General features: G+C 58.4%; 43 protein-coding genes and 1 tRNA gene (1 of these 44 running past the window's edge). 31 read left to right on the forward strand and 13 right to left on the reverse strand.

Translation table 11 applies throughout. The annotated features are described in order from the left end of the window. Positions 1 to 215: 215 nt before the first annotated feature. Complete coding sequence (locus Q5H31_RS03145) at positions 216 to 467, forward strand: hypothetical protein (protein WP_003811303.1); 252 nt, start codon at positions 216 to 218, stop codon at positions 465 to 467. A 141-nt stretch (positions 468 to 608) separates the two neighbouring features. Here the strand turns inward: Q5H31_RS03145 and Q5H31_RS03150 are convergent, their stop codons facing one another. Continuing rightward, the gene (locus Q5H31_RS03150; RefSeq protein ID WP_302457488.1) at positions 609 to 1388 is read right to left on the reverse strand and encodes a nitroreductase family protein; all 780 of its coding nucleotides are present in this window, start codon (positions 1386 to 1388) and stop codon (positions 609 to 611) included. Positions 1389 to 1496: 108 nt separating this feature from the next. Continuing rightward, positions 1497 to 1874, reverse strand: a complete 378-nt coding sequence (locus Q5H31_RS03155; protein ID WP_003811300.1) for a DUF4235 domain-containing protein — start codon at positions 1872 to 1874, stop codon at positions 1497 to 1499. Positions 1875 to 1971: 97 nt separating this feature from the next. Here Q5H31_RS03155 and Q5H31_RS03160 point away from each other — a divergent pair, with 97 nt between their 5' ends. Continuing rightward, positions 1972 to 2676 carry a histidine phosphatase family protein gene (locus Q5H31_RS03160; protein WP_035011415.1) on the forward strand — a complete coding sequence of 235 codons (705 nt, stop codon included), beginning with the start codon at positions 1972 to 1974 and terminating at the stop codon, positions 2674 to 2676. Between the two features lie 308 nt (positions 2677 to 2984). Then, positions 2985 to 4334, forward strand: a complete 1350-nt coding sequence (locus tag Q5H31_RS03165) for an ABC transporter substrate-binding protein (RefSeq protein ID WP_034984887.1) — start codon at positions 2985 to 2987, stop codon at positions 4332 to 4334. A 191-nt stretch (positions 4335 to 4525) separates the two neighbouring features. Here the strand turns inward: Q5H31_RS03165 and Q5H31_RS03170 are convergent, their stop codons facing one another. Further along, positions 4526 to 5536 (reverse strand): LacI family DNA-binding transcriptional regulator, encoded by a 1011-nt coding sequence (locus Q5H31_RS03170; RefSeq protein WP_055055017.1) that lies wholly within the window; start codon positions 5534 to 5536, stop codon positions 4526 to 4528. A gap of 342 nt (positions 5537 to 5878) precedes the next feature. Between Q5H31_RS03170 and Q5H31_RS03175 the strand changes: the two genes are divergently transcribed. Beyond that, positions 5879 to 6733 (forward strand): carbohydrate ABC transporter permease, encoded by an 855-nt coding sequence (locus Q5H31_RS03175; protein ID WP_034984726.1) that lies wholly within the window; start codon positions 5879 to 5881, stop codon positions 6731 to 6733. Further along, positions 6730 to 7572 carry a carbohydrate ABC transporter permease gene (locus tag Q5H31_RS03180; protein ID WP_003811287.1) on the forward strand — a complete coding sequence of 281 codons (843 nt, stop codon included), beginning with the start codon at positions 6730 to 6732 and terminating at the stop codon, positions 7570 to 7572. The genes Q5H31_RS03175 and Q5H31_RS03180 overlap by 4 nt, the downstream gene beginning before the upstream one ends. A gap of 199 nt (positions 7573 to 7771) precedes the next feature. Here Q5H31_RS03180 and Q5H31_RS03185 read toward each other — a convergent pair whose 3' ends face one another. Next, entirely contained in the window at positions 7772 to 8374 is a 603-nt protein-coding gene (locus Q5H31_RS03185) for a YesL family protein (protein ID WP_011743859.1), read from the reverse strand. Between the two features lie 214 nt (positions 8375 to 8588). On the opposite strand from Q5H31_RS03185, the gene Q5H31_RS03190 reads away from it, so the two are divergent. Further along, entirely contained in the window at positions 8589 to 10337 is a 1749-nt protein-coding gene (locus Q5H31_RS03190; RefSeq protein ID WP_033500354.1) for an alpha-amylase family glycosyl hydrolase, read from the forward strand. A gap of 116 nt (positions 10338 to 10453) precedes the next feature. On the opposite strand, the gene malQ is transcribed toward Q5H31_RS03190, so the two are convergent. Further along, positions 10454 to 12622, reverse strand: a complete 2169-nt coding sequence (gene malQ / locus Q5H31_RS03195; protein WP_039775972.1) for a 4-alpha-glucanotransferase — start codon at positions 12620 to 12622, stop codon at positions 10454 to 10456. A gap of 286 nt (positions 12623 to 12908) precedes the next feature. Further along, positions 12909 to 14540 carry an alpha-amylase family glycosyl hydrolase gene (locus tag Q5H31_RS03200; protein WP_302457489.1) on the reverse strand — a complete coding sequence of 544 codons (1632 nt, stop codon included), beginning with the start codon at positions 14538 to 14540 and terminating at the stop codon, positions 12909 to 12911. Positions 14541 to 14779: 239 nt separating this feature from the next. Between Q5H31_RS03200 and Q5H31_RS03205 the strand changes: the two genes are divergently transcribed. The 19 genes from Q5H31_RS03205 (at position 14780) to Q5H31_RS03295 (ending at position 42873) form a co-directional block, all read left to right on the forward strand. Next, on the forward strand, positions 14780 to 16024 hold the full coding sequence (locus Q5H31_RS03205) for an extracellular solute-binding protein (protein ID WP_085382754.1): 1245 nt from the start codon (positions 14780 to 14782) through the stop codon (positions 16022 to 16024). Positions 16025 to 16295: 271 nt separating this feature from the next. Beyond that, a complete protein-coding gene (locus Q5H31_RS03210; RefSeq protein ID WP_118278453.1) occupies positions 16296 to 17669 on the forward strand; it encodes a carbohydrate ABC transporter permease in 1374 nt (457 codons plus the stop codon). Then, positions 17666 to 18565, forward strand: a complete 900-nt coding sequence (locus Q5H31_RS03215; protein WP_003811270.1) for a sugar ABC transporter permease — start codon at positions 17666 to 17668, stop codon at positions 18563 to 18565. Before Q5H31_RS03210 ends, Q5H31_RS03215 begins: the two co-directional genes overlap by 4 nt. A 15-nt stretch (positions 18566 to 18580) precedes the next feature. Continuing rightward, entirely contained in the window at positions 18581 to 20635 is a 2055-nt protein-coding gene (locus Q5H31_RS03220) for an alpha-amylase family glycosyl hydrolase (RefSeq protein WP_302457490.1), read from the forward strand. A gap of 96 nt (positions 20636 to 20731) precedes the next feature. Then, on the forward strand, positions 20732 to 21514 hold the full coding sequence (locus Q5H31_RS03225; protein WP_052252764.1) for an HAD family hydrolase: 783 nt from the start codon (positions 20732 to 20734) through the stop codon (positions 21512 to 21514). Between the two features lie 158 nt (positions 21515 to 21672). Continuing rightward, entirely contained in the window at positions 21673 to 22479 is an 807-nt protein-coding gene (locus Q5H31_RS03230) for a TraX family protein (protein WP_039775962.1), read from the forward strand. Positions 22480 to 22599: 120 nt separating this feature from the next. After that, positions 22600 to 23628, forward strand: coding sequence for a LacI family DNA-binding transcriptional regulator (locus Q5H31_RS03235; RefSeq protein WP_302457491.1), 1029 nt, complete (start codon positions 22600 to 22602; stop codon positions 23626 to 23628). 940 nt (positions 23629 to 24568) lie between these two features. Further along, positions 24569 to 28141 carry a SpaA isopeptide-forming pilin-related protein gene (locus Q5H31_RS03240; protein WP_302457492.1) on the forward strand — a complete coding sequence of 1191 codons (3573 nt, stop codon included), beginning with the start codon at positions 24569 to 24571 and terminating at the stop codon, positions 28139 to 28141. A 119-nt stretch (positions 28142 to 28260) separates the two neighbouring features. After that, complete coding sequence (locus Q5H31_RS03245) at positions 28261 to 29934, forward strand: isopeptide-forming domain-containing fimbrial protein (RefSeq protein WP_270435336.1); 1674 nt, start codon at positions 28261 to 28263, stop codon at positions 29932 to 29934. A 274-nt stretch (positions 29935 to 30208) separates the two neighbouring features. Beyond that, on the forward strand, positions 30209 to 31246 hold the full coding sequence (locus Q5H31_RS03250) for a Cna B-type domain-containing protein (protein ID WP_302457493.1): 1038 nt from the start codon (positions 30209 to 30211) through the stop codon (positions 31244 to 31246). Positions 31247 to 31376: 130 nt separating this feature from the next. Further along, the gene (locus tag Q5H31_RS03255) at positions 31377 to 32240 is read left to right on the forward strand and encodes a class C sortase (RefSeq protein ID WP_302457500.1); all 864 of its coding nucleotides are present in this window, start codon (positions 31377 to 31379) and stop codon (positions 32238 to 32240) included. Positions 32241 to 33217: 977 nt separating this feature from the next. Further along, positions 33218 to 34036 (forward strand): sulfite exporter TauE/SafE family protein, encoded by an 819-nt coding sequence (locus Q5H31_RS03260; protein WP_302457501.1) that lies wholly within the window; start codon positions 33218 to 33220, stop codon positions 34034 to 34036. Positions 34037 to 34493: 457 nt separating this feature from the next. Then, entirely contained in the window at positions 34494 to 36593 is a 2100-nt protein-coding gene (gene phoA, locus Q5H31_RS03265; RefSeq protein WP_271695093.1) for an alkaline phosphatase, read from the forward strand. A gap of 266 nt (positions 36594 to 36859) precedes the next feature. Continuing rightward, positions 36860 to 38728 (forward strand): molecular chaperone DnaK, encoded by a 1869-nt coding sequence (gene dnaK, locus Q5H31_RS03270; protein WP_302457494.1) that lies wholly within the window; start codon positions 36860 to 36862, stop codon positions 38726 to 38728. 2 nt (positions 38729 to 38730) lie between these two features. After that, entirely contained in the window at positions 38731 to 39408 is a 678-nt protein-coding gene (gene grpE / locus Q5H31_RS03275) for a nucleotide exchange factor GrpE (RefSeq protein ID WP_055680638.1), read from the forward strand. A 174-nt stretch (positions 39409 to 39582) separates the two neighbouring features. After that, positions 39583 to 40608, forward strand: coding sequence for a DnaJ C-terminal domain-containing protein (locus Q5H31_RS03280; RefSeq protein WP_302457495.1), 1026 nt, complete (start codon positions 39583 to 39585; stop codon positions 40606 to 40608). Positions 40609 to 40613: 5 nt separating this feature from the next. Further along, positions 40614 to 41222 carry a heat shock protein transcriptional repressor HspR gene (locus Q5H31_RS03285; RefSeq protein WP_118235228.1) on the forward strand — a complete coding sequence of 203 codons (609 nt, stop codon included), beginning with the start codon at positions 40614 to 40616 and terminating at the stop codon, positions 41220 to 41222. Positions 41223 to 41514: 292 nt separating this feature from the next. Further along, positions 41515 to 41787, forward strand: a complete 273-nt coding sequence (locus tag Q5H31_RS03290; protein ID WP_041777440.1) for a hypothetical protein — start codon at positions 41515 to 41517, stop codon at positions 41785 to 41787. Between the two features lie 363 nt (positions 41788 to 42150). Further along, complete coding sequence (locus Q5H31_RS03295) at positions 42151 to 42873, forward strand: HAD family phosphatase (RefSeq protein WP_052252761.1); 723 nt, start codon at positions 42151 to 42153, stop codon at positions 42871 to 42873. 70 nt (positions 42874 to 42943) lie between these two features. Here Q5H31_RS03295 and Q5H31_RS03300 read toward each other — a convergent pair whose 3' ends face one another. From Q5H31_RS03300 to Q5H31_RS03310, 3 genes are all read right to left on the reverse strand, one after another. Beyond that, a complete protein-coding gene (locus tag Q5H31_RS03300) occupies positions 42944 to 44185 on the reverse strand; it encodes an ATP-binding protein (protein WP_026647100.1) in 1242 nt (413 codons plus the stop codon). 426 nt (positions 44186 to 44611) lie between these two features. Then, positions 44612 to 44684: transfer RNA gene (locus Q5H31_RS03305), tRNA-Ala, on the reverse strand. Positions 44685 to 44814: 130 nt separating this feature from the next. Continuing rightward, entirely contained in the window at positions 44815 to 45516 is a 702-nt protein-coding gene (locus tag Q5H31_RS03310; protein WP_085379928.1) for a DedA family protein, read from the reverse strand. 230 nt (positions 45517 to 45746) lie between these two features. Here Q5H31_RS03310 and Q5H31_RS03315 point away from each other — a divergent pair, with 230 nt between their 5' ends. Next, positions 45747 to 45896, forward strand: coding sequence for a hypothetical protein (locus Q5H31_RS03315; RefSeq protein ID WP_003811226.1), 150 nt, complete (start codon positions 45747 to 45749; stop codon positions 45894 to 45896). Between the two features lie 225 nt (positions 45897 to 46121). Here Q5H31_RS03315 and Q5H31_RS03320 read toward each other — a convergent pair whose 3' ends face one another. Then, complete coding sequence (locus Q5H31_RS03320) at positions 46122 to 46991, reverse strand: alpha/beta hydrolase (RefSeq protein WP_302457496.1); 870 nt, start codon at positions 46989 to 46991, stop codon at positions 46122 to 46124. Positions 46992 to 47275: 284 nt separating this feature from the next. Between Q5H31_RS03320 and rsmI the strand changes: the two genes are divergently transcribed. After that, positions 47276 to 48337 carry a 16S rRNA (cytidine(1402)-2'-O)-methyltransferase gene (gene rsmI / locus Q5H31_RS03325; protein ID WP_117320275.1) on the forward strand — a complete coding sequence of 354 codons (1062 nt, stop codon included), beginning with the start codon at positions 47276 to 47278 and terminating at the stop codon, positions 48335 to 48337. On the opposite strand, the gene Q5H31_RS03330 is transcribed toward rsmI, so the two are convergent. Together Q5H31_RS03330 and Q5H31_RS03335 are read right to left on the reverse strand one after the other, a co-directional pair. Next, positions 48307 to 48807 (reverse strand): hypothetical protein, encoded by a 501-nt coding sequence (locus Q5H31_RS03330; protein ID WP_033500158.1) that lies wholly within the window; start codon positions 48805 to 48807, stop codon positions 48307 to 48309. The genes rsmI and Q5H31_RS03330 overlap by 31 nt on opposite strands. Next, positions 48804 to 49535, reverse strand: coding sequence for a hypothetical protein (locus Q5H31_RS03335; protein ID WP_229081109.1), 732 nt, complete (start codon positions 49533 to 49535; stop codon positions 48804 to 48806). Before Q5H31_RS03335 ends, Q5H31_RS03330 begins: the two co-directional genes overlap by 4 nt. 50 nt (positions 49536 to 49585) lie before the next feature. Between Q5H31_RS03335 and metG the strand changes: the two genes are divergently transcribed. The 3 genes from metG to Q5H31_RS03350 all read left to right on the forward strand — a co-directional run bounded on the left by metG (position 49586) and on the right by Q5H31_RS03350 (position 56009). After that, entirely contained in the window at positions 49586 to 51448 is a 1863-nt protein-coding gene (gene metG / locus Q5H31_RS03340) for a methionine--tRNA ligase (RefSeq protein WP_080863317.1), read from the forward strand. Between the two features lie 226 nt (positions 51449 to 51674). After that, positions 51675 to 53822 (forward strand): glycoside hydrolase family 2 protein, encoded by a 2148-nt coding sequence (locus Q5H31_RS03345; protein WP_302457497.1) that lies wholly within the window; start codon positions 51675 to 51677, stop codon positions 53820 to 53822. A gap of 684 nt (positions 53823 to 54506) precedes the next feature. Beyond that, positions 54507 to 56009 (forward strand): sugar porter family MFS transporter, encoded by a 1503-nt coding sequence (locus Q5H31_RS03350; RefSeq protein WP_003811204.1) that lies wholly within the window; start codon positions 54507 to 54509, stop codon positions 56007 to 56009. 73 nt (positions 56010 to 56082) lie between these two features. Here the strand turns inward: Q5H31_RS03350 and Q5H31_RS03355 are convergent, their stop codons facing one another. Continuing rightward, entirely contained in the window at positions 56083 to 57171 is a 1089-nt protein-coding gene (locus Q5H31_RS03355) for an alpha/beta hydrolase (protein ID WP_021913898.1), read from the reverse strand. A 405-nt stretch (positions 57172 to 57576) separates the two neighbouring features. Here Q5H31_RS03355 and Q5H31_RS03360 point away from each other — a divergent pair, with 405 nt between their 5' ends. Further along, positions 57577 to 57671: the start of an ABC transporter ATP-binding protein gene (locus Q5H31_RS03360; RefSeq protein ID WP_270271458.1), read on the forward strand. It continues 1816 nt past the right edge of the window; only the first 95 of its 1911 coding nucleotides appear in the window; the start codon lies at positions 57577 to 57579; its stop codon lies off the right edge, out of view.

The following is a 57671-nucleotide window of genomic DNA, read 5'->3' on the forward strand; positions in this document are numbered from 1 at the left end:
GATGGTACTGCACTCGAGAGGGTGTGGGAGAGTAGCACGCCGCCGCTTCAAACGTATCGGGCCTCCCGGTCGAGCCTTTGGCTCCCGGGAGGTCCCTTTTTTCATGCTCTCTTTCCGGGCTTCCCGGCGGGCGTCGCTCCAGGAACCTTTTTTTATCCCTGAACACAAGTAGGGCGCAAGCGTTTTATCGCAATGGGTTTATAGACTGGGCAACTATGCATTACTTCGTACCCAAACGTTGCACCGAGTCGAACAAGATCATGTATCACGACAAGGCAACGGCTCAGCAGGCCGCCGACCAGAGTTGGCGCGAACGCGGCACTGAGCTTTGGGTATACCGTTGCGATTTCTGCGGTACTTGGCATCTCACGCATCGCGATCCACAATCCAGCTACATGCATGTTCCGCTTAACCAGCAGCTCAAGCCACATTCCCGCAAGAAGGGCTACAAGCCCCGCAGAAGGTAATAGCAGAGCAATAGCAGGGCATAACAGGACAATACCGAGAACAAGGCAACATATAAAACCAAGGCCCGGCGGATTCATTGCAATCCACCGGGCCTTGTGTTGTATCAGCTTCGTATCAATGATACGAGCGCTGCCATGTATCTACCGCTCCAAACGGAAGCCCTGTCGCTTCGCCTGCACGGCAACGGCCTTGGCATTCACGCCCTCGTCAATCGCATTTGCCGCAATCTGGTCGCTGAACGTGTCCACCGGCCGTTCGGTATCGCGCAAATCGTAATACTTGTGCACTTCGGCGTCGAACGAATCCAAGCCGGACAGCAGCTTCTCATCGCTACTTGGATACTCGTTCTCGAAGAACTGCATGGAACGCGGCATACGTGGCTTGACGGCCGGCTCCTGATCGGGCTTGCCGATTGCAATGCCCAGCACCGGGTACGTGTATTCGGGCAGATTCAGCAGGTCGATCAGCGCGGGAACATCGTTGAGCAGCGAGCCGAGAATCACGCAACCCAAGCCGAGCGAGTACGCGGCCGTCTCCATCGCATGCAGTGCCAGAACCGCGTCGTTCTGCGCCTGCGTGAAACGATAGCTGCCATTGAGAGTGAACGCGTCGGACGCCACTTCCACGCCCTTACGTGCGGCGATCGCGGCATTGCGATGCTCGTCCAGCACGAACACGTACAGCAGCGGCGCGGTCGCGATATACGGCTGCCCGCCGATTTCGGCAAGACGCTTCTTGGCGGCTGGCTCGGTGACGCGGATGGCGGACCAGTCGTTCAGGAACTGGCTGCTCGCCGCATGCTGCGCCACGGTCTCCAACGTTTCGACGACGTCGTCCGGCAGCGGCTTCGGCTTGAATTTACGGATGGAACGACGCTCCAGCAGAGTGTCGACGGTTGCGTTATGAAGAATGTTGCTCATACCGCCATTGTTGTCCGCGCGGCGCGATTTTGCAAGGGAATCGGGCTAAATCCGTCTCCCTGTGAGAACATATCTACTTGAGACTGCTTTGCGATATTTGCGACGTATTTACTTGCGATGCGCCTGCCGTGCGTGCCGCCTGTCCACAATCGCCTTCGACCCGCGGCCGGACAGTTGCGATACGAGCGCGCCGAAACCGGCGGAAACCACGGCGAATACGATGCCGAGCGCCGCTTCCGCAGCCTCGTTCTTGGTACCGTCGGCACGGACGGCCTTGCGGCCGACGCTTTTCTTCCACACCATCTCGAACGCCTTGCCGAGCACCAGTCCGGCCAACGTGGGCACGACGGACTTGAAAATCTTATCGCCAAATGAATCGGGATCGTTCAGTCTCTGGTCGCGCATCGCATTCACCTTCTCGTCGACGGTGTGCAGGGCCGCCACCACGCGGTCCGCACTGGATTCCATATTCGGCATTTCACTCATGAAACCAGTGTAACGCGTCGGAAAACATGCCGGAATATGTGCGGGACACGTGGCGGAATGGGATGAAAACGCAGCTTGCGTCGGCTAGAGTAGAGACATGACTGAAACTCAACTGGGAGGCAATGCCGCTTCCGCAATCACCCCTGGCCGCTTGGTGCTGCTGCGTCACGGGCAGACCGTGTGGAGCGAATCCGGACAGCACACCGGCCGCACCAATATTCCGTTGACTGACATTGGCTGCGATCAGGCTCGTGCCGCCGGCGAACGGTTGCGTGAGGCGTTTCCCCAGGGTTTCGCGCAGGGGTGCATGTTCGCCAGTCCGTTGCGCAGAGCCCAGCAGACGGCGCAGCTGGCCGGATATGGCGATTTCGATGTGCTCCCTGAAATCGCGGAATGGGATTACGGCCGTGCCGAAGGGCGTACGCGCCAGGAAGTGAGTGCGGTGGGCGGTTTCGCTTGGGATGTGTGGCGCGACGGTCCGCAGGCACTTCCCGAATCGTTGGAAGGCGATTGGATTGAAACTTTGCCGAACGGCGAGCAGGTGCCCGTGCACAACGGTCCGGGTGAGACGGTGGAGGAAGCTGCGGCGCGCACACGTGAGGCGATCGCCACGGTCAAACCGTTGCTCGACGCTGGAAACGATGTGCTGCTGGTGGCGCATGCGCACGTTCTTCGTATCTTGACGTCGCAATGGCTCGGTGTTGATCCGCATTTCGCGCGGTTGCTGCGATTGGACACTGCGCATTATTGTGTATTAAGCCAATATAAAGGTGACAATGTCATCGAACACTGGAATTGCTGAATTATCGAACGGAACTGTTTGATATCGCTGAATATTATGGCGGTCCCTCCTTGGAACCGCCTTTTTATTGCATGCATGACTTGCCACTTTGCTGCGGCGTGTCGCAAACGCTTGCATAAAAGTATGCTCTCTAAAAGTATTGAAAATAAACGATTTTCGGGATTTCTTTCGATGGTGTGACGTCTGATTTTTGAATTCATTTTGCCTACGTTTGCAAAAATCGGGGAAATGCGGCACAATAGTGGTTGTTAGGAATCGTGATGACGCGATACCGCAAATTGTTTCCCAACGAGAAGCTGGGAACAGGAATGGAAGAGAAAGGTTCGATGATGAATCGTACTATTAAGGCAGCAGTTGGAATGGTCGCTATCGCGGCAATGTCTGTTGGCACGTTGGCTGCTTGCGGTGGTTCTAGCTCAAGTTCCGATAACGGCAAGGGCAAGGTGTACTTCCTTAACTTCAAGCCGGAATCCAGCGACGAATGGAAGAAGCTGGCCAAGGATTACACCAAGGAAACTGGTGTTGAGGTCAAGGTCCAGACCGCTGCTTCCGGTACATACGAACAGACTTTGAAGTCCGAGATTGCCAAGTCCGAGGCTCCGACCTTGTTCCAGGTCAACGGCCCTGTCGGCTACCAGAACTGGTCGTCCTACACCGAAGACATGTCCGATACTGAGCCGTACAAGCAGCTTATCAACAAGGATGTCGCCCTCAAGGATGGGGATAAGGTCGTCGGTGTTCCGTATGCCATGGAGACTTATGGCCTGATCTACAACAAGGATCTGCTGGCCAAGTACATTGCCACTGACGGCGCCAAGATCAAGAGCGTCGATGACATCGACAACTTCGATACCTTGAAGGCCGTGGCCGATGACATCCAGGCTAAGAAGGACCAGCTTGGTGTCAAGGGCGCGTTCACCTCCGCCGGCTTCGACTCCAGCTCCGACTGGCGTTTCAAGACCCATTTGGCTAACCTGCCGCTTTACTATGAGTTCAAGGATGACAACGTCACCAAGCAGCCGGAGACCATCAAGGGCACCTACCTGCCGGAATATAAGAACATCTTCGATTTGTATCTGAAGGACTCCACCACCGAGCCGACCCAGCTGAGCTCCAAGACCGGTGATGATTCTACCTCCGAGTTCTCCCTCGGCGAGGCTGTGTTCTATCAGAACGGCACCTGGGCATGGTCCGATCTGCAGAAGGCCGGCATGAAGGCTGACAGCGTTGGCATGATCCCGATCTACATCGGTGCCAAGGGCGAAGAGAAGCAGGGTCTGGCCACCGGTTCCGAGAACTACTGGTGCATCAACTCCAAGGCTTCCGACGCTGACAAGAAGGCCACCAAGGACTTCCTGAAGTGGGTCGTCACCAGCAAGACCGGCATCAAGTCTCTGTCCAGCGACATGGGCTTCACCACCCCGTTCAAGTCCTTCAGCGACGTCAAGTCCGACAATCCGCTGGTCCAGGCTGCTGTTGATGATCAGAACTCCGGCAAGACCGCAGTCTCTTGGAACTTCACCATGATGCCGTCCGAAGAGTGGAAGAACAAGCTTGGTTCCGCCCTCCTCGAATACGCTCAGGGTACCGGTGACTGGGATGCCGTCAAGACCGCGTTTGTTGACGGTTGGAAGACTGAGTACGACGCTGTTCACTGAGATTGTGTTGCACCATGAGTTGCAAATCGCAATTCAATAACTGAATAAGCTAGCTGAGGTCGAGGATTTTTCCTTTCCTCTCTTCGCCCCAGCCGGTTGTGGAGACAACGGAAGGCCGTCATCGCAATGTTCTGCGATGACGGCCTTTCTGTGTTTCGTACGTTTGCCGTGTGCGCAATGTGCGGCAAACGTCAGTGACGCAGTCTGGCGGTGGTCGATCGGACGATTAGCTGTGCGGGAAACGTCTTGAACGGCTCGTCAAGCGGCTGCTTGTCAATCAGGGCAAGCGTCATACGGGCCGCCTCGTGTGCCATCTCGACCGGTGTCTGACGGATGGTGGTCAAACCGAGATCGCGAGCGTAGGTGCTGTCGTCGTAGCCAATGATGGAGATGTCGTTCGGTATTGTGAAACCGTTGCGTTCCAGCTGGAACAGTAGCGGAATTGCGATGCCGTCTTCCTGACAGGCAATCGCCGTGGGCATGTGGTCCGAGCTGAGCAGCTGCGTGACGACTTTGCTGATGTTGTTCTTGCCTTCGTCGGTAACGAACACGCGCGGTTCGACGCCATTGGACTTGCAGCACGTCATGAACGAATCGAAACGGCCCTGCACGCTGAAGTGCAGCGTCACTTCACGGTCGGTACGGATGTAAGCGATATCGCGATGGCCAAGCGTTATCAAGTGGCGTGCGGCCAATTCGGATCCCTGCTTGTCATCGATGCGCACGGCGGCGTTGAAGCCGCGCTCTTCCGGCAAGCTCGAATTGATGCCGATGATTGGCACATCGACTGACCTGAGTTGCCTGATTTCGTTGCTGTCGATGTCGAAGGAAATGACGATTACGGCGTCGACATTGCGGCGTACCGGCAGCATGTCGAAGAACGCGCGGCGTTCCTCGGCGCTGGACATCTGATAGATTGAGATGTCGTAGCCTTCATCATGGAAGGATTCGTTCAGTCCTTCCATGATGGACGAACTGAACCACAGATTGAGTCGGCCGGAAATCAGCACCGCGATTCGTAGCGCGCGGCCGGTTTTGAGTGCTGCAGCGGAGCGCGAGATGGAAAAATTTAATTCGTCGGCGGCTTTCATGACTTTGTCACGCGTGGCTTTCGACACAAGGTCGGGACGTGTGAAGGAGCGAGAAACCGTTGAAATGGAGACGTGCGCAAGTTGTGCCACGTCTTGAATGCTGCTTTTCATGGTGACCCCTTGTATAGTAGAACTACTGGATATTCAGCATACTGTATTGAAACACTCTTGCAAAAGTTGGATTACAAACGTTTTCATTTGTGCCACAGTTGTTGCGGGGCTGATATTTACAATGCTTTCAGGCTGTCAATACTATGACAACGATGCAGAATATATGATTTATGACATGTAAAAATGACAACGTTTGACATTTCGCGTCGCGCTGTTTATTATAACAACTGTAAAAACTAAAAAGGCGAAAAACAATGCAGTGATTCGCCGATTTGGGGCAGTTGGTTTTCCATGCCGCGTTGCTGCGGTGTTGGAATGGAGAGGAAAGAAAGCAGGCAAGCTATGATCAGCATGGCCGGCAAAGCGATACGAAAGTGGTGGGCTCTGTTTGCGCTACCGACGTTCGCTGCATTTATCATCGGGTTTGTAATCCCGTTCATCATGGGTGTGTATTTGAGTTTCTGCAAGTTCACAACTGTGACTGACTCGGAATTCATTGGACTTAAAAACTATCAGAAGGCACTTGCGGATAAGGAATTCCTGCATGCGTTAGGTTTCTCGACGGCGCTGACCATTGTCACTACGGTTGTGATCAATGTGGTTGCGTTTGCCATCGCATATATGCTTACCAAGGCCATCAAGGGCTCCAACATCTTCCGTTCGGTGTTCTTCATGCCGAACCTCATCGGTGGCATTATCCTGGGCTACATCTGGATGCTGCTGCTCAACGGCATTCTCGCTCACTGGGGCCGCGCGTTGACGTATAGCGCAACCTACGGCTTCTGGGGCTTGGTCATCTTGGTGTGCTGGCAGCAGATTGGCTATATGATGATTATCTACATCGCAGGCATGCAGTCGCTGCCGACCGACGTGCTCGAAGCGGCTTCCGTGGACGGCGCAAACGGCACCCAGACCATGTTCAAGATCATCATTCCGCTGATGATGCCGTCTATCACCGTATGCTCGTTCCTGTGCGTCACCAACGGCTTCAAGCTGTACGATCAGAACCTTGCATTGACCAACGGCGCTCCGTCGAACATGTCTGAAGGTCTGGCAATGAACATTACCCGCACGTTCTACGGCCGTATGGGCTGGGAAGGCGTCGGCCAAGCGAAGGCAGTGCTGTTCTTCATTCTGGTGGCCATCGTGGCGCTCATCCAGAACAAGCTCACCACGAGCAAGGAGGTGGAGGCATGAACTCCGGAGAAAAAGTCAAGCACGGCGCACTGTGGTCCGTACTGTTCGCGGTGGTTTCGCTGGCGTGGATCTTCCCGATCGTGCTGGTGATCATCAACTCTTTCAAGCAGAAGGCGTATATTTCTCGTAACGCGTTCTCCCTGCCGACCGGTAAGGCGTTCGTTGGACTTGAAAACTATACGCGTGGCCTCGATACCACGAACTTCTTTGCCAGTTTCGGCTGGACCCTGCTCATCACTGTCGGTTCCGTGGCGCTGATTCTGGTGTGCACTTCGATGTGCGCATGGTGGATTGTCCGCGTGAACAACTGGGCTGCAAAGCTGCTGTACACGTTGTTCCTGTTCAACATGATTGTACCGTTCCAGATGGTCATGTTCACCCTCTCCAAGCTGGCCGATATGCTCAAGCTCAACACCCCGTGGGGTCTGTGCTTCGTGTATCTGGGCTTCGGCGCTGGTCTGGCCGTGTTCATCTTCACCGGTGTGGTTAAGGGCATTCCGGAATCGCTGGAAGAATCCGCCATGATCGATGGTGCTTCCGTGCCGCGTATCTTCTTCCAGATCGTTGTGCCGATCATGAAGCCGTCCATTGTGTCCGTGGCTATTCTGCAGGCCATGTGGATCTGGAACGACTACCTGCTGCCGTACCTGACGCTCGACCTGGGCAAGTACAAGACCATTTCCGTGGCGGTGCAGTATCTGAAGGGCGGTTATGGTTCCGTGGATATGGGCGCCATGATGGCATGCCTAGTTATGGCCATCATCCCGATCATCATCTTCTACCTCATCTGCCAGAAGTACATCGTCAAGGGTGTTATGGCTGGAGCCGTTAAGGGCTGATCTTCGATCAGCCCTTAGGGAACAGCGCAGTGCGCTGTTCCCAGGCTCCAGCCCGAGCGGCTATGCCGCGAGGGTAACGTTGAGCCCGCGCGTAGCGCGGTCCTTAATTGCAGGGCCGAAGGCGGCGCGGTGAAGGGCTGATTTTCACCCAGAAAAATTTAAGGGACTGATGCGAATCAGTCCCTTTTTTCGTGCCTAATTACTTGCTGATGTACTTGCGGAAGACATGCTCGAGAATCGGCGAATGCAGCATCAGCATCGTGCCATACCCCAGTATGAGCAGCAGGAACAGGCCCTGCGGCATGTAAACCCAGCTGGCCACGAGCAGCGCCACGTACACCGCGTCGATCGCAACCAATGCCAACGTGTGGCCGATGTTGCTCACGCCGAACACAAAAGCGTTGCCAAGCGTGCGCCAGAACGAGTTCTCGAACCGCGCCTGCAACGCCCACACCCATTCGAAACCGATGAGCCACACAATCGTCAACGCGAATTTCGGAATGAGCAGCGGCGTGATCTGCAGCACGATCCACGAGTAGACGCACAGCGTGCCGGTCGTGCCGAAAATCAGCCAATAGCCGGTCGATTTCGCAAAATTCGAACGGAACGCCTTGAAATAATTGCGCGTCGCCGTGCCTTCGCCGGACAGCGTGCGACGGACGGCGTCGTGGCCGGCGGTCAGTGCCGCGCCGATCGTGATGATCGGAATGCTGGTGACGAGCATCAGAATGTTGATCCAGATCGCGTCGACGGCGTCGCTCAGGCCGCGCATAAAGCCGGAATCGGGGGAGAGGAACTTCATAATCGCCTTTCGTATGGCATCCGTATAGCAACGTATGCAAGTCGAATCTTCTGCGATTCTACTCGATACAGCTGGAGTATGCACATTTTCGTCAAACGTTTGATGTGCTGCAATGATTAAGTTTTCATTAGCGTTTCGCTTTGCTTGATGTTATCGTTTTCATGTAGCGGAGACAGTGCTCCGCATCCGATGGACTACGACAAAAGGGGTTATGGTGACAGCAAACAACATGCGTGACGATTGGTGGAAGCAAGCCGTCGTCTACCAGATCTACCCGCGCAGCTTCAAAGACGTGAACGGCGACGGGTTGGGAGACATCGCCGGCGTCACCGAGAAAATGGATTACCTGAAGAATCTCGGCATCGACGCGATCTGGCTGAGCCCGTTCTACCCGTCCGACCTGGCCGACGGCGGCTACGACGTGATCGACTACCGCAACGTGGACCCGCGCCTCGGCACCATGGCCGATTTCGACGCGATGGCCGCCGCCGCGCATGAAGCCGGCATCAAGGTGATCGTCGACATCGTGCCGAACCACACGTCCAACAAGCACAAGATGTTCATCGAGGCGCTCGCCGCCGGCCGCGGTTCGGCCGCACGCGACCGCTACATCTTCCGCGAAGGCCGCGGCGAGCACGGCGAGCTGCCGCCGAACGACTGGCAGTCGCTGTTCGGCGGCCCGGCGTGGCAGCAGGTCGATGACGGACAGTGGTACCTGCACATGTTCGCCAAGGAGCAGCCGGATCTGAATTGGAAGAATCCGGACGTGCACGAGGAATTCAAGAAAACGTTGAGATTCTGGTCCGACCACGGCGCCGACGGCTTCCGCATCGACGTGGCGCACGGCTTGGCCAAGGACCTCGATTCCGTGCCGCTGGCCGACATGGATCCGGCCGCGGTGCAGCATGTGCTGCCGGCGGACGGCGCGTTCAGCCCGCTGTGGGACCGTCCGGAAGTGCACGACATCTACCGCGAATGGCGTCAGGTGTTCAACGAGTACAATCCGCCGCGTTTCGCCGTCGGCGAGGCGTGGGTGAAGGCCGAATCGCAGCATCTGTACGCGTCCACCGACGAGCTCGGCCAGGTGTTCAATTTCGAGTTCGCCGAAGCCAACTGGTTCGCCGACGAGTTCCGTACGGCCATTGCTGACGGCTTGCGCGCCGCCGAGGAAACGCACGGTTCCACCACGACGTGGGTTATGAACAACCACGATGTGCCGCGCAGTCCGTCGCGTTTCGGTCTGCCGCAGGTGAAGGACGCTCCGTACCACCAGCTGGCGCACGATTGGCTGTTGCGTGACGGAGAGACCTACCGCGAGAATCGTGAGCTCGGCACCCGTCGCGCCCGCGCAGCCGCGCTGATGGAACTGGGCCTGCCGGGTTCCGCCTACGTGTATCAGGGCGAGGAACTGGGCCTGTTCGAAGTGGCGAACATTCCGTGGGATCGTCTTGAGGATCCGACGCCGTTCAACACCCGTCGCAACTTCACCGACAAGGGTCGTGATGGCTGCCGTGCACCGATGCCGTGGAAGGCTGCCGATTGCGGCGAACCGGCTTCGTGGAGCCCGGACTTCATCACCGGCGGCACGTTCGGTTTCGGCCCGGAGCAGGGCGATTCCGCCGACGCGCACCTGCCGCAGCCGGCCTGGTTCAAGGATTTCGCGGCCGACGTCGAGGCCGATGACAACGGTTCCATGCTGCACTTGTACCGCAAGCTGTTGCAGTTGCGACAGACGGTGCTGACGGCAACCGGAGACACGTCCGCCGACCTGCTGGACATGGGCGATACGGTGGTCGCCTACTCGCGTCCGGCCACGGAAGGCCGTCGATTCCTGTCCGTCACCAATTTCGGCGACGAGCCGATCGCCCTGCCGGACGATGCGGTCGCCATCGCAAATTCCGTGCCGTTGACGGACGACGGCAAGCTGGATAGCGACGCCTCCGTATGGCTGCTGCTGGGCTGATCGACCGCTGAACCTAACTGCTCCCAAATCGCCTTGCGTATATGAAAAATTCCGGCCCTCCACAAGGAGGACCGGAATTTTGGTTTGTAAGGAAAGGGGAATGGTAAGTCTAAACGCTACTTCTCGCCGTTCATGATGGCGGCAAGCGATTGCACGCGCGGCAGATCGAACACCTCATCGGTGTGCACCACCTTGAGGTCCGGGCCTGCCAGCGGCACACGCCAGTTGGAGTATTCACTGGACGTGCCCGGCTGGTTCTGCGTGCGCGTCTCGCCCACGCCATCCACCAGCGCGGCCTGCAGCAGCACGGACGGCGACTTGAGCAGCATCTTGTGCATCGCCTCGACGATTTCCTGGATGTGGCCTTCCACATCGCCCGCCACTTCCGGCGTGATCAGGCCGGACTCCACGAGACGGTCCATCATCGCGTCGCGTTCGGCGGTGGCGGAAGCCTGGAACTCCTCGACCGGGCCGGACAGCAGGTGCAGCTGTTCGCGCAGCTTGACGTGCTCGAACTGCAGGTAGCCGGCGGTCGGCGGCAGGTCGTGCGTGGTGACGGAAGCCAGCGCGTACTTGCGGTACGTGGACGGATCGGCGTACGGGTCGCCGGCGTTGGGGGAGTCGTCCACGCGGGCGAACCATTCCACCATGCAGCCCAGCAGGCCGTGCTCGCCGAGTACCGTGCGTACGTAATCAGGCACGGTGCCCAGATCCTCGCCGACCACCAAACCGTTCACGCGGGACGCTTCAATGGTCAGGATCGCGATCATCGCCTCATAGTCGTACGTAACGTACGCGCCACCGCGCGCGCCTTCGCCCTGCGGAATCCACCACAGACGGAATAGGCCGAGTACATGGTCGATGCGCACCGCGCCCGCGTGCGAGAACATGTTGTGCACCATCTCGCGGTACACGCCATAACCAGTTTTGGCCAGATAATTCGGATTGAACGGCGGCTGGCCCCAATCCTGACCCTGCTGGTTGTAGAAGTCCGGTGGGCAGCCCACGGTTACGCTGCCTACTGCGAAACGTTCCGGATTCCACCACACGTCCGCGCCGAGCGAGTGCACGCCCACGGCCATATCCTGCATGAGGCCGAGTGCCATACCGCTGTCACGGGCGGCGTTCTGCGCGGCTGTCACCTGCTCGTCGGCGATCCACTGCAGCCAGCATTCGAAATCGACCATATCGGCGTGCTCGCGCATGAGCTTCACCACTTCAGGCGAATCGCGGTTCGTGTCCTTGAACCACGTGCCTTCCCACGGCGCGCCCCACACCTGGAACGCCACCGACCATGCGGCGAACGCGCGCAGATCCGGACCCGCGGCCTCCTTGAACGCGTCGAACGCGGCCTGACGCTCGACGGAACGCGGCACGTTGTACACAAGCTGCAGCGCCTGGCGCTTGTGCCACCAAGCGGAATTGATGTCGAGCGGCTCGATACTGTCGTTGGCTGGCGAGACTTCCGCGTGCAGACGCGCCACTTCGGCCTGGTCCGCCTCGTTGAGTTCCGCATATTCAGCGATATCCTGCGGACGGATGTACGTCACATTGAGAAAACGACGCGATTCGGGAAGATACGGCGACGGCTCCAGCGGCGGCACCGGCGCGGTGGCGTGAATCGGGTTGATAAGCATGAAATCGGCATGCGATTTCGTTGCCGCGTCGGACAGCAGCAGCTTCAGATCGCCATAGTCGCCCACGCCCCAGGATTCAGCGGAACGGATGGAATACATCTGTGCCATCCAGCCCCAACGTTGCTTTTCCGCTACTGCTGGCGGCAGTTCGATGCGTGCCGGTGCGCAGATCAGCGCGGCTTCGGCGTGCAGCGGGCCGGCATCGACGGCCAGCGTGTGGTAGCCGGCGGGAATATCGTCCGGCAGCGTCAGTTGCAGCGAGCCGTCATCTGCGTTCGAGCCCGTCAGATACGCGGTCAGATCGCCCGCATATTCCGTGCCGTCTTCCAACGTCAGCTTCAGCGCCACGTCGTTTCCTTTCGCGCGGATTGGCGTGACGGCTTCCTTGCCGATGAACTTCACGACGGTCGGCTCAACAAGTGTGTCTGCGATGCGCTGCTGGGTCGCCGCATAGGAGGCGGTGATCGCTTCGTCGCTGGATGCGTCCACGCCGAGTGCGGCCAATACGGAGACGAGCACTTCGTCGCGGATTTCCACATAGGTGCCGAGCTGGTCGATATACGACGTGGAAATGCCATTGAGCTTGGCGAGCTGGATAAGAGGCCGTGCGATGCGTTCTGCGCTTTCGGTCTGCTGGGTCTGTGTCATAGGTCCCTTCTTTCCGCGCCGTTTGTGACGGCTGACATGCTACATTGCTTGCGATTGCCGCAGCTTCGATGCTGGTGGCATTCGCACCAAAGATAACTATATCACGGTATGATATCGTTTTCAAAGCGTGTTTTGCGGTAAGAGAGTGTTGCTATATTGCGATTTTGCTCTAATTTCAGGAATATAGATAACCGGAATTGTTTTTCCATATTGACTATCGTTTGCAATACGAAGGCGCAGCGCTCCGCATTGCAAACGATTATTCCAACGGGGCATTGCTCGTCTGCTACTCGGCTTCGAGAATTGCAAAGCTTTGCAGACCTAGACGCAGCGAAGTGCCGCTAATTTCGTTTTCGCCGATGCTGAAAATCGTCCGATAACTACCATCTGGTAGCTGCAAAGCTTTGCAATCGCGGCTTGGATTGACGGCTATGATCAGCTTCTGCAGGTGGGTGGAACGCTCGAAAACGAACACTCTATCGCGTTCGATTGCATGGAACGTAGCCCCCGACCGCAAGGCGTCGCATTCCCCCTTGACGTGGAGTATGGAGCGCACCGTATGCCACAGTGATTCGGCGTCGGCCTGCTGTGCGGCGACGGTCGGGGCGTCGGCGGACGGGTCGGCGGGCAGGTAGCTGCCACCGGTCACATCGCCAGCCCGAGTGTCCGATTCTGCAGAATCGGACACGTGAAGTGCTCCGGATGCGTCGTTCGCACCCCACTGCATCGGTGTGCGCGAACCGGTGCGCACGTAGCCGCCTTCTTTGCCGGGCAGTGCGCGGTATCGCATGCCGATTTCGTCGCCGTAATACAGGAACGGCACGCCCGGCATCGCGAACAGCGTGCAGTATGCCAGGGCGATTTCGCGCTGCGACAGTCGCGGCGCCACGCGTGCGGTGTCGTGGTTGCAGGTGATGAAATTAAAATTTCCGTCGGCCGTTTCCGCTTCGCGCAGACGCGGCTCGTACTCGTCCAGGAATTTGCTGATCGGCGTGCCGGAATCGGCGTTGAAATAGCTCTTGTCGCCCTTGCGGCTCAACGGGTCGTCCACGTTGCGCAACAGCATGTTGTAGCCGTTGGGAACGCCGTCCCAACGCCAATCGAGATAGAAATCCATGTCGAAGCCGGCGGCCATCGACTCCTCTGGCCGTCCCCATTCCGAAACGAACGCGGCTTCGGGGAAGGCCGGGCGGATCCGGGCGAACATGTACTGCCAGGTGCGGATGGTGTAAGGCTTGCCCTCATCGTCCTTTTTGACGAGGCTGTCGGCCATATCCACGCGAAAGCCGTCTGCGCCACGGGAAAGCCAGAACCGCATGACGTCCACCATCGCGTCGCAAGTGGCCTTCGCGTCCGGACCAAGGGCTGGCTTCTGCCAGCTACGTTCGGGGTGCGCGAAACCGTAGTTGAGCGCCGGCTGGCATTTGAAGAAGTTCAAGATGTAGGTACCGTTGCGGGGCGATTCGCCGCCGATGAATGGCAGTCCGTCGCCACCGGAGATCCATGAGTCTGTCCAGATGTAGCGGTCGGAATAATTGTTTCGTTCGGCCTTGCAACTGCGGTGGAACCACTCGTGTTCCTCGCTGGTGTGGCCTGGCACGAGATCGAGGATCACGTGCATGTCGCGCCGGTGGGCGGCGTCGAACAACGCAATGAGATCGTCGTTGGTGCCGTAGCGTGATGCCACCTTTTTGTAGTCGCGCACGTCGTAGCCGGCGTCTTTGAATGGCGAGTCGAAACAGGGATTGAGCCAGATCGCGTTGCATCCGAGATCCTTGATGTAGTCCAGTTTTAAAGTGATTCCGGGGATGTCTCCGATGCCGTCGCCATTGGAGTCGACGAAGGACTGTGGATAGATTTCATAAAAAATTGCGTCGGCAAGCCATTTGGGGTGGGGGTGTTTCGCGGGGGAAGGCATGAGGGTGTGTCTCCTTGATGTTTCGCGGTTTGCGGTGTTTCTTTGAAACAATCATAGCGCTGAATTGCAAACGTTGGCAGAAACGTGCTACACTAACAAGCACTGATGCATTTTCGGTAGCCCCAATGCGGTCGGCAATCATCCGAGAAACGATGATGTGAACGTATGCAGGGTTTTGGTCCATACCATCCAACCGGAGATGTTGCAGAGCACAAGGATATGTGAGGAAAGGAAGATCAATGAAGATCGATTGGAAGAAGGCAATCGGACTTACTGCTGCTGTTGCCATGCTGGTTCCGCTCGCTGCGTGCGGCGGCTCCGACAATGGTGGAAGCGATAAGAAGGCCTCCGGCACCCAGAACATCACCCTGAGCGTCTGGGCTCCGCAGGAAGACCAGGCCAAGGACACCAACTGGCTGGGCAAGGTCGAAGAGAACTTCGCCAAGGCGCATCCGGAATACAATATCACGTGGAAGAATGACGTGGTCTCTGAAGGCGATGCTTCCAAGCAGGTCAGCACTGATCCGTCCGCGGCGGCCGATGTCTATATGTTCGCTTCCGATCAGTTGGGTGTTCTAATGGACGCCAAGGCCATTGGCCAGCTGGGCACCGACGCTGAGAAGCAGGTGAAGGAACAGAACGGTGACCTCGAAGTCAACTCCGTCACCGGCACCGATGGCAAGCTCTATGGCGTGCCGTACACCGACAACACGTGGTTCATGTACTACAACAAGTCCAAGATCACCGAGGATGAGGCCAAGGACTTCGATACCATCCTTTCCAAGGCCAAGGTCGCGTTCTCTCTGCAGAATTCTTGGTACATCAACGGCTTCTATGATGGCCTGAGCCTGTTCGGCGAGAAGGGCAATGATGCTGACGCAGGCATGGTCTTCCCGAAGGACGGCGCCGATATCACCTCTTATCTGGTTGATGTGGTCGCCAACCCGAACTTCTCCAACGACGATGGCGCTTCCGGCCTCGCAGCCATCAAGGATGGCTCCGCCGACGTGCTGTTCTCCGGTACCTGGTCCGCTAAGGACGTGAAGGAGGCCCTGGGTGACAACTACGCCGCCACCTCTCTGCCGACCTTCACCGTGAACGGCCAGAAGAAGCAGATGAAGTCCTTCGCCGCCACCAAGGCCGCTGCTTACAACCCGAACGCCAAGAACCCGAAGGCCGCCGCTCAGTTCGCGGCTTACCTCGGCTCCACCGAAGCTCAGAAGCTGCACTACGAGATGCGCGCCATCCCGCCGACCGACAAGTCCCTGTCCGACCTGACCACCGACGACATCGCAGCCAAGGCCCAGGCCGACACCATGGCCAACACCGCCCTCCTGCAGTCCGGTCTGTCCGGCATGAACGATTGGTGGACTCCGGCCGAAACCTTCGGCAAGGCCCTGGTCAACAAGGAAATCACCAAGGACAACGCTGCCGCCAAGTACCAGGATTGGGTCAAGCAGGCCGGTGGCAAGATCGCTGAGTGAAATCAGTAATCCTAAAAATCCAATAACTGAAGAATGCAGGTGGTTGGCACTGCCAAATCCCCCCAGCCATCCTGCAGCTTTGAGAGATGCTTCGAGTCGCGGTGTCTCTCTCCACTTTGCATAGTGGCTCACTCCTCCTCCGAGCTTTGCATTCCCGGGCAAGGTTTTTAAATTCTCCTTCCCCTTGTCCGGGAGCAAAGCTTTTTTTATCTTTCAATATCCATATGAGAGGGCAGTCGAAATGACAGCAACAACTCTTTCCCCACGGGAGATGAAGCGCCTTCGGAAGCAGGGTGCTGATTATGTTTCTCCGTCGCCTTACACGGTAAGGGCGGCGTTCCGGCGTGGTGACCTGTTCACTAAGCTTTCCGCAGTGGTGTTTGGTCTTGGCGATATCGTGCGCAAGCAGTATGTCAAGGGCATTGCCATGCTGGCGCTGGAAATCGCATACTTCGTGTTCATGGCAATCAATGGTGTGGACTATCTTTCCAAGTTGCCGACCTTGGGCACCAATGCAGGCGGCAAGAAGCTGGTCGACGGCTTCTGGGTCTACACCGAACCTGACCGTTCCGTGGTCATCCTGTTGTACGGTGTCGCCACTCTGGTTATCACCGCTGCCTTCATCGGCCTGTGGGTCATGTCCGTGCGCTCTGCATACAAGTCCCAGGTGCTGCTCGAGGAGAACGGCAAGGCTCCGAGCTTCATGGACGATGTCCGCGAGCTGCTCGATGCCAAGGCGCACGTTCTGCTGATGTTCCTGCCCACGCTGGGCATCGTCGTGTTCACCGTGCTGCCGTTGATCTTCATGATTTCAATGGCATTCACCAGCTATGACCACAAGCACCTCGTGCTGTTCCACTGGGTCGGCTTTGAGAACTTCGCCAAGGTTTTCTCCAACAGCGGCGGCACCGTTAACGCCGTACTGTTCGGACGTGTGCTGGTGTGGACATTGGTCTGGGCTTTCTTCGCCACCTTCCTGAACTTCTTCCTCGGCATGTTCGTGGCTATGATCATCAATCGCAAGACCACCCACTTCAAGGGTTTCTGGCGTGCCTGCTTCTCCATGTCCATCGCCGTTCCGCAGTTCGTGTCTCTGCTGGTCATGCACACCATGCTCCAGCCGCAGGGTGCGGTGAACCGCATGCTGCAGACGTGGGGTTGGATCGATAGTCCGCTGCCGTTCTTCACCAACGCCACTTGGGCCCGCGTCACCGTAATCGTCATCAACCTGTGGGTCGGTATTCCGTACACCATCATGCAGATCACTGGTATTCTGCAGAACATTCCGGCCGATCAGTATGAGGCGGCGAAGATCGACGGTGCCAACTGGTGGCAGATCTTTACTAAGATCACCATGCCGTACATTATCTTCGTGCTCACCCCGTATCTGATCACCACCTTCACGGGCAATGTGAACAACTTCAACGTCATTTACCTGCTGTCCGGCGGCGATCCTACGCCATTGGGCGATTCCGCAGGCTCCACTGATTTGCTTATCACCTGGCTGTACAAGCTGACCGTGGACAAGCAGGATTACAATCTCGGTGCCGTGATCGGCATCATGACCTTCGTCGTGTTGGCCATCGTTTCGCTGATCACCTACCGCAATTCCGGCTCCTATAAGAATGAGGAGGCATTCCGATGAGCAACAAGCATTCCGCAACCAAAGTGGAAAGCCACGGCCTTCTGCACGACCAGAAGATCCGCCGTATCACCGGCGACGTGTTCGCCCACTTGTTCCTGGCCATTCTGGCCGTCATCTGGCTCGTCCCAATCGTATGGGTGTTCGCGGAGTCGTTCAATAAGAACACCGCCCCGTACACCAGCTCCTTCTTCCCGAAGGAGTGGACTCTGGACAACTATAGGGTGCTGTTCACCGACCGCAACGTGTTGGACTTCCCGAAGATGTTCGGCACCACGTTCATCATCGCCTGCTTCACCTGTGCGATTTCTCTGATCTTCGTGCTCTCTGTGGCATACTGCATGAGCCGTATGCGTTTCCGTGTGCGCAAGACTTTCATGAACGTTGTGCTGATTCTTGGCATGTTCCCGGGTATCATGGCCGTCACCGCCATCTACTTCATCTTGAAGGCCTTGGGCCTGTCAAGCGGCACCATGACTACCGTGGCGTTGATTCTCGTGTACTCCGCCGGTTCCGGCGCTGGCTTCTACGTGATGAAGGGCTATATGGACACCATTCCGACCTCGCTGGACGAAGCCGCCCTGCTCGACGGTTGCACCCGTTTCCAGGTGTTCCATAAGATCATCATCCCGATCTGCAAGCCCATGATCGTCTACCAGGCCATCATCGGCTTCCTGACCCCGTGGCTCGACTTTGTCATGGCCAAGGTGATCTGCCGTACGCAATCCAACTACACCGTGGCATTGGGCCTGTGGCTCATGCTGCAGAAGGAATATATCCAGAACTGGTTTGCCCGCTTCGCCGCGGCCGCGGTCGTGATCTCCGTTCCGATCGCCATCCTGTTCATTGTGATGCAGCGCTTCTATCAGGAGTCCATGTCGGGCTCCGTGAAGGGCTAAAGAAAGGCAAAGGATATGACGCTCGTAGACAGCTTCGCACAGCCGAACACGAGCGTCGCCGAACCGTTCCCGCTGTGTCTGGAACGGCCGCTGGGTGCCGTTGTTACTGAAACCGGCACCCAGTTCGCTCTCTGGGCTCCTTCCGCACAGAAGGTGACCCTGAGACTGTTCTCGCGTGGCTCCATGGGGGAAAGCGGCGACGCTCTGATTGGACAGTACACGATGCGTCCGGAATCCGACGGTTCCTGGACGTACGATTTCGCCGACAACAAGCACGGCGTGTATTACGACTTTTTGATTGAACGCGATTGCGGTTCCGTGGACCGCGTCGCCGATCCGTGGGCGCGCGGGGCCGGTGTGAACGGCCGGCGCAGCATGGTCGTGGACTTCAGCCGCACCAATCCGGATGGTTGGTACCGCGACCATATGCCGGACGTGCCGCTTGCGCAGACGGTGGTCTGGGAAACCCATGTGGGCGATTTCAGCAATGATCCCGCCGGCGGTTTCCCCGAATCGCATCGGGGCAAGTACCTGGCGTTCACCGACGACGGTACGTCTCTGGACGGGCATCCCGACTTTCCCACGGGCGTCGCATATCTCAAGAAACTTGGCGTCACCGCGGTGCAGCTCATGCCGATTTACGATTTCGGTTCCGTGGACGAAGAGACCTGCGATCGCTACAACTGGGGGTACGATCCGGTCAATTACAACGTGCCGGAAGGCTCGTATTCCACCAATCCGTTCGACGGGTCGGTGCGCATCCGCGAAGTGAAGCAGATGGTGCAGGCGCTGCACAACGCCGGCATCAAAGTGATCATGGACGTGGTCTACAACCACATGTTCTCGCCCGATAATTGGTTTGAGCGGTCGGTGCCGGACTATTTCCTGCGCCGTAAGCCCAACGGCGCGCTGGCCAACGGATCCGGCTGCGGCTGCGATATGGCCACCGAACGCAAGATGTTCCGCCGGTTCATCGTGGAATCCGTGACGTTCTGGGCGCGCGAATACCACATGGACGGCTTCCGTTTCGACCTGATGGGGCTGATTGACGTGGACACCATGAATGCCGTGCGTGCCGCGCTGGACGAGATTCCCGGCTGTGGACGCGACATCCTCATGTACGGCGAACCGTGGTCCGCGGGCGCCACCGCGCCGCTGCCCAGCGACACCGTGCTGGCTGACAAGTCAGGCCTGTCGAAGCTTGACAGTCGCATCGGCCACTTCTGCGACACCACGCGAGACACCATCAAGGGCCATGTGTTCTTCTCGGACCGCCCGGGTTATGTGAACGGTGGCATGCACGAGAACGTAGCGGCTGTGCGTGAGGCCGTGGACGCGTGGCGTCGCGGCAAACATTCGGAAGGAGTGGCAGGTCAGGTCATTCAATACGTGTCCGCGCACGACGACCTCACGCTGTGGGACAAGTTGTGCGCGAGCTTTGCGGCTGGTTCGTTGGGCAGCACCGTGGCCGAAGGCGTTAACGAAAATACCGTGGATGTGCCAAAAGTCATGTATGACGCCGATTTCTCGGCGGAAGGGCTGGCCGGTGTCGGTCCGCAGATTGCGGCCGCGCTGACCGACGTGATGGACGCCAACAAGCTGGCTGTGGGTATCACGCTTACCTCCGCCGGCATCCCGTTCATGCTGTCCGGCGAGGAGTTCGCACGTACCAAATTCGGCAGCTCTGATTCTTACGATTCCGCCAAAGAGCTTAACTGGCTCGATTGGAACCGTGCATGGCAGAAGCGCGATTTGATTGAGTATTACGCGAAGTTGATTGCATTGCGCAAGTCTGATCCACAGTGGTTCGACGGCAATCGCAATATCGTCGATACGGAAGGCGACGAACTCGTGTTCCGCGTCGGCGATTATCTGATGGCCGCCAATCCAAGCAGACACGTCGGCGTTATTGACGTGGCCGTAACGGGTTTGGAACCGATTGACGGAATACGGAGATACTGGTGTGGTCTCGGCTCGTCCGTCAGTCCGATGGAAGGCAATGTGAGCGCAGGTGATGGCGATTATTTGATTGTTCCACCGCATACGTTTGCAATCTGGCGGTTGCAGTAATACTCTCAGTAGGGAAGCTACAAAACGGCGACCGCAAAGCTGCGGTCGCCGTAACCGATACGGCAATGGGGCCGGAAAACCAGAAAGGATACGACAGTGGGAATCGGAGCGCGCAATCCGCGGTACGAGGTGGTGTTTTTCGACCTGTACGGAACGCTGATCGACATTCGTACCGATGAGCAGAGCGAGGCCGCATGGCAGGCGCTGTACGATTGCGTGACCGAATTGGGCGCGCAGTACGAATCCGTCGACGTGATGCGCGACCAGTTCGAAAAGCTCGAAGCCCGCGAAATGGTCCACCAAGCCGACCGTGCAATCGTTCGCAACGGGTGGGACGAATTCGACATCCTGCCGGTCTACCGGTCCCTGCTCATGAATCGCAGCGAGGAAGCGGAAAAGAAACTCGCGCTACCGCAGGCCGCGCTGAAAGCCGCATGGGCGTTCCGCCAAGGCAGCACCAGCCTGTTCCGGCTGTACCCCGGCGCGCTCGACATGATCGAACAACTGCAGGACGCCGGCATGGTCGTGGCGCTGCTGAGCAACGCGCAGGCCTGCTACACACGCCCCGAACTGGAAGAGACCGGCCTTGCCGGCGTACTGGACGACGTGATCATCTCCAGTGAAGAGAAAATCCGCAAGCCCGCACGCGACCTGTACATGCTGGCGCTCGACCGTGAATTCGTCACCGCCAAGCACGCGCTCATGGTCGGCAACGACGAGCGCAACGACATCATCGGCGCCAATTCCGCCGGCCTCGACGCGGCATACTTCCGCACGGAAATTTCACCGGCGGACGACCCGGACGTTTCGGCACATGCGGTATGTTCGTTTACCGGAGCCGACTACGACGGGCTGCTGAAATTCGTGCTGGACGCATAAGGCGCGCGGTGGGCGCTGAGCTTAAATCGCATGGGACGTGCGGGAAGCCGCTGTGGCGTGCGGGAAAGTCGCAAGTCGTAAAAGGCATACGTGCGTAAGGCGTGCGTAAGGTGCACGTGCCACGTGCGACGCGCGGAAAAATCGCAATAGGAGGACATATGGAAGGCTATGCCGAGCAGGGAGCTCGAACCGATTCGACCGACCAAATCGGATTCGGCGGCGCTCGCCGCAACAGGAAAAAACGTCGCGGACTGACGGTGTTCCAACTTAAGGTCATCGGCGCGGTGGCGTTGGCCTTGTCCGCCGGCAGCACCACCATCGTGCCGCTGTTCTTCGGCTCCGATACCAACAATATGACGTCGCTGACGGCGATGGTCCTGAGCGAAGTGGTGTCCTGGTTCGCCATTCCGATCTACGCGTGGCTGCTGGTGCAGGGTTTCCGTGAAACGCACAGCCGGGTCGCGTACGGCCTGCAGCTGTTCATTCTCGCCGTGGTGTGCGAGGTGCCGTACGACCTCGCCACATCGCATAAGGCTTTCGACCTGGGCTCGCAGAATCCCGTTTTCGGCCTGTTCGTTGCGTTTGTTGTGCTTGCCGCGCTCGACTGGGTGGCGTCGCGCTATCAGAAGGCCATGAAGGTGCTGTTGTCGGTCGGACTGGTGGTGATTGGTCTGCTGTGGGACCTGCTGCTGCGTATCGGCCTACGCCAGCACATGATGAGCATCGGTTCGGTGACGCTTGGCTTCGTGCTGATTTTCGCTCTGATGCGCCAGTATGAGAATTCGATGATGTTCACAGCCGGCCTGTTCGGCGCCGTGATGATGATCGCGCCGGGCGTGGGCGTGGCGTTCGTGCACTACTACAACGGCAAGCTGGGCTATAAGCATCAGTGGACGAAATGGGCTTTTTACGCGGTTTACCCGGTTATTTTGATAATTTGTGCGATTTGTGCAACACTGGCGTGATTTTTGACAACGTTCGCAGTATGATAGAAACAGATTGAGAGAGCATCGCCGCTCAAGCGAGTGTTTCCAAGGCTGGGAACGTTTGTGATTATGATGCAGAAACCGCAAAGGGGTTGAGAGATGGATAGAGCAGGCATTCGCGAGGTGGCCAAGGCCGCGGGTGTGTCGATTTCCACGGTATCGCGCGCGTTCACGCGGCCGGAACTGGTGTCCGAACGTACGCGCCGCAAGGTGCTGGAAACGGCGGACAAGCTTGATTTCAACATCTCACGTTCCGCGACATCGTTGAAATCGGGTCAATCGTACCGTGTGGCGATGCTGATGAATGAAGAGATCACTAGCTGGTTCAATACGGAAGTGTTCGCTGGAATCGAATCCGTCATGCATAATGCCGGGTATGACGTATCGCTGTTCCAGCACGTCGACACCGCCGAAAACCGCCGCGACTTCTTCACGAATCTGCCGGTCCGCCGCAACGTGGACGCAGTATTCGTGATATCGTTCGGCGTGGAGCCGAAGGAAATCCAGCAGCTCAAGCGCATCCACGTACCGATTATTGGCATCAATACGCCGACGCAAAACGGCTTCGACGCCACCATCTCCATCGACGATGAGGACGGCATGTTCACCGCCGCCCAGCATCTGATCAATCTGGGGCACAAGAATATCGTGTACGTGTGCTCCGATGCGGTCGATTCCATTAATTCCTCCATCGATGCGCGAGGACAGGGCTTCATCCGCGCCTGCAAGACGATGGGGGCCTCCCATGACTTCAAGTGGCGCGTCGTCTCTGTGCCGCGTGGCAAGACCTTCGCCGACTCGGCGTTGACCGCGCTGCTTGCGTTGGACGAGTTCCCGGACGCGATCTGCTGCCAGATGGATATGATGGCGATTCCGCTGGTGTTGCGTTTGGAACGTTACGGCCACCACACGCCGAGTGACTATTCGATTATCGGCTTCGACGATTCGCCGTACGCCGACACTGTGAACCTGACCACCATGCGCCAGGATCCGTATGCGATGGGTCGCGCGGCCGCACAAAAGGCCATGAAGCTTATCGAAGGCAAGCCGCTTGAGAACGCGCATGAGATTGTGCGCGCCCAGCTCGTACTACGCGGCACCGATTCCGTGTACGGCACTGGCCGCTGAGAGCCGAGTCTCATTACCCTTCCGCAGCCCGTCAATGCCGACGGGCTGATTGTGATGGCCTGGGGTGGATTGATAAGGGATACCCCCACTGTAGTCACGGTGTGTGGCATACGTTTTCAGGAAAAAAATGAAACAATTTGCAGTGATGTGTTTCATGACACGCCAATCGGGGGCTGATGAATGATGAATTTCATTCAATGATCAGCATGTGTTTTTTGATTTTGCAATCGTTGACAAACCGTTGAATATCAGGCTTTAAAGCGTTGTCCCCGTGAGAGGGGACGAAAAAACGTATCGGGGGAGGGGGTGTGGGTTCTTTCTGTTTCATTTTGTTTTCATAACTGCAAAGGTTATCATAGTAAACCGTAGGTCAGAGAAAAAGGGAAAACAGAGGTTTCCGGCTGTGTTGCCGGAGATGGGAACAGCGCAGAAGCTATACGTAAAACAGAAGTGATAACGGCATTATGCAAAGGATATCAACCCTCGAGTTGAGGGACTCAGAAGGGTGAACACTTTGCGGATAGGGGACAAGATGAGGCAATGGCGTAATGGTGTCGGCAACGCACCACGACACTATGCAGGAACGCGATCGGCAACCGGTCGCGTGCTTTCGCGTACCCGCTCCCTGACCGCCGCCGCCATAGCGGTAGCCATGATGGCCACCGTAGCAGTAACTTCCCTCCTCCCCACCTACAATGCCAAAGCTGACGAAAGTCGCAATGACGGCGCAATCTGCACACCTACCACAGAACCGTTAGGCGATCAGACCTCCGGCAGCGGTAACGATGAAGGTATCGCTACTTTCGTTGGCGGTGACATGTATGTAGGTGGCAAGAAGTCGGGCATTACTTCTGCCAATAACAACAATGCGCCTGAGGGTTCTTACGCTGTTGAGGCCGAAGGCTTGACCGCTGTGAACGGAAAGCTTTTGCTTCATCCAATGAAGCAGGCTTGGAACATCTGGAATAAGGATGGCTCATTCAATCGTTCGCGTGGTTTTCGTTGGGGCATCGTCGGTTTTGGTTCGCAGTTCCGTCCGAAGGACGGTTCGACTGTGCTTTCGGTTGGCGGCAATAGCACCAATTCCGAGTTGAATTGGTTCGGTGGTGCTCAGGGCTGGACGGATGACGCTAATCAGGGATCCAGCTGGCTTGGAACCGGAGCGGGGAATGGCGCTACCGGCGAGACGAATGACCATAACTTTAACGCGAACATTGCTGGTAATCAGACCACAGTGCAAAGCCGCAACACTTGGAAGAACGGTGAACAGTATTCCGTGTACGACATGGGCGGCAACGGCAAAGTCAACTGGAATCAGAGCAACACCGTTATTTCCGGAGTGAAGAACCCCTCGACGGGTTCGGATTACACATATTCCGAATATAAGAATTATGTGACTACGCTGTCTGGCAAGCTCGCGAAGATTTCCTCCAGCAACACTGTTACGAAGGGCAATGAGGATAATTACACAGGCAAACGTTATTCATACAGCTACAACACTTACGCAAACAACGTTTACCGGTTCGATATTGAGAACAACTCCCGTCAGACGGAAATCACGCTGACCGGCGATGGCAAAGACGAGTTGCAGGTGTTCAATTTAGACGCATCAATGCTGAATAGCATTGGTGATGCCGGCGTGGTGTTCAACTTCAAGAACATCTCCGACAATGCTTCGGTCGCCATCAACATCAACGGTAATGGCAATGATGTGAAGTTCCGTAATGGCTGGCAGTTCAAGTGGAACGACGTTGATATCTCCGACGGCTACGTCATGATGAATTCGACGGGCACAAACCGCTACAACAATACGCATGGGCAGGAGTACGTCAAGCGCGCAAGCCAGCTGATGTGGAACTTCTATAACACCAATACCCTTACGATTCTTGGTGGTAAGGGGTCGGGGCGCATCAACACCGGCTGGTACAAGGATCAGAAGCATGGCGACAAGGAAGACTGGTATGGCGTCAATGTAACTGATGATCCGTCTGCCGCATGGATGGGTTCCGTTATGGTAACGGGCAATGATTTTGGTGCCAAGGGCAATTTCCAGTCGCATGTCTCCACTAATGGTCGTGTGTGGACTACTGGCGATTTTGAAATGTACAACAAGGATGTCGTTACCACAAACAGCGGCAATTTCGTCAACGCCGAAGGCAAATATTCCACCTCTGCAGTGGATATGGATCAGGAACGTCATAACCTGTCTTGGTATGGGCAGATGACCACCTCCTGCGCCGCAATCAAGTGGGATAAGGTCGATGCCGAGGGCAAAGCCCTGAAAGGTACTTCGTGGACGGTGTACGGCACGAGGGATAATGCCATGAATGGCACGAACCCCATCACCACGGTTGCCGATGGCGGCTGGAATGATGCGGATGATGCGGATAACGGTAGCGTCACTTTGGGCAGTCTCGCAAAGAAGGCCACATACTACCTGAAGGAAAGCGGTACCGGCAGCAGCCAGTATGCGTTGAACACGAACATCTATCGCATCGTCACGCACGACAGTACGGATACCGTTTCAACCATCGACAAGGTGTACAGCGCTACTGGCGCTGAAATCACCGATGACACCGCCAAGCAGCTGCACAATGGCGCCATTGTCAACGTGAGTGCCGGTACTTCCATCGCATGGTCGAAGGTTGACGCAGAAGACCAGAACACGTTGCTCGCGGGTTCCACTTGGGAATTGACCAAGAAGGGCGATCCCGACCAGTCGTGGACTATTACGGATGATGATTCCGACAGCGAAATCGCAAACATCGTGGTCAAGATCAATGAAACTGAAGTTAGTTCGTGGAGCTTCACGAATTCCACTCCGGTAAGCATTTCTTATGTTGCCGTGGATAAGGATGGCAAGGAGCTCGCCACGAAGGTGCAGTGGAAGTCCGAAAGCCCTGCCGTTGCAGGCATTGCCAGCGATGGCACGCAGTTGCAGCCGTATAGCAACGGCACTACGAACATCGTGTTCACGGCCGGCGACAAGACTGTGACGTTCCCGGTTATGGTAACCGGCGTAACCGTGGTGGGCTCGGTCAGCATTGACAAATACACCGAAGGTCAGGAAATCAGCTTGGAACAGGGCAAGACCATGACGCTGACGGCTACCGTGGCGCCTGAAGGCAACACGGTGAACTGGACTTCGAGCAATACGGATGAGGTTTCCGTAACTCCTACGACCGGCACCATTGTCAGGGTGACCGCCAATCGGGTGACCTCGGGCTATGTGACCATCACCGCCACCGAGCAGCATAGCCGGGAGAAGGCCACCCTGAAGATCAAGGTGACGGAGCCGATGGTTTCCGTGTACTTCAAGAAGTCGAACGTGCAGTGGAACGACTATTGGCTGAAATATAAGAAGAGCACGGACAGCAATAACTGGAGCGGCGATGTGCAAAGTTCCAGCGCGTGCGGTGACTATGTGCGTTTCCAGCTGCCGAAGAGTTCTGTTACAACAAATTACCAGTTCTATCTTGGCAATGCTAAAGGGTTCGATCTGCCCAATGACGATAAGTACACCGCCGCGGATCACGGTATGTTTACCTTTACGGGTAAGGATGTTCAGGTTGTGGAGGCGTGGAATGATTTCCAAAAAGAAACAGTCCCCTCCGGCTGCACGGTGACCAGCGCATACGTGGAGAATCGTTCCCATCGTTCCGCGGTGAAGAATGCAGTGTTCTACGATCAGCCGGTGGTGCGCGCTATTACCAACACGACTGCCAAGGCAGCTGACACGCGGCAGGATGAGGATCCGAAGGGCGGCCAGTTCAAGGTGTCCGATCTTACGAATGGCACCTACACGCTGAAGGAAATCAACGCCCCGAACGGTTTCGACGCCAGCAAGGCGAAGACCTACACCATCGTTATCAAGAATGGGCAGGTCACGAGCTCCGATCTTCCCGAAAAGGTCGAGAACCCGCGTCTTACCGGCAAGGCGACCTGGCAGAAGACCGACGATTCGAGTGAACTGAAGCTGCTGGCCGGTTCCGAATGGAAGCTGTACAAGACCAAGAACTTCTCGTGGGACGCCAACGGCAACGCCGAATACACGGAAGGTGATAGCGCCACGCCTATCGCAACCATCAAGGATTGCGTGAATAGCAGTGAGAAGACCTGCTCCGCGCAGACGGAATGGTATACGGATCGTGATGGCGACGCCGGTAAGTTCTCCATCGTTGGTCTTGAGTGGGGTGAATACCAGTTAATCGAGTCCAAGGCTCCTGACGGGTACAACATCGATACGACTCCGCACGTGTTCCGCATCGGGCCGGCCGAAGGCGCGAACGTGAAAGGCACGTGGTACACGTCTTCCGGTTTCAAGCCGGAGACTACCGCCGACTATCAGAAGTCTGCCGCATTCACCGTTGACGGTGGTTCCATTACCAACACCCCCGGCGTCGTTCTGCCTGGTACAGGCGGCGAGGGAGTAAACAAGATGTACGCTGCGGGATTCCTCGCAGTGGCGATTGCCGTGGCCGGTCTGGCCTTGAGCCTCAGGAGGCGGCAATGATGAACTCGTCTAGGGCAGGGGGGCTGGACCGTAGCGTAGCGACCCAATGCCCACTAGGCAATAACTGAACACACATAACTGAAGATTCAAGATTTCAAACAAGAAAGAAAGGGAGAACAATGAATAAGGTTCTCAAGGGCCTCGTAGCCGTGGCAGCCACCGCGGCAATGGCCGTCGCCGGTTTCGCCGGCGCCTCCACCGCCATGGCGGCAGAGGGCGATGTTACTATCACCATTGGCTCGGAAACTACGCCTGCAAGCGTTGGTGATGTATACGCTGGCTATCGTCTGTTTGACGAAACCGAAGCTACTGTTGGTGAAAAGACCAACGTTGCTTACCAGAAGCGTACCAACTGGAATCATTATGATAAGGTTGCTGAAGCAATCAAGGACGTTGATTCCTCCGCTACCCTGACTGCGGACAGCAAAGTCGACGATTTCGTTGCGGCTATTGGCAAATTCGATAGTACTAAGACTAAGCGGTTTGCCGAAAACTTGTATAAGTCGCTGAAGGAAGACGGCGTTGCTGCCGATGCTAATTCCGCCGCAGTCGCTGCAGGTGCATTTTCCACTACGCTGTCCGGACCGCAGGGCTACTACTTGATTGTTCAGACTACCGCAGCTAATGACGCGGGCAAGACCATGTCCGCTGTGATCGTCAACACCGCCGGTCAGGCAGGCGTGACTGTTTCCCCCAAGAAGGATACTGTCACTGTCAGCAAGAAGGTTCAGGAGAACATGGATGGTGTCAACAATCCTGCTTCTGAAGATAACTGGGGCACCGCTGCTGATTACAACATTGGCGACTATGTCAAGTTCCAGCTGACCGGTTCTCTGCCGACCGACTACGCTGATTACACCAGCTATGAGTACACCTTCCACGATACCGCCGACCAGGGTCTGACTTTCGTCAATGACACGACCCACCCGGTTAAGGTTTACGCTGTCAATGACAACAACAAGGTCGAGCTGAAGCAAGATACTCTTACTGGTTATCAGGTCTTGACTTCAGACATTAATGGCGAGACTTTCAACGTGAAGTTTGCTGATTTGAAGAAGGCTCAGGCTGAGAAGACTGGGGACACTGTGAACATCACGTCGTCCACTCAGATTGTCGTCGAGTACTATGCTCAGTTGAACGAGAATGCTGTGCTCGGTTCCAACGGCAACCAGAATAAGGTGTATCTCCAGTTCTCCAACAACAAGTATGGCGAGGGCACTGGCAAGACCGAAGAGCACAAGGTCACTGTGTTCACCTTCAAGCTGGAAGTCACCAAGTATGGTAAGACTGACTCCGATAAGGAAGCCTTGAATGGCGCCGGCTTTACTCTGTACAAGGCCACCAAGGTGAATCCGGCTGACTCGGACTACGCTAAGGTCGGCGATGAGGTGCAGCATACTAATGGTAATGTTTTCGACTTCACCGGTCTCGATTCCGGCTATTACAAGATTGTGGAAACCACGACTCCTAAGGGCTACAACACCATCGACCCGATTACCTTCACTGTGACCGCTACCTATAATTCCGCTGATGAGCCGGGTACTCTGACTGACTTGACGGTAACTGATGTGAAGGTCGGCGGCGTTGCATCGGCTGAGCAGACGTTCACTGTTAACAGGGGAACCGGTGAGGCTGGCACTGCTCAGATCAAGACCGACGTGGTCGATATCCCAGGCAGCAAGCTCCCGTCCACCGGTGGCATGGGCACCGTGCTGCTGTACGTGGCTGGTATCGCCGTGTTCGTGCTTGCTGGCGCGACCCTGGTGATGGCTCTGCGTCGTCGCAATGCCTGATCCTCCGGATTCCATAAGAATCTGAAGTAACCATGCGAAACCCGTGAGCCGCGTTGACGCAAGTCAGCAGCGGCTTACGGGAATCGCAATACATAATTTAAAAACTAAAAGTTAAATAATAACTGAACCCACATATGCTGGGCTGGACCACCTCAATCCCTTGTACACTGCCTAATTTTCTTGAGTATCCAGCCTGGCTCCATATATTTTCCGGTTTGCCGTTGGGGGCGAATCAAACATGCTTACTTTCCAATCCACAGAAGAGGGGTCGGCAATGAAGGAACGCACGATCGCAAGCCGCGTCATCGCCGCATGCTGCGCAATCGCCGCCACATTCGCCGCGGCAGCCTGTGCATTCACTACTCGCGATGCCGTCGCGGCTCCAACAACAGACTCTGCCAGCGGCAGCATCGCCATTTCGTACCACCATAAGAGCTCGGACTCCGAAACTGGCGACGATTCTACCAACTTCGCCATTTCGGACGCCAGCTTCAACCTCTACAAAGTCGGGCAGATCCCGGCAAGCGGCGGCGCCACCTTCGAACCCGTCGCACCGTTCACCGACTCCACCGCCTACCCCGTCGACTGGTCGAAGATGACCGGCAAGGACGCGCAGGTGTGGCGAGACATGGCCAATACGCTCGCCGGACTCATCGCGGTGAACCAACCCGACGCCACGGCAACCGGCGTCACCAACACCTCCGGGCATCTGACCTTCACCGGACTGTCCGACGGCCTGTACTTGGCCGTGTCCGACAGCGTTGACGTGAAGGTCGCCAACGCTGTCGGAAAGAACCAGACATGGACGTGCTCTTCCGGCAGCATGCTCGTCGCAGTGCCCGAAGACGGCGTCTCCGGCGGGTCGCGTGTGCTGAGTATCGAACCGAAAACCGAATGTGTGGCGCAACCGCCGAAAACCGTGGAACGCACTGTGCGCAAAATCTGGAATGACCGGAACAATTCCGACGGCAAGCGCCCCGAATCCATCACCGTGAAACTCCTGCGCGACGGCGAGCCCGTGGAAAACGTGAAGCTGAACGAGTCCAACAAGTGGACGCATTCGTGGACAGCGCTCGACGCGGACCACGAATGGACCGTGGTCGAAGCGGCGGTGCCCGACGGCTACACCACCATCTCCGATGTGGAAGGCGACTCCACTGAAATCACCAACACGCACACGCCACCCACCACGCCGGACCAGCCGCACACCGGCGCCGACGTGCAGCAGGCCGCTTGGATTGCCGTGGCCATCTTGGGCGCTGGTTTGGTGCTGCTGATCGTTGCCAAGACGGCTTTGCGGAAGCGGGCGTAGCATAAATAACGTGACGGATGAATCGGACGCCAAGCCAGCTGCGCAAGTCGAATTGGATGCGCAGGTTAAACCGGGTGCGCAGGTTAAACCGGCTGCCAAGCATAAGAAATCGAATGCGCTGCTCAATGTGATGATTGCCATCTCCGCAATCGCCATGATCGGTGCGCTGGGCCTCATCGCGTATCCGACATTCAGCGACTGGTGGAACCGCATGCACCAGTCATACGCCGTAGCAGGCTACGTGGAACAAACCAAAGACATGTCCGGCGCCGAACGCAAGGCCATGCTGAAAGCGGCGCACGAATACAATGAACGGCTCGCCGCGAACGGCGATCGGTGGCACATGACCGACGCGCAGAAGCGCGAATATGATGAAACGCTCGACGTGACCGGCACCGGCATCATGGGATACGTGACCATCCCGCGCATCAAAGTGAAACTGCCCGTCTACCACGGCACCAGCGACGGCGTACTGCAGATCGCCGCCGGGCATTTGGCCGGCACATCGCTGCCCGTAGGCGGAGCGACCACGCACGCGGTGGTCTCCGGACACACCGGCCTGCCGTCCACCCGGTTGCTGACCGGCTTGGACGAGCTGCAAAAAGGCGATACCTTCGCATTCCACGTGCTCGACGAAACCTACACGTACCAAGTGGACCAGATCTCAGTGGTGCTGCCGAGCGAAATCAGCAAGCTGAATATTGAGTCCGGGGCCGATTACGCGACGCTGATCACGTGCACGCCGTACGGTGTCAACTCACACAGGCTGCTCGTGCGCGGGCACCGAATTCCGAATCCGAAAGTGCCAGACAAGACGCAATACGACGAGCCGGGCGAAATGACAGCCGTGGCGGCTGCGGTGATCGGACTGCTCGTGTTTGTGGCTGGCTGCGCTTTTGTGGGGCTCGCGCGGCTATGGCGACGCTCCTGGATTGTGCGGCACGGGTTGTGCGCCGGGGCCGGCGCGCGCCATTCGTCTGGTGTTCGGGGGTAGTGTCTAGCCTAGCGCCGCCGCAGGCCGGTGACATCGCTTCTCCGGTGTGCGGGGGTGTGCGTCTGGTCGTGCTCGGTATGTGGTGCGTGGTGTTTGTGTGCTTGTGGTACGTGTTGCGTTTCAGTGTGTGTACTTGTGTTTGCGTGCGTGTGCATGTCTGATGTTGCGCAGGGGTGTTGTTGCGGTGCGCATATGGCCTGAATCGTGCTGAAGCATGGGTTGTGAGCGGATGGGGGTATTATTCGGCCTGTTTCGGACGCTTTTGATGCCCCTTTTGCTCATGACTTGCGGTTTTGACGGTTTTGGCGCGGTTGTGAGCGGATGGGGGTACGATTCTGGATGTTTCGGGCTGTTTTGATGTTGGGTGGCCTCCCCTTTTGCTCACGACTTGTGAGTTGGGCTGGTTTTGCTTGTCTGTGAGCGGATGGGGGTATTATTCGGCCTGTTTCGGACGCTTTTGATGCCCCTTTTCGCTCATGACTTGCGATTTTGCCGGTCCGCGCGCGGTCGTGTGCGTACGGGGGTGTGTGCAATGGGTCTTGCGTGGGTGTGGGCGTGCGGGTGTGCCGGTGTAGGCGTGGGTGTAGGCGTGCGGTCGTGGTTTTGGCTGGATATCTGGCTTATAGATGGCGGATTCGGCCGGGCGTCCGGTGGTATCTCGCTTATAGGTGGCGGGTCGGTTTGGGCAATAGGTCGTTAGGGGGTAGCATGCATACCCCCTAGATGTCTTGTTTCCGCAAGGGGCCGCCATCTATAAGCGAGATACCATCCGTCGATCCCGCGAATCCGCCATCTATAAGCGAGAAAGCGCGTGAACCGGGCGCTGCGGCGGCGAAATCGCAAAATTATGGAATCGGCTGATTGCTGCGCGCGGCAGGTGGGTAGTATCGGGCGCGGAAGACGTGGAAGGAGCTGCCATGTGTGATGAAGGGGAAACTGCGGATCAGGCGGATGCCGTACGAACGGAATCGCAAAAGATGGAATCGCGAGCGGGGGAGACGGCGCTTGACGGGTCGGCACGCAGCATCATCGTGCTGATTGTGGTCGGCATGTTGGTGGGGGTGCTGTCAGGCATGTTCGGCATCGGCGGCGGCACGGTGATCGTGCCCGCGCTCGTCTGGCTGGGGCTATCTCAACGCAACGCGGCCGCCACGTCCACGCTGGCGATCGTGCCGACCTCCATTTCCGGCGTCATTTCGTACGCGACCGGCGGGCACGTCGACTGGCTCGCCGCAGCTCTGCTGTTCTGCGGCATGTTCATTGGCGGGCAGATCGGCAGTTGGCTGCTGTCACGGCTGCCGGAATTGGCGCTGCGGTGGATTTTCGTAGCGTTTCTTGTGTTTGTGGTGATCGATCAGGTGAGTTTCGTTCCGTCGCGCGACCACCAGATCGCCATGAGCGTAACGACCGGCATTGGCTTGGCGTTGCTGGGCGTGGTCATCGGCACGCTGGCGGGGCTGCTGGGCATTGGGGGTGGTGCGCTTGCGGTGCCGTCGCTGTCGATGCTGTTCGGCGCGTCCGACCTGATCGCGCGCGGAACGTCGCTGCTGGCAATGTTTCCGAATTCGATCACGACCAGCGCGGCGAACTTGAAGCGCAGGCTAGCGCATGTGAAAACCGCGCTGATTATTGGTGTGACCGCGGCTGTGACCGCGCCGCTCGGCACGTGGATTGCGGGGGAGGTTTCGCCACGAGTTGGGGCGATTATGTTCGCCTGCTATCTGTGCGTGCTGCTGGTGCGGTCCGTGTTCGTGGCCGTAAAGGCCACGCGCGCGGCGCGGGTTGCGCGGGGCTGAGTGGCGCGGGCATTTTTCCCAGTGGCTGGATGATTCTGGCGTGTGAGTGGTGCGTCAGAGGTGGTTTTTATCCAGTCACTGGGATTTTTGGCGTGTGAGTGGGGTCTGAGAGGTTGGATTTATCCAGCCAGTGGGGGATTTTGGCTTGTGGGGTGCGGTGGGGGTGTTGTTTGACGGAATATGGCGATTTTATTGGCCGTATTCCCCCTGTTCATGCGGTGGATATGTTGCGGTCATCATATGGCGATGAGTGTTCATCTGCCGTTCTTCTGTAGTGCGGTGTGCGTTGGCTTGCGGCGCATAGCGTGGGCGGTGGCATCGAAAGATCCAAGCAATGCAGCCGCGGAAAGGTTCCGCGCAGCCGGAAAACATGGTCGAAACGGGCGTTACCTAACGGGCGCAACCGAAACGGCAGGTTGGACGGCACGGAAGAAACTGCATGGAAGAAAGAAGAAACATGAGCAAGCACAAAGCTTTGAAGGGCGCGATCGCAGCGGTCGCATCCGTGGCGACGCTCGGCGCGCTCGCCGCACCGGCGCTCGCGGCCGACACCACCTACAGCCCCAACGGCAAGTCTGTCTCGGAACTCGCCAAGCATGGCGGCGCGCAGCGCATCGCCACCATCGGCAACAAGAACGCGAAGAACGTCGTCCTGTTCCTCGGCGACGGCATGGGCGATTCGGAAATCACCGTCGCCCGCGACTACCTGAAGGGCGCCAACGGCCACTTCGACGGTCTCGACGCGGTCGGCCAGCCCGGCGCGCTCGGCGACGTGCAGGCCGGCACCGGTCAGTACACGACCTTCTCCGTCGGCAACGGCAGCAAGGACAGCGCTGTCGGCAAGGATGGCGACGGCAAACTGGTAGCTAACCCCAACCCGGGCAAGCTTACCCCCGTAACCGATTCCTCCGCCTCCGGTTCCTCCTGGGCCACCGGCACCAAGACCTACAACAACGCCGTTGACGTTGATATTTACGGCAATCCGCAGCTGAACCTCTTCGAGCTGGCCAAGGCGGCCGGCAAAGCCACCGGCAATGTGACCACCGCCGAAATCCAGGATGCTACCCCGGCCGTGCTGGAATCGCATTCGTCCGAACGTGCCTGCTACGGCCCACAGGGCAAGACCGACGGCACGTCCAACAATGCCTCCAAGCAGTGCCTCATCAACCAGCTTAAGGAAAACGGCGGCATCGGCTCCATCTCCGAGCAGCTGCTCGACACCCGCGCCGACGTAACCATCGGCGGTGGTTCCAAGTACTTCCGTCAGACCGTGCAGGGTGGTGAATACAAGGGCAAGACCGTGTGGGAACAGGCCAAGGAAATGGGCTTCCAGACCGTCGAGAACGATCCGGCCGCGATGAACGCCCTGCAGTACAAGGACGGCCAGCCAGTGCTCGCCCTGATGAGCGACGGTAACATGCCGACCAAGTTCAACCCGTCCAAGGCCACCGCCAAGGATCCAGCTAAGGACGCCAACCCGACCGTGTGCACCCCGAACGCCGACTGGCTCGGCAATCAGGGCTCCTCGCTCAAGGACATGACCAAGAAGGCGCTCGATTTGCTGAATGACAACCCGAACGGCCAGAAGAACGGCTTCTTCCTGCAGGTCGAGGGCGCCTCGATCGATAAGCAGGACCACGCAGGCAATGCCTGCGGCCAGATCGGCGAGACCGACGACTTCGACCAGGCCATTGCCTACGCCATGCAGAACGTGGACCTCACGAACACGCTGGTGATCGTCACCGCCGACCACGCGCACACCTCCCAGATCCTCAACGCCCAGCCGGCTTACGCACTGTCCACCGTGCTGAAGACCGCTGATGGCAACAACATGGTCGTCTCCTACGGCACCGCCCAGGACGATTCTCGCGATGCAGACGGCGGCTACAACGGCGGCGACATGGAGCACACCGGCACCCAGCTGCGTATCGCGGCTTCCGGCCCTGGCGCACAGCGCGTCATCGGCCTGACCGACCAGACCGACAACTTCTACACGATCGCCGGCGCTCTGGGACTGGCCACTTCCGCCGAATCGCAGAAGGCACTGTCTGACAACGGCACTGTGAAGGTCTCCGCTGCCGACGGCAAGTTCACCGCGGACGTCGACGGCTTCAACGGCGACGCTGTGCTCAGCTACGAGCTGAAGGACAAGAACGGCAAGACCGTGGCCGCGTCCGATTCCTCCACTCCGCTCTCCGGCGTGCGCGTCAAGACCGCACAGACCACTCCGATCGCGCTGGACGGCGTGACCGAAGGCTCTGAATACACGCTCACCGTCACCGGCCGCCAGTCCGGCAAGGCCGTGACCGTCGACTTCCAGGCTCCGGCCGCCAACTCCGCTGACAAGAACAACGGCAAGCCGGGCGCTGGCAACGCTGACAAGAACGGCGTGATCGCTTCCGGCAAGGTCAACAACGATACGAAGGCCGGCCCGTTTGGCGCCGCACTGCTCGGCAAGACCGGCACCGCGGTGCTGGCTGCGGCTGTTGCGATCGCCATGCTGGTTGCCGTCGCGATGCTCATCAAGACCGTGAAGGCCGCCAAGAACGACCGCTGATTGGCTGAATAACCTCCGATGATCCCCAAAACCGCCGCCGCTGAGATGCTCTCCAGCGCCGGCGGTTTTGGGTTTTGCGCAAAGTTGAGTGAGGTGTGCTCAAGAATTTTTGCGATTTTGGGAATAATAACTTGCGATTCAAAGTTGAGTGGTGTAGGCTCAAGTTTTGGAAAGCATGAGAGACGGCAATCCGGAAACGGCAATCCGGAACTCGAGCGAAGAACGAAAGAACGTATAGCGAACCTAATCTGCAAAGGAGATAAGTTATGGGACGCGCAGTTGGCATCGATTTGGGTACTACCAATTCCTGCATCGCAACTCTTGAAGGTGGCCAGCCCACCGTTATCGTGAACGCCGAGGGCGCTCGCACCACTCCGTCGGTCGTGGCATTCAGCAAGTCCGGCGAGATTCTGGTCGGCGAGGTCGCCAAGCGTCAGGCCGTGACCAACGTCGATCGCACCATCAGCTCCGTCAAGCGCCACATGGGCACTGACTGGACCGTTGAGATCGACGGCAAGAAGTGGACTCCTCAGGAGATTTCCGCACAGGTGCTGATGAAGCTCAAGCGCGACGCCGAAGCCTACCTGGGCGAGCCGGTCACCGACGCCGTGATCACCTGCCCGGCATACTTCAACGACGCCCAGCGTCAGGCGACCAAGGACGCCGGCACCATCGCTGGCCTGAACGTGCTGCGTATCATCAACGAGCCGACCGCAGCCGCACTGGCCTACGGCCTCGAAAAGGGCAAGGAAGACGAAACCATCCTGGTCTTCGATCTCGGTGGCGGCACCTTCGATGTGTCCCTGCTGGAGATCGGCAAGGACGACGACGGCTTCTCCACCATTCAGGTGCAGGCCACCAACGGCGACAACCACCTGGGCGGCGACGATTGGGATCAGAAGATCATCGACTGGCTCGTCGGCGAAGTCAAGAACAAGTACGGCATCGACCTGAGCAAGGACAAGATCGCCCTGCAGCGTCTGAAGGAAGCTGCTGAGCAGGCCAAGAAGGAACTGTCCAGCTCCACCAGCACCTCCATCTCCATGCAGTACCTGGCCATGACCCCTGACGGCACTCCGGTGCATCTGGACGAGACCCTGACCCGTGCCCACTTCGAGGAAATGACCTCCGACCTGCTGGGCCGCTGCCGCACCCCGTTCAACAACGTGCTGCGCGACGCTGGCATCGGCGTCTCCGACATCGACCACGTGGTCCTCGTCGGTGGCTCCACCCGTATGCCGGCCGTCAAGGAGCTCGTCAAGGAGCTCACCGGCGGTAAGGAAGCCAACCAGTCCGTGAACCCGGATGAAGTCGTGGCCGTCGGCGCAGCCGTGCAGTCCGGCGTCATCAAGGGCGACCGTAAGGACGTCCTGCTTATCGACGTGACCCCGCTGTCCCTCGGCATCGAAACCAAGGGTGGCATCATGACCAAGCTGATCGAGCGCAACACCGCCATCCCGACGAAGCGTTCCGAGGTCTTCTCCACCGCTGAAGACAACCAGCCGTCCGTGCTCATCCAGGTCTACCAGGGCGAGCGTGAGTTCGCTCGCGACAACAAGCCGCTGGGCACCTTCGAGCTGACCGGCATCGCTCCGGCTCCGCGTGGCGTCCCGCAGATCGAGGTCACCTTCGATATCGACGCCAACGGCATCGTGCACGTGTCCGCCAAGGACAAGGGCACCGGCAAGGAACAGTCCATGACCATCACCGGTGGTTCCGGCCTGCCGAAGGACGAGATCGACCGCATGGTCAAGGAAGCCGAAGCCCACGAGGCCGAGGACAAGAAGCGTAAGGAAGACGCCGAGACCCGCAACCAGGCCGAGTCCTTCGCCTATCAGACCGAGAAGCTCGTCAATGACAACAAGGACAAGCTCTCCGACGATGTGGCCAAGGAAGTCACCGACAAGGTCAACGAGCTCAAGGAAGCCCTGAAGGGTGAGGACATTGAGAAGATCAAGTCCGCCCAGACCGAGCTGATGACCTCCGCCCAGAAGATCGGCCAGGCCCTCTACGCACAGCAGGGTGCCGCCGACGCCGCCGGTGCGGCCGGCGCTGCTGGCTCCGCTTCCAACGGCTCCGACGACGACGTGGTTGACGCCGAAGTCGTGGACGATGACGACAAGGACAACAAGTAATCATGTCCGATTTCAACAAGGACGAGTACCTGAACGACCTGCCCGACATGGATGACCTGTCCGGGCAGGCCGCCCCGGCCGCCGCTTCCGCTGCTGACGGCGCTTCCGCCGATTCCGCCGCTGGCGCAACGCAGGAAGGTGCAGCTCAGCCGGCTGCCGCGCAATCGCAAGAAAATGGCGATTCCGCTGCCGCTGACGGTGCTGACAAGGCAGACGCTGCCGACGGCAAGGCCGACGATACGCTGACCCCCCTTGGCCAGGCCAAGAAGGAAGCCGCCGAATATCTGGAGGCGCTGCAGCGCGAACGCGCGGAGTTCATCAACTTCCGCAACCGCGCGCAGAAGGAGCAGGAACGCTTCCGTCAGCACGGCATCATCGACGTGCTGACCGCCCTGCTGCCGGCCCTCGACGACATCGACCGCATCCGCGAACACAGCGAAATGGACGATTCGTTCAAGGCCGTCGCCAACAAGATCGACAAGGCGTTCGAGAAGTTCGGCGTTGAGAAGTTCGGCGAAAAGGGCGAGGATTTCGACCCGACGAAGCATGACGCGATCCTGCACAAGCCGGATCCGAATGCCGAGAAGGAAACCGTCGACACCGTGGTGGAAGCCGGCTACCGCATCGGCGACCGCGTGATCCGCGCGGCCCGTGTGGTCGTGGCTTCTCCGCAGAACTGATTGCGCATTCGCACAATCCGCGTATCCGCGCGAAACGCATGTGACGAGTAATCGGGCCCCTCTGAAAAACGAGGGGCCTTCGATTACCTGAAACAACGGTTCAACGACAACTGTTTGAAAGTTTGAAAAACTGTACTTTTTACTGCATGAAAACCTCATGAAAGGAGGCACATCATGGCTGAGAATGAATGGCTGAGCAAGGATTTCTATAAGGTCCTCGGTGTCTCCAAAGACGCCACTGACGCCGAAATCACCAAAGCGTACCGCAAGCTGGCGCGCAAATACCATCCCGACCTGAACAAGACGAAGGAAGCGGAGGAGAAGTTCAAGGACATCTCCGAAGCGTACGACGTGCTGAGCAACAAGGAGAATCGTCAGAAATACGATGCGATCCGCCAGTTCGGCATGGGCGGCGCGCGTTTCGCCGGCGGTTCCGGCCAGGGCGGCTTCGACGCGGGCGCGTTCTCCGACATCTTCGGCTCGATGTTCGGTGGCGGCGCAGGCATGGGCGGCAACGGCTCGCGTATCCGCTTCCAGACCAATGGCGGCGGCAATCCGAACCTCAACGACATCTTCTCGATGTTCGGCGGCGGTGCGGGCGGCCCGGGCGCAGGCTCCGCCTACGAACGCTACGGCACTGACGATTACGAGCAGCCGCAGCCGGAAAACGGCGAGGACCGCAACTCCAAGATCCGCCTGACCTTCCGCCAGGCCGTCAAGGGAGCCACGGTTTCGCTGTCCGCGGACGGCAAGAAGTTCAAGACGCACATCCCCGCCGGCGTGCACGACGGGCAGAAGATCCGTCTCACCGGTAAGGGCAAGCCGGGCCGCAATGGCGGCAAAAACGGCGATCTGTACCTGCATATCACCGTCGCCGAAGACCCGAAATTCACCCTGCGCGGGCGTGACATCATCATGCCGCTGCCCATCACCGTCAGCCAAGCCGTGAACGGCGCGAAAGTGACGGCGAAGGACATCGACGGCAACGAAATCACCTTCAAAGTGCCCGCCGGCTCGTCCAGCGGCGCGGAAGTGCGCATTTCGGGCAAGGGCGTGGCCAATCCGCACGAGAACGGCGATTTGGTCGGCCGTGTGGAGATCCGCATTCCGGAGCATCCGAACCTCGTTGCCAAGCATGCCGCGAAGGAATTCGACAAGGCGTGCGGTGACTTCGCCGACGAGCTCGCTCGGGAGCGCTGACCGCCATGGCACGCTCATCGCGGACTTCCCAAGCCTCCCAAGCGCGCGCCGCACGGCAGATCAAGCGGCTGTATGAAATGTGCGCCATGGCGATCGTGGCCGGCCGGGCCGACCTGGACGGTGCCGCCGAAGTCGGTTTCGACATCGAGCTGCCCGTCTTCTCGGTCGGTGCGGCCGGCGAGCTCGCCAACGTGCATCCGCAGACGCTGCGCCAGTATGATCGCCTTGGCTTGGTCGTACCGCAACGTACGGAAGGTGGCGCGCGGCGCTATTCGCTGCGCGACATCTCCCGTCTTGCGCAAGCGCAGCAACTCAGCCAGGAAGAGGGCATCAACCTGGCTGGAATCACGCGCATCCTCGAACTTGAGGAAGAGAACCGCGAGCTGCGCCGCCAGGTGGAGCGGCTGCGCAAGCCGGCCGGTTCCAGCGTGTTCGCCGCGGACGCGGACGGTGGCATCGTGGAAGTCGAGCGGTCCCAGCGCGCGCGCATGTGGCGCAGGCAGCTGCGAGCCGATGCACGGCAGCTTCCGTCGCGCGAATCCGTACGGGCGGAACGTGCGGAAGAGGGGGGCGATATGGGTTCCAGGTCAGTGGTAGTTTGGGGAATTCGCTGACAGCCCATTCGCTGACTTTCCTGAAAAGCGCTGGAAAACCCTAAAAAAATCTAAAAAAACAGCAAAATCGGGCATATATCGCGGGGGTATGCCCGATTTTTGGTATGCAACTACTCATAACGCCGCATCTGTCTCGCAATGATGTCTCTATTGTGAGAAATAATGTTACGTATCCGCATTGAAGTTCGTATTTCTTCCGACTGGCCCACAGCTTCGATGAAATATGACTGCTTATTTCCGCGAAGAATCGGGGGAGGGTATGCGGTGGATACAGAAAGGTTAGGAGCGTACAGTGCCAAGAGTTGCGTTCACCGCAAAGACCCGCAAATACCTGGGGTCTCTCGATGCTGTGGAATCAGTCACTCAGTATCGAATTCGCTATTCCAAGGAATTCCGTGACGACTGCATGCGCAGGTATGCCGAGGGTGGTTCGCCTGCCGCGATTTTCCGCGAGGCCGGCTTGGATCCGAAGATCATCGGTTACAAGCGCGTCGAGCGTTGCATCGCCCGCTGGAAGGCGGAGGATGCCGAGAAGGCCGCTCAGGAGCAGGAGGCTCAGGAGTAGTCGCACGCAAGTCTTGCGATTCGTCTAAAAGGGGTCTATGACGGATTGCTGCGATTGCGACCGACCGATTTCGTCGGATGTGTTTTTCGTTGCGGAGGCACTTGGGGGATTCCCAAGTGCCTCCGTTGCTATGGGTTGGTTGCTGCGTTGGCTTGCGCGAATTGGCTTGTGCATGAGTCGGTTTGCGTGAACCGATTGGTGCGAGCCGATTGGTATGAACCGATTGGCGGACCGGCTTGATGGAACCGTCCTGTTTTTTCTGCGCGCTGAAGCGCTTCCGTCGTGCCGCTCTGCTGAAATGGTCGTAGCTGACGAAGAATGTAGCTATCGGAGAACGAAGCGTAACGATTGCGAGGAAACGTAATGACCGAGCTGAACAACGGTATCCAGAACGGCGCCCAGGAAGTTTCGAAGCTGATGCTCAAAGCCGTGTTCTGGGACATGGACGGCACGCTGATCGATTCCGAACCGTATTGGCACGAAGGCGAGCTGAAAATCGCAGCCGACCACGGCGGATACTGGGATGAGGACCTCGCTTGGCAGGGTTCCGGAACGCCGGTTCCGGACGTGGCCCGCCGCATGGTGGAGCACGGCTGCAAGCTGTCGATCGAAGAAATCGGCAAGGGCATGATCGATTATGTGGCGCAGAAGGAATTCGAACGCATTCCGTGGATCGATGGCGTCGAGGACGTGCTGCTGTCGCTGAAGGAGGCGGGCGTGCCATCGATGCTTGTCACCACATCGCCGCGTCATCTGGCGGAAAACCTGATCGCGCAGGCGCCGGACGGCACGTTCGCCGGTTACGTGTGCGGTGATGACGATGTCGAGAAGAAGCCGTCGCCCGCACCGTATCTTGCGGCGGGCCGCAAGCTTGGCATCGCGCCCGAAGACATGAAGTATTGCATCGCGGTGGAGGATTCCATGTCCGGCCTGCGCTCCGCGGCCGCATCCGGTGCCACCACGCTTGGCCAGACCGGCTTCATGCGCATCGACAATTCCAACGGCCCGCAATTCGCCTCAATCAACGGCTACGACGGCATCACCGCCGCCACGCTCGACGCCTACATCCGCCGCCGCAACGCCTGACGCCTCCGCAATGCGTGTGGTGCGTCTGCACAACCGGCGCGCCACACGACATAATCGCCATTATTAATGTTTAATCGAAGTCGATATCGCCGTCGTTTTGCAGAAATTCCATGAGATTGAGGTGACGTACGCCGTCGCGCTGCAATGGTAGCGGATCCAATGTGAACAGGTATTTCGGATACCCGTCCGCCAATTTGCTGAACGGGCGATATTCGCGTTCCTCGACCTGCGGATCCTGAACGCTCATAGACACTTGGATATAGGCGTACTGGTTGCGCTTTCGGACAATGAAGTCACATTCAAGTTTGCCGATGGTGCCGACGCTGACGTCATAGCCTTTCGACCGCAGATGCGTATATAGCGCGTTCTCCAGTGACGGACCGTAGCTGACTCGCGTATCGGTATTACGGGCGAACCGGATACCGGGATCGGCAAGATAGTATTTTTCCCCGCCCCTGAGCGACTTGCGGGATTTCAGATCGAAGCGAGGACACTTGTAGAGGATTTTGGCGCTTTCCAGCAAACGGACGTAGCTGGCAAGCGTTTCGCGTTTGATGCTGATGCCTTCGCTGTGTTTCAGATACGCGATAATGCCGGAAAGATTCGTGGGCGCTGCGAAATTATTGATGAGATAGTCCTGCACACGGGTGAAAGTATCGCGATTGCGTACTTTTTTGTGGGCGGTGATGTCCTTGTTGAAGATCTGCCCGATGACGTCTTGAATATATGCGGCTTTTGCGTCGGGATCGTCATATTCCAGCGATTTCGGGAACCCGCCGTATGTGAGATAGTCGCGGAAGGCTTGCGATACCGGAATTTCCGGTTTGTTTAGGAAATTCCGCATGCCGAGGTATTCCTGAAAGGAAAGGGTGAACATTTCCAGCTTGATATAGCGGCCGGTAAGTTTCGTGGCAAGCTCTCCGGACAGCAGATAGGAATTTGAGCCAGTGATGAAAATGGAGCAATTACCTTCCTCCCGCCAGCCGTTGATGACGGTTTCGAAGCCTTTCACGTTCTGTACTTCATCGATGAACAGATAACGCAGTCCTGCACCGTAGGCATTCGACATGGCTTGTTCGATGAGTTGATCGAGTTGGTCCGGAGTGGTTACGTTGCGGTATTCGCGGCGATCGAGGTTGAGGTAGATGAGATTGGTTTCAGGGATTCCCTGCTCAAAGAGCTCGTTGAGAACTGTGATGAGCAGGCTGGATTTGCCGCATCTGCGGATGCCGGTGATTACTTTGATGAGACCGGAATCGTTGTAGAAAGGACGGAGCTTGGCCAAATAGTGCTCTCTGCGATAGGTGCTCATGTGGTGCTCCTTGTGACTTTTTAGATACCGATAATCCCTGAGATGTGGTTTAACGGGGTCAAAATTGCGAAAATTGCAAAAATGACCCCGTTAAAACGCTAGTTTAACGTATTTTTGGGTTTGTGTGGACTGTTTGACGTGGACTATCGTACGGGTTTTGCGAAAAATGCGATTTTAACGGGGTTAAAATCGTAAAAATCGCGAAAATAACCCCGTTAAATGGCTTTTTAGAAGTCGGCATGTATGGCGATTCGGCTGGGTTGCGTTTGCGTGGCCGGTGCGGACGGCGCGGTGCGTGCGTGCGGACGGGCGTATGCACGGTGCGAAGAGCGCTGGAAAGTGCGTATGGGAATCGCAAGAAATGCCGGAAACGGCGGAAAACAAAAGAAAAAGCCCGCTGCGGTGGAATGAATGCAGCGGGCTTCGTGGAGCTGACGGTAGTCGAAACCGCGACCTCTTCGATGCGAACGAAGCGCTCTACCAACTGAGCTACAGCCCCATGTGCGTCACCTTGTTTAGCAAGACAACTCTCGAAATATTAGTACGGAGTGTGGAAAAATGCAATTCCACACTCCGCGTGTTGTGCTTGCGTTGTATTCGCCGATATTTTTACGACGATTGAACGCTGCTTATTCGGCGTCGGCGGTTTCCGCAGTGTCCTCGGCAGCCGGCTTCTTCTTGCCGAACTTGGCCTTGAGCAGGCCGACGATCGTCGGAATCAGCGACAGCACAAGAATCGCAATAATCACCAATTCGAAATGCTTCTGCACGGCCGGAATACCGCCGAAGAAATAGCCGAGCAGCGTGAACAGTGTGGACCAGCACAGACCGCCGAGCACCGAGAACGGCGTGAAACGGCTCCAGCGCATGCCGGAAATGCCGGAAATGAACGGCATGAACGTGCGGATGAACGGGAAGAAGCGGCCAAGGAACACAGCCAGCGGACCCCACTTCTCAATCATCTTCTCGGTCTTTTCGATGCGTTCCGGAGTCATGGCCTTGACTTTGCCGGATTCGATGATGCGACGTCCGAAGAAGTGGCCGATCCAGTAGTTGCACTGGTCGCCGATGATCGGGGCGCACCAGACCACCGGCAGCAGAGCGAACAGCGGCAGCGCTGACACGCCGGTCTGTGCGTCGGGGGCGGCGAAGAAGCCGGCCGCGAACAGCAGCGAATCGCCCGGCAGGAACGGGAAGAACACCACGCCGGTCTCAATGAAGACGATAAGGAAAATGAAGCCGAGGGTCGGCGCGACGCCCATGGCAATCCAGCTGGCGATCGCGGTACGGGGGTCCTTGATGAGGTTGACGAAGAAATTGATGATATTCATAGGTCTCTCTGTGTGGTTTTGCGCGGTTGCGCGGGGTCGGTTCGTGTGGCTTGCTTTTCCATCGTGCGCAACGAATGTGCCGTTGCGAACCAATCACAGACTACCAACGGGTCTATGCAGTGTGCGTCGCAGTGCGACGACGGGTGGCAAATCTGCACAAATCGTCAATATGTGCCTATGGGCGCGTGCTTGTTGGTGGTGTCCGGCCGGTGGTGCCCGGTGGTTGTTCAATGGTTGTCCGGCAGCTGTCCAGCGTGCTCAGCGGCTGTCCGGTGCGTCCGGCGCGTCCGGCGTCCGCGTGGGGCACGCCGGCGAATCCTGGCCTGAACTCGTTGTATTACGGCGATCGTCAGATGGTGCACGAGTCGCGTCCCATCTGATTTTGGCGATTAGGTGGCGCGAAACGTCGCACGACTTTGATTTTTGGCGGTTATTTTCAAGTCGTGCGACGCCGAATACCCCCTAAGTGCCGTTTTCGCCCGGAAAATGCCGGTTAGGGGGTATTTTACTCGATTAAATGTCGCACGACTTGTTTTTTGGTCCGAAAAGCGAAGTCGTGCGACAAAAAGACGTGAAAAGACGCAGAAAAAACGCAGGAATAGCGATTATTCGGCAATCGCGACGGTCGTGGCAGAGCCGGTCGTGGCAGCGTCGGTATCCGCAAATGTACGACGCATCCACGCGATCGCAAGTTCCGGCCAGACCTGCACGCACGGTTCGATGCCGTTGACCCCCTGCCATGCGGTTTCGGCGGTGCCGAGCGACAGGCCGTGGCCGCCGCTGGGGAACAGGTGCGCCTCGACGCTCACGCCCGCCTTCTTGCAAGCGTCGACGAGCATCAGCGTGTTCTCGTACGGCACGCAATCGTCCGGAACGGTATGCCAGACGAACACCGGCGGCGTCTTCGCGTCGATATGCTTTTCGATCGAAACCGCGTCGAGCGCTTCCGGATCGGCCTTGCGGTCGCCGAGCAGCGCATCGAAACTGCCGCGGTGGGCGAGCGGGCCGGACGTGACCACAGGGTAGGCGAGCATCAGGCCGTTCGGGCGCACCGCATCCGCGTCGTAACCATGTGCCGCGAGCACGTCGTCGCTGGCGGAAGTCGCAAGATTGGCGGCAAGGTGACCGCCGGCGGAGAAGCCGATCATCGCGATCGCGTCGGCATCGCAATGCCATTCGTCGGCATGCGTACGAATCCGCCGCATCGCTTCAGCCGCTTCCAGCAACGCGACCGGGAAGATGGACGGTTTCACGGAATAGCGCAGCACGAACGCGTTGAAGCCGGCTGCAAGGAATTGCATGGCGATTGGTTCGGCTTCGCGGTCGGACGTCATTTCGTAGCCGCCGCCGGGAATCACCAGCACGGACGGGCGCTTGCGATTCGGGTCGATTTCGCTGCTGTTGTCAAGGCAGTAGCCGACGAACGTGGCCGTGCTGCCGTCGATTCCGGAAATTTCATCTTCAAAATAACGCATGATTCCATGCTATCGATGGCATGTCCAAAGTCGTGTTGAATCGTCGTCTCACCCCCGTCTGAGAAAATCCGAATCCTACGCAAAGGAAAATCCGAATGTTGTACGAAGAAAAATCCGAATGCGTGGCGGGTGGAAACCCGGATGTGTGAGGGGTGCATTTTGATTTACCGGTGAGGACGTGTGGCGTCGTCGGTGGTTTGGTCGGGTTTCGATTGGTTGGTTGCGAAAGGCGGAGAAATGGCGGGAGCTGATGGTTTGGGGACGCTGTGGGCGATACTGGAAATATGGAGAACTTGAGCGAACAGACTGATGCCGAGAAGGCTGGTAACGCCGTGAAACAAACCGTGAAAACAAATATTGGTCAGATTGCCGAAATCGGCGAGAACGCGGAAAATGCCGAGGAAACCGCGCAAGCCACGGAACGTGCCGAATTCGGGCCCGACGGACTGGTCGCCGACGTCAACATTCCGCGCGGAACGGTCGTGCTCGCCGCCACGCCGATCGGCAACACCGGAGACGCGTCCGCCCGCCTGATCGCCCTCATGGAAGGCGCCGACATCGTGGCAGCCGAGGATACGCGCCGCCTATACGCGCTCGCGAACCGCCTCGGCATCCGCGTGCCCGGCCGCGTCATCGCCTACCACGACCACAACGAACGCGACAAGGCCGACGGCCTGCTCGACCAGGTCGAACAAGGCGCCACCGTGCTCGTCGTATCCGACGCGGGCATGCCCACCATCAACGATCCGGGACTGGCGATCGTCCGCCGCGCCATCGAACGCGGCCTGCCCGTCACCTGCGCTCCCGGCCCGTCCGCCGTGCTCGACGCGCTGTGCCTGTCCGGCCTGCCGACCGACCGCTTCTGCTACGAAGGCTTCCTGCCGCGCAAGCACAGCGAACGTGTGCAGCACCTGCGCGCGCTCAAATCGGAACGTCGCACCATCGTCTTCTACGAAACCCTGCACCGCATCGACGAATCCATGGCCGACCTGCTCGACGTGCTCGGACCGAATCGCAAAATGGCGTTGTGTCGCGAGCTGACCAAGGATTACGAGCAGATCCGCCGCGGAACCATCGCCGAAATCCGCCAAAGCGTCGTCGACGATCCGCCGCGTGGCGAAATGGTGCTCGTCATCGCCGGCGCTTCCGAGGAGGAGGCCGACGCTGCCGCGCCCGCAACGCTGTCCATCGAGGATCTGGCGGTGCTGTCAGTCGACCGCGCGCAGGAAGACAACCTGCGTATCAAGGACGCGATTTCACGGGTCGTCGCCGAACATCCGCTGTCTGACGGCTCGCTCGCCAATCGCAAGCAGGTCTACAATGCCGTGCTTGCGATGAAGGGCTGATCGCTTCCGGAACCGTTCATTTCCAATGATTTCAGCAATATCCGCAGCGCTTCGGGAACACCTGGCCCGCCGACCTGCGCAAGATATTCCAGCATCGCCGGTGTCGCCGAAGGATTGGCGACCAGCCACTTGCGCAATCGCGGCGCATATTCCGCGATATGCCACAGCACATCTTGCGCGGTGTCGGCGCTGCACGCCACCAACGGCGTCAATTCGATCGGCGGCGCAGGCGGTTCGACCAATGCCCGCTGCCGCGCGTGCGGCTGATATTTCGGCGGCGCGCGACGTCGTTCGTGGCGTTTGCCATGGTGTCCATGCTGTTCATGTCGTTGCCCATGACGTTTGCTACGTTTCGCGCGCTCTTCATATCTCTTGCTTGCCGTGCGCCGCGACTGTGCCGACGCTTGCCGCGTCTGTCTCGTCTGCCGTGGTTTTTCCGACGGCCGTTGCGATTCGCGCATATCCGTCACTGCTTTCCGTCAATCGTCCGGAAAAACTGGCGTGCCCGTGGCGCGTTGCGAATATGGGTGGCCTCCTGCATGACCTGCAGGCAATCGTCGGGGCGGAACCGGAATTCCTGCATGAGCATGCATACGATTTCCGTGACCGGCGACTGCGTTTCCGGAGTGCAGTTCATGGCAAGGTCGCATGCGGTTCGTGTGGGCGTGGTGACGGTGATCGGGCCGACGTCGGTGACATGTTCGTCGGGCGCCTGTCGGTTGAAAACGCTGACTTTGCGACCGTACCTCGCCGTTCGGTAATGCGCTTTTGAAATGATGTCGATCGTGTTGGGAAACATGCCACCCAACCACACCCACGCAGCGGTGCCGGCGCACGCCACGGAACGACTCGGCATCAGCGTTGAGATGATGCTGGCGCGGCCGTACAGCGTGCGCGAATCGTGATACGAGTAGGCGTTGTCGTTGTCAAGTTTGCATACCACGCCTAGGGAATGCAAACGATTCAAACAAATGGGGCCGGGCAGGTCGGCGTCGCCCAAAAGGGGAGGGGAGGTATCCATGCGGGGTACCGTAGCTGATACGGAAAGCGGCGTGCCACCGGCTTCGCGAAAAAAGTGGATAAGTGGACGATGATTGTTGCGTGATACAACAATGTGGATAACCTTGTGGACTACCGTAGCCTGATGCAGGCCGGTCTGCGAGAACGTCATCGACCCCATCCGCCCGTCTTCCGCCAATCGGAATGCGCCGAAAACACGGGATATGGCGCTTTGTATAATCGGGCACCATGAGTCATATTTTGGTGAATGTTGCATGGCCGTATGCCAACGGCCCCCGTCATATCGGCCACGTCGCCGGCTTCGGCGTGCCGTCCGACGTGTACGCGCGCTACGAGCGCATGAAGGGCAATGACGTGCTGATGGTGTCCGGCACCGACGAGCACGGCACCCCAATCCTGGTGGAAGCCGACAAGGAAGGCGTGAGCGCGCAGGAGCTCGCCAACCGCTACAACCGCGTGATCGCCAAGGACCTATGCGATCTCGGCCTGAGCTACGATCTGTTCACCCGCACCACCACCGGCAATCACGAAAAGGTCGTGCAGGAACTGTTCAAACAGTGCCTCGAAAACGGCTACATCTACAAGGGCACCCAGAAAGTCGCCATCTCCCCGTCCACCGGACGCACCCTGCCGGACCGCTACATCGAAGGCACCTGCCCGATCTGCGGCGCCGACGGAGCCCGTGGCGACCAGTGCGACGCCTGCGGCAACGAACTCGACCCGGACGAGCTGCTCAACCCCGTATCCAAGATCAACGGCGAAACCCCGCGCTTCGAGGAAACCGAACACTTCTTCCTCGACCTGCCGGCGCTCGCCGAAGCCAATCTCGCGTGGCTCAAGACCCGCGAAGGCTGGCGCACCAACGTCATCAACTTCTCCATCGGCCTGTTCAAGGAAGTCAAGCCGCGCGCCATCACGCGTGACATCGACTGGGGCATTCCGGTGCCGGTCAAGGGCTGGATCGACAACCCGAACAAGAAGCTGTACGTGTGGTTCGACGCTGTGATCGGCTACTTGTCCGCATCCATCGAATGGGCCCGCCGCAAGGGCGACCCGGAGGCATGGCGCGCATGGTGGAACGATCCGACCACCCCGGGCTACTACTTCATGGGCAAGGACAACATCACGTTCCACTCCCAGATCTGGCCGTCCGAAATGCTGGCCTACAACGGCCAGGGCTCCAAGGGCGGCGAAACCGGCAAGCTCGGTCCGCTGAACATGCCGGAGCAGGTCGTGGCCTCCGAGTTCATGACCATGGAAGGCAAGAAGTTCTCGTCCTCCCGCGGCATCGTCATCTACGTGAAGGACATCCTCGCCCGTTACCCCGTGGACGCCGTGCGTTACTACATCTCCGTGGCCGGACCGGAAAGCTCCGATTCCGACTTCACTTGGGCCGAGTTCGTGCGCCACAACAATGAGGAGCTCGCCGCATCCTGGGGCAACCTGGTGAACCGCGTGGCCAACCTCATCAACAAGAACTTCGGCGAGATTCCGGCGTTCGACGAGGCTTCCGCCACCGACGAGGACCGTGCGCTGCTGGCCGAAACCAAGGCCGCGTTCGAAACCGTCGGCGGACTCATCGAAAACCACCGCCAGAAGAACGCGCTGTCCGAAGCGATGCGCGTGGTCGGCGACATCAACAAGTACATCTCCGCCACCGAACCGTGGAAGATCAAGGACAATCCGGCCCGCCTCGGCACCGTGCTGCACACCGCCGCCCAGGCCGTGTCCGACGCCAACCACCTGCTGGCCCCGTTCCTGCCGCACTCCGCACAGAAGGTGTGGGAGGCCCTCGGCGGAACCGGCGTCTTCTCGCCGCTGCCTCATCTGGAAGAGGTTGAGGATCTCGACAAGCCGGGCTTCACCTACCCGATCATCACCGGCGACTACGAGCTCGGCAAGACCGTGCATCCGTGGCAGTCCGAGCCGATCGTGGCCGGAACTCCGGTGCCGAAGCCGCATCCGATCTTCGCGAAGATTCCGCCGGAGGCCGTCGAAGAGGAGCTCGCCCGCTTCGATACCGAGCTGAAGGCCCGCCGCGAAGCCGAGGCCGCCCGTCTCGCCGCCGAAAAGGCCAAGCTCGAAGGCTGATTTCAACACGCAACCCCCTACATGTGTCACGATTTGAAAATTACAGCACTTTTTCAAATCGTGACATATCGCGTGGCTTTTGAATCGCCATTCTTCTGCTTTCCTATGCCTTCCGGCACATTCGCGCACTTTCCTGCAAAAATCGCTTGCCATTCATCTGCCATTTAACGCGACCGCCATTTACAATGAGAGCGGAGATATGCAAGGCTGCAGGAAGGGGCGCTTTATGCTGGATATCAAACGCGTACTGAAGGCCGCGCCTACGAAAATGCGTTCCCGTGAGCCGCTGCAGCAGTTGTGGACACCGTGGGGTGAACGAATCGACCATGAATGGCTGTCCGCGCGCGCCGGCAACAAGGCGTTCAATCCCGCCGAGGAAGGCGAACGCACGCTGGACGAGGGTCGTACCCCCATACTCGGCGAGCACCCGCGCCCGACCATGGTACGCGACAACTGCACCATGCTCAATGGCTGGTGGGATTACGCGATCGCGTCCATTCCGGAAGACGAAACCGCGCCGAAATGGCGCAAAACGGCGGCGATGCTGACCCGCGACGAAGCGGTCCGCGCAGTCAAGGAAACCGCCATTCCGCAAACGTTCGACGGCAAGATCCTCGTACCGTTCTCGCCGGAATCCGCGCTGTCCGGCGTGCACCAGACCATTTACCCCGACAACCTGCTGTGGTACCGCACCGTCGTGCATCCCGTCACGCTCGGCGGAGAGGAAACGGTCCGGCAAATCGGCGACGCGAATCGCCTCATCCTGCATTTCGAAGCGGTCGATTATGTCTGCGCCTGCTATGTCAACGGCCAGCTCGCGGGCATGCACGTCGGCGGTTACCTGCCGTTCGACGTCGATATTTCGGCATTTATCGACCCTGATGACGCGTTTGAAATCGCGCTGTGCGTCTACGATCCGAACGATTCGGGCACGCAGTTGCGCGGCAAGCAGAAAATCGAGCGCGAAGGCATCTGGTACACCGCGCAAAGCGGCATTTGGCAAAGCGTCTGGCTGGAAATCGTGCCGGAAGCCTACCTGCGCACGCTGACACTCAAGGGGGCATTCGACGGCAAGTTGTTCGTCCGTGCGGAAATCGGCGGCGACAAGCCGAACGCGAAACTGCACATCGTCGTCACCGACCCTGCGGACGGCACGGTGGTGGCGGATGAGACGCTGCCGGCGGGCGTGCGCAAGGTGCGTGCGGAAATCGCAACAGCTGCCGAACATCTGTGGTCGCCGGCCGATCCGTATCTGTATGACGTGCGGGCCGAATTGCGATACGGGTCGGCGAAACCCGCGGAAACGGCGGGTGATGCGGTGGTCGCGTGGTCGCAGCCGATGGATGTCGTAAGTTCCTACTGCGCGTTCCGTTCCGTCGAAATCAAACCGGATACGAAGGGGGTAGCGCGCTTCCATCTCAACGGCAAGCCGCTCTTCGTCAAAGGCGTGCTTGACCAAGGCTACTGGCCGGACGGCCTCATGACCGCGCCCGACGACGAGGCGCTGACGCATGACATCACGGCCATGAAAAACGCCGGCTTCAACATGCTGCGCAAGCACATCAAAATCGAGTCGGCCCGCTGGTACTACCATTGCGACCGCCTCGGCATGCTCGTCTGGCAGGACGCGGTGTCCGGCGGCGGCACGGACGGCGAATACAATGCGTGGACCACGAATCGTAAGCCGACGCTCATCCGCTCCACATGGAACAAATTCCGCGACGACACCGCCAAACATTTCACGGCGCTCGGCGCGGACGACCCGATCTACCGGCGCGATTGGTCGCGTACGTGCGACGCGATGGTGCACATGCTCGGCGGGCACCCCTCCATCGTGACGTGGACGCTGTTCAACGAAGGCTGGGGCCAATTCGACGCGTGCGACGCAGCCGAACGCATCCACGCGCTCGACCCGACCCGTCCGATTGACGCGACCAGCGGCTGGTACGACCAGCATTGCGGCGATTGCCACAGCGTGCACAACTATTTCCGTCCGCTGGAAATCTACCCGGACAAGGGTCCGTTGCGCGGATACGTGGCCGAATTCGAGAAGAAGCACCGCCGTCGCCGCAGGACCGCGCATTACGTGGTGCTGCCGGTCGCACGACACGGCGTACGCGCGTTCGTGATTTCGGAATTCGGCGGATTGGCGCAGCTCGTACCGGAGCATGCGGCGGTGTCGCGCGCCTACGGTTACGGTGAATACGATTCGATCGACGATTGGCGGGCCGCCGTGCGTTCCGTGCTCGCCTCCGCGGCCGCACTGGAATCGCGCGGACTTGCGGGATACGTGTATACGCAGGTTTCCGACGTGGAGGAAGAGCTCAACGGCCTGCTGACCTACGATCGCCGCGTCGACAAATTCGCTGAGTGAGACGCACGATTGCGTGTGAGTGTACGGCGTCGTTGAGCGGCGGTGTTGTATAGCGGCGTTTCATGACGGTGTCGGCAGATGCCGTGCAATCGTCTGTTGCCGCGCTGAACAAGCTGCAGGAAGGCCGTTGGGGCGATATTCAGTGGGATAAACCCCCGAATTCGCACCGTCGTGACATTTCCGCTACGAAATTCTCAGGGAATTGACAGGAACGCACATCGTTCCTCCAAGGGTCGGGCGGTTATATAGACCATGTCAACGGTTGCGGCTGTTGGCGAGATTCCTTTGGAATCCCATAACTGAACCCTTCTTCTCTCTTCTCTCTCAGCCGGCGGCTTTCTCTCCGCCGGCTTTCTTTTTGCCGTCTTGCTTGTGGATGGTTGACGGCTTGATTCGGTCCGCTTGCTCGTGGATATCCGAGGAGGCTCTCCGCACGAGGGAAAAGCATGTGCCGCTGGCCTGTGCTTCACGCTTTCCTGCACTGAAAAATAACCGGTAAACGTTTTCTAAAAAATCGGAGTGTCGCATGCCGCCATGACCTACACTTGAATGCAATATACGCAGCATACAAGCGCGGCAGGGTTGCTACTCAATGCGAGGCAAGACCTGGAACGACGTCACTATACGTCGTTCCAGGTCTTTTTTGTTTGCTGCGATTGCTGCATCTCATATCGATGAGGATCGATGGGAATGGAAGGTGGAATCATGACTGCGGTGCAGACGTCCAATCCAGTACACGACGCCGAAGGTGCGGTGGAAGCCGGCATCCATGAGGTCGGCGCGACGATCGACGCCGTCGAGCGGGAGGTGGGGCGTGGCGTTTCCACACGTTTCCCGCTCAACAGCGCGTTCATCTTCACGTTCGGCGCGCTGGGAGGCATGCTGTTCGGCTTCGACACCGGCATCATCTCCGGAGCCTCGCCGCTCATCGAATCCGATTTCGGCCTGTCCGTGGCTCAGACCGGGTTCATCACATCATCCGTGTTGATCGGTTCCTGCGCGGGAGCCCTGTCCATCGGCGCGCTGTCCGATCGTTTCGGCCGCAAGAAGCTGCTGATTCTGGCGGCGATACTGTTCCTGCTCGGTTCGGGCATGTGCGCGGGATCCACGGGATTCCTGATGATGGTCGTGGCCCGCATCATCCTCGGTCTCGCCGTCGGCGCGGCCTCCTCGCTGACTCCGGCATATCTTGCCGAGCTTGCGCCGAAGGAACGTCGTGGATCGCTGTCCACGCTATTCCAGCTGATGATCACTTTCGGCATCCTGCTGGCATACGCGTCCAATCTCGGCTTCCTCGGCCACAATATCGCCGGCATCCGCGATTGGCGGTGGATGCTGGGGTCGGCGCTCGTGCCGGCGGCCCTGCTGCTGATCGGCGGCCTGCTGCTGCCGGAATCGCCGCGATATCTGGTGAGTCGAGGCAAGGATCGTGAGGCGTTCAAAGTACTTACCCTTATTCGCAAGGACGTCGATCAGACGCAGGTGCAGCTCGAGCTCGACGAGATCAAGGCCGTCGCCGCGCAGAACACCAAGGGCGGTGTCCGCGAGCTGTTCCGTATCGCCCGTCCTGCGCTCGTCGCCGCGATCGGCATCATGCTGTTCCAGCAGCTCGTCGGCATCAACTCCGTGATCTATTTCCTGCCGCAGGTGTTCATCAAAGGCTTCGGATTCCCCGAAAACCATGCCATCTGGGTGTCGGTCGGCATTGGCGTGGTCAACTTCGTGGCCACTATCGCGGCCACGCTTATCATGGACAAATTCCCCCGCAAGAAGCTGCTGATCTTCGGATCGGTGACGATGACCATCGCCCTCGCGGTGCTGGCCGTGCTTAACTTCACCGGCGATGTGGCCACGCTGGCCGTGCCGACCATGGTGCTGATCGCCTGCTATATCCTCGGCTTCGCGCTGTCATGGGGTCCGATCGCATGGGTGCTCATCGGCGAGATCTTCCCGTTGAGCGTGCGCGGCATCGGCAGCTCCTTCGGTTCCGCTGCCAACTGGCTGGGCAATTTCGTGGTCTCCCAGTTCTTCCTCATGTTGCTGGCCATGTTCGGCAACAACGTCGGCGGCCCGTTCACCATCTTTGGCGTGTTCTCCGCGCTGTCCATCCCGTTCGTGCTGCGTTTCGTGCCTGAGACCAAGGGCAAGTCGCTCGAACAGATCGAAGAGGAAATGGTCCGCCGCTGATACGGCGTCGCGGCATCGACGGCCATTGAATGGGGCGGGCACTCCGGAGGAGTATTCACCCCATTCACGTTATTCAACAGCGTTCGTATGAGAAGCGGCGGATTCGATCAAGGCATTCCCGGCTTTCCTCAAGCCATGGCATGCCGATGACGAACACATGCCCCAACGTCTCATGGCGGCGCGGCTTCGGGTCGAACAATTCAAAATCGGCGCCTTTGCGCGACAAGGCGGCGGCCAACGCCAGATTGTCGGCTTCAAGGAAATCGTCGCCGCAGGTGATGATGAGCAAGGGTGGCAGATCGACGTTGAACGCCAGACCCTCAGCGGTGAGGAACTTCGGATCGGCGGCTTCGAGCCCCGCAAAGAAATCGACGCCCAACATCTGCTCAAGACCGATACGGCGGTTCGGGTCATACCCGACCGTCAGCTTGCGGCCCATGGTCTCCAACGACGCCGAACTGTACGCGCCGCACACCGGAGCGGCACCCGCGAATCGGATGCCGGACGGCTTGTCGACGCCAAACGCAGCCGCGGCTTCCGCATTGTTTTCAATGGCCAAGGTCAGTAGCGTCAACGCGCCACCTGCGGAATCGCCGGTGAGGAACACCGCGTTCGGATTGACCGGATAATCGGCCATATGGGCTGCGATCCAACGCAATGCCGCCTGGATATCGGCCAATTGCCCACGCAAGTCGGTCTGCGGCGCCGGACGATAGTTCAATGAAAACACCGCGAAGCCCTGTTCCGCGAGATGCACGTTGAAATTCCGGTTCAGCTCCTTGTATCCGTAAGTGAATCCGCCGCCATGGATATCGATGTACACCGGCAGGGTGTGCCCACCGCGCAATACCGCGTCATGCGGCAGATACAGGTCGAGCAAATGGCCGCGGCACGCTCCCGCGGCCGTATCGTACCCGCCATCCGGCAGGTAGGCGAGGTCGGCGATTACATCGATGTCTTCCGGCGTGCTCCAGCGTTCGGAACGCGGCGTATCGATGGCGATCGCGCCAAATCGCATTCCCAGAATGCCCGGCAGCAGGTTCTCGGGAACCCCTTCGAGGTCGCCCGTGGTCTCCGTCCAACGTTCCGCGTTCCTGAGCATGTCCTCCGACAGGCCATATTCCGCAGCGAACTTCGCGCGGATGCGCTCCAAGTCCGTCATCCTTGCCGTCCTTTCCTCGACGTGCGTCGCCGATGCTTGTATCGATAGTTCGAGCTTGATTCCATTATCGTGCGATGTTCCGATGCGATGCTCCGATTCCGGCGAGCCAGGCTCCGATGACGGTTTTCGCAGCACCCGCAAACCAGTGGTATGTAACGGTATATATGTTGATTTTATTATGATTGCGACACGCCGAAAACGCATCTGTTGCATCGGCGTACGGTTCGTTTAAAATAAGTCGAGTTTGCGAATCCGAACAGGGGTTTCGGCCGGCGGCGGCATGCCGGTGACGGGACGCTCGACACACGACGGACGTGAATCGTGGCGGCAACGAATGGCCGCAACACCACAACCCAACAACAACCCAACCAAGACCCAAGCAAACAATTCGAAGGAACGCTACGTATGTATGTCGATCCGAAACGCAACCAGCAGGCGGGCAACCTTGCATGGATCCTGCCGTACTGCAAACCTGACCTGCCGCGCGTGGCCGGCGCGGT

Source organism: uncultured Bifidobacterium sp. (genome assembly GCF_959020155.1).
Lineage (GTDB): Bacteria > Actinomycetota > Actinomycetes > Actinomycetales > Bifidobacteriaceae > Bifidobacterium.

What these genes read in the sequence shown, in the direction of transcription:
- Q5H31_RS03145 (WP_003811303.1), top strand. Translation starts at nt 216, where the DNA reads ATGCATTACTTCGTACCCAAACGTTGCACCGAGTCGAACAAGATCATG.
- Q5H31_RS03150 (WP_302457488.1), bottom strand. Translation starts at nt 1,388, where the DNA reads ATGAGCAACATTCTTCATAACGCAACCGTCGACACTCTGCTGGAGCGT.
- Q5H31_RS03155 (WP_003811300.1), bottom strand. Translation starts at nt 1,874, where the DNA reads ATGAGTGAAATGCCGAATATGGAATCCAGTGCGGACCGCGTGGTGGCG.
- Q5H31_RS03160 (WP_035011415.1), top strand. Translation starts at nt 1,972, where the DNA reads ATGACTGAAACTCAACTGGGAGGCAATGCCGCTTCCGCAATCACCCCT.
- Q5H31_RS03165 (WP_034984887.1), top strand. Translation starts at nt 2,985, where the DNA reads ATGGAAGAGAAAGGTTCGATGATGAATCGTACTATTAAGGCAGCAGTT.
- Q5H31_RS03170 (WP_055055017.1), bottom strand. Translation starts at nt 5,536, where the DNA reads ATGAAAAGCAGCATTCAAGACGTGGCACAACTTGCGCACGTCTCCATT.
- Q5H31_RS03175 (WP_034984726.1), top strand. Translation starts at nt 5,879, where the DNA reads ATGATCAGCATGGCCGGCAAAGCGATACGAAAGTGGTGGGCTCTGTTT.
- Q5H31_RS03180 (WP_003811287.1), top strand. Translation starts at nt 6,730, where the DNA reads ATGAACTCCGGAGAAAAAGTCAAGCACGGCGCACTGTGGTCCGTACTG.
- Q5H31_RS03185 (WP_011743859.1), bottom strand. Translation starts at nt 8,374, where the DNA reads ATGAAGTTCCTCTCCCCCGATTCCGGCTTTATGCGCGGCCTGAGCGAC.
- malQ (WP_039775972.1), bottom strand. Translation starts at nt 12,622, where the DNA reads ATGACACAGACCCAGCAGACCGAAAGCGCAGAACGCATCGCACGGCCT.
- Q5H31_RS03200 (WP_302457489.1), bottom strand. Translation starts at nt 14,540, where the DNA reads ATGCCTTCCCCCGCGAAACACCCCCACCCCAAATGGCTTGCCGACGCA.
- Q5H31_RS03205 (WP_085382754.1), top strand. Translation starts at nt 14,780, where the DNA reads ATGAAGATCGATTGGAAGAAGGCAATCGGACTTACTGCTGCTGTTGCC.
- Q5H31_RS03210 (WP_118278453.1), top strand. Translation starts at nt 16,296, where the DNA reads ATGAAGCGCCTTCGGAAGCAGGGTGCTGATTATGTTTCTCCGTCGCCT.
- Q5H31_RS03215 (WP_003811270.1), top strand. Translation starts at nt 17,666, where the DNA reads ATGAGCAACAAGCATTCCGCAACCAAAGTGGAAAGCCACGGCCTTCTG.
- Q5H31_RS03220 (WP_302457490.1), top strand. Translation starts at nt 18,581, where the DNA reads ATGACGCTCGTAGACAGCTTCGCACAGCCGAACACGAGCGTCGCCGAA.
- Q5H31_RS03230 (WP_039775962.1), top strand. Translation starts at nt 21,673, where the DNA reads ATGGAAGGCTATGCCGAGCAGGGAGCTCGAACCGATTCGACCGACCAA.
- Q5H31_RS03235 (WP_302457491.1), top strand. Translation starts at nt 22,600, where the DNA reads ATGGATAGAGCAGGCATTCGCGAGGTGGCCAAGGCCGCGGGTGTGTCG.
- Q5H31_RS03240 (WP_302457492.1), top strand. Translation starts at nt 24,569, where the DNA reads ATGAAGCAGGCTTGGAACATCTGGAATAAGGATGGCTCATTCAATCGT.
- Q5H31_RS03245 (WP_270435336.1), top strand. Translation starts at nt 28,261, where the DNA reads ATGAATAAGGTTCTCAAGGGCCTCGTAGCCGTGGCAGCCACCGCGGCA.
- Q5H31_RS03250 (WP_302457493.1), top strand. Translation starts at nt 30,209, where the DNA reads ATGAAGGAACGCACGATCGCAAGCCGCGTCATCGCCGCATGCTGCGCA.
- Q5H31_RS03255 (WP_302457500.1), top strand. Translation starts at nt 31,377, where the DNA reads ATGATTGCCATCTCCGCAATCGCCATGATCGGTGCGCTGGGCCTCATC.
- Q5H31_RS03260 (WP_302457501.1), top strand. Translation starts at nt 33,218, where the DNA reads ATGGAATCGCGAGCGGGGGAGACGGCGCTTGACGGGTCGGCACGCAGC.
- phoA (WP_271695093.1), top strand. Translation starts at nt 34,494, where the DNA reads ATGAGCAAGCACAAAGCTTTGAAGGGCGCGATCGCAGCGGTCGCATCC.
- dnaK (WP_302457494.1), top strand. Translation starts at nt 36,860, where the DNA reads ATGGGACGCGCAGTTGGCATCGATTTGGGTACTACCAATTCCTGCATC.
- grpE (WP_055680638.1), top strand. Translation starts at nt 38,731, where the DNA reads ATGTCCGATTTCAACAAGGACGAGTACCTGAACGACCTGCCCGACATG.
- Q5H31_RS03280 (WP_302457495.1), top strand. Translation starts at nt 39,583, where the DNA reads ATGGCTGAGAATGAATGGCTGAGCAAGGATTTCTATAAGGTCCTCGGT.
- Q5H31_RS03285 (WP_118235228.1), top strand. Translation starts at nt 40,614, where the DNA reads ATGGCACGCTCATCGCGGACTTCCCAAGCCTCCCAAGCGCGCGCCGCA.
- Q5H31_RS03295 (WP_052252761.1), top strand. Translation starts at nt 42,151, where the DNA reads ATGACCGAGCTGAACAACGGTATCCAGAACGGCGCCCAGGAAGTTTCG.
- Q5H31_RS03300 (WP_026647100.1), bottom strand. Translation starts at nt 44,185, where the DNA reads ATGAGCACCTATCGCAGAGAGCACTATTTGGCCAAGCTCCGTCCTTTC.
- Q5H31_RS03310 (WP_085379928.1), bottom strand. Translation starts at nt 45,516, where the DNA reads ATGAATATCATCAATTTCTTCGTCAACCTCATCAAGGACCCCCGTACC.
- Q5H31_RS03315 (WP_003811226.1), top strand. Translation starts at nt 45,747, where the DNA reads ATGGTTGTCCGGCAGCTGTCCAGCGTGCTCAGCGGCTGTCCGGTGCGT.
- Q5H31_RS03320 (WP_302457496.1), bottom strand. Translation starts at nt 46,991, where the DNA reads ATGCGTTATTTTGAAGATGAAATTTCCGGAATCGACGGCAGCACGGCC.
- rsmI (WP_117320275.1), top strand. Translation starts at nt 47,276, where the DNA reads ATGGAGAACTTGAGCGAACAGACTGATGCCGAGAAGGCTGGTAACGCC.
- metG (WP_080863317.1), top strand. Translation starts at nt 49,586, where the DNA reads ATGAGTCATATTTTGGTGAATGTTGCATGGCCGTATGCCAACGGCCCC.
- Q5H31_RS03345 (WP_302457497.1), top strand. Translation starts at nt 51,675, where the DNA reads ATGCTGGATATCAAACGCGTACTGAAGGCCGCGCCTACGAAAATGCGT.
- Q5H31_RS03350 (WP_003811204.1), top strand. Translation starts at nt 54,507, where the DNA reads ATGGGAATGGAAGGTGGAATCATGACTGCGGTGCAGACGTCCAATCCA.
- Q5H31_RS03355 (WP_021913898.1), bottom strand. Translation starts at nt 57,171, where the DNA reads ATGACGGACTTGGAGCGCATCCGCGCGAAGTTCGCTGCGGAATATGGC.